The following is a 57671-nucleotide window of genomic DNA, read 5'->3' on the forward strand; positions in this document are numbered from 1 at the left end:
CATATGGATTCAGGAATATACAGAATCTTATCGATATGATCATGATCGTATGTTCCCGGTTATACTATGAAATCAAACTATCTTATGAGCTTAGATGATTTCTACCCACACTTAGTGCAGATGCTTCTAAAATTATCAATATTTATGATGAAAAAATGGGGAATTCAGTTTACACAAGAAAGCTGTTTACTATTTCTGTTGTCCTTTTTGCAGCAGCATATTATTTCTACCATTAGTGTAATGAGGTTAAGAATGATTGTTTGAATAGCACAAGCGAGCGGTAAATATCTGGATGAGGTATATATAGCATCCGCTATGTTTATACCTGTACAAATCTATAGCTATCTGCTGTTGGATAAATCCTGATACTAAAATTCAGAAAGATTAAACCACACAAAAGTTTTACATGCTGATTCTAGATACAGGCACTTGAAAAACGTCCAGAATAATCATTTCCAGGGCATACATAATATATAGGAAAGCACTTGAAAAAGGTGGTGAAAAAATGCACAAAAGGGGGAAAAAGCAGGGTGTTCATGGTATAATAAAAATAACGTGGCCAGAATTTATACAATTCATTTGAATTGTCTGTCTACTGTTGGAACGGATTATGGTACGCTATATCCGTATTGATTATGTAAGGAGATTATTATGCTGAAAGTCTTACAACATCCATTGATTACGCATAAGCTGTCACAGATGCGTAAGAAGGAAACCGGAACAAAGGATTTCCGTCAGAATCTGGACGAAATCGCAGGCCTGATGGCTTACGAAATTTCCAGAGATTTCCCGCTTCAGCCAGTCGAAATCGAAACGCCTGTCGCAAAGACCACAACCTATGAGCTTGCGAAGGAAATCGTACTGGTACCGATTCTTCGTGCAGGTCTTGGAATGGTAAATGGAATCTGTGATTTGATCCCTACCGTTAAGATTGCACATGTGGGGCTGTATCGTGATGAAGAAACACTGGAGCCTCATACATATTTTGAAAAATATCCGAAGGAAGTAAAGGACGCTATCGTCATGATCGTCGATCCGATGCTGGCCACCGGAGGAAGTGCTATCGCAGCCATTGACATGGTGAAAAAGCAGGGGGCGAAGAATATACGCCTTGTATGTCTTGTCGGTGCTCCCGAAGGTGTCAAAGCTGTAGAAGAGGCACATCCGGAAGTAGACATCTATCTTGCGGCACTGGATGAAAAACTGAACGAAAAAGGGTATATCGTACCCGGACTTGGAGATGCAGGAGACCGTATTTTCGGTACGAAGTAGTCATGAAGGAAGCGTATCAGGCTATGCGGCTGATGTTTACCATGGCACTTGCCTGTGGGGCAGCAGTGTGGATCGGTGCCTGGCTGGATGATGTATTTCATACCTCGCCATGGTGTCTTCTGATTCTGTTAGCCTACGCCATCATCTCCAGTCTGTATCTGATGATTCGAAAGCTGGGTGATGATCATGAATGAAACAAGGAAAATGGGAATGGAGATTCGCATACTTACGCTGCTGCTATGTGCAGCAGGCTGTGTGGTCTGCATCATCCTGTTTCCCGGAGCCTGGAAGCAGGGCGTTATGGGTATTTTGATCGGTTCCTTAACCGGTATCATGGGCTTCAACATGATCCAGAACATGGTTGGGCACATCGACGGGGAACTGGCGGATATCAAATCCCGCGCATTTCGCTCCTATACGCGAAGATACATGCTGTATGCCGTGATCTTTGCTTTAAGCGCCGTTGCAGGGGCGCATATTGCGGCTCTGCTGGTGGGAATGCTGCTTCATAAGTGCAGTATTCTGATGTACAGCTGGAAACACAGAAAGGAGGATGAGTAGTGGACGATAAGTTTGACGGAATCGTTTTGACACTGTTTGGACACAACATCGAATTTCAGCAGTCGATTATCAACTGGCTGATTCTCTGTGTGCTGTTTTCCATATTCTTTATCTGGGCCGGCAGGAAGTTTGAAAAGGCCGATGTCCGAAAGGCGCCGTCAGGAATACTTCTGATTACAGAGATGATAACCGGTTTGTGTACTAATATCATCGGGGATAACCTGAAGCATGAAACGAAGCGTTATCTGCCGTTTCTGGGTACCCTGACGATGATGATGGCCATCAGCAATCTTTTGGGACTTCTCGGATTACAGCCGCCGACATCCAATCTGAGCTTCAATGTTACCCTTGCACTGATGATGTTTCTGACCATTCAGTACAACGGTATCAAAAAAGGCGGGCTTGGCGCACGTCTGAAAGAACTGACGGAGCCGATGTGGCTGCTTACACCATTGAATGTCATTGGTGAGCTGGCACTTCCGATTTCGCTTTCCATGCGTTTGTTTGGAAACATACTGGCAGGCTCCATTATTATGCTGCTGGTGTATACGATGATGCGAAGCTTTCTCCCGTTTGGAGTGCTCGGCTACATTGCGACACCGTTTCTGCATGCGTATTTTGATGTTTTCTCGGGTCTGATACAGACCTATATCTTCTTCACGCTGGCAAGCTTCTTCCTAAGTGAGCAGGTTGCCCCGGAAGAATAACGAATGATTTTAACAGGAGGAAAAAATTATGGAATTCAATGAATATTTTGTACAGGGTATGGCACTGTTAGGTGCAGGTATTGCTATGATCGCCGGTTTAGGTCCTGGTATTGGACAGGGTATCGCTGCCAGCAAGGGTGCGGAAAGTGTTGGACGCAATCCGGATGCTGCAGGTAAAATCCGTTCCATCATGGTACTTGGTATCGCCCTGGCCGAAACAACCGGTATCTATGCGCTGATTGTTGCCTTAATTCTAATCTTCATGAAAGGGTAATGTCATTTGTCATGAAGCTATGAAGAAAGGAGGTATTCGCATAGTATGGATTTTGATATAAATGCCTATCTGCGGCTGAATCCGATGGATATGATCATGGTCTGTGTATCCACACTGATCATCGTCGCAGTCGCAAAGCATTTCTTCTGGGACAAGGTGCTTGCCTATCTCGATGCACGCAAGGCTGCCATTCAGGCAGATATCGATGCAGGATTACAGAGCAAGGAAGCAGGAGAACAATACAAACGTCAGTATGAGGAACAGATGGCCAATGCCCGTGGTGAAGCTCATGAACTATTGGAAAGTGCCAAAGCCAATGCCGTTCAGGAAAAGCGTGAAATTCTGGCAGCTGCAAGAGGAGAAGCCGAAGCAGTGAAGGAAAAAGCGCGGAAGGATATTGAACGTGAAAAGGTACAGGCTCGTGCAGAAATGAAGGATGCAATCGTTGACGTGGCGTTTGAGGCCGCAAAACAGATTGTAAATAAAGAACTGGATGAAAGTACACATAAGCAGTACGTGGATGATTTTATCGAGCATGCAGGTGATGAGTCATGGCAGGCATAGCAGCGAAAAGCTACAGTGATGCGCTGTTTACGCTTGCACAGGAGGAACAAAAGCTGGATGCGTTCAAGGCAGACTTATGCATGATGGATGAACAGCTGAAGGCGTATCCTGATTTCATGCGGGTACTGACACATCCTAAGATTCACAAGGAAGAAAAGAAGCAGACGCTTGCGTCTGTATTCGGCAGTGAAGTCAATCACATGGTTTTGAATTTTGCGAAGCTTTTGATTGATAAAAGCCGTTTTCAGAGTTTTCATGATATCACCCGGGAATTTGTAAAGCAGTACAACAAGGTGAACAATATCGAAGTGGCACATGTCCGTACGGCAAAGAAGCTGGATGCTGCGGAAATAACCCGTCTGAAATCCATGCTGGAGAAAAAGCTTTTGAAAACTGTGGAATTAAAAATTCAGGAGGATCCGGATCTGCTTGCGGGACTGCGCATAAAGATCAATGATATGGTTCTGGATAATACTGCCAGAAGCCGTATGGATAATCTGAAACAACTGGCACAGAGTGAACCTGTGCAGGAAAGTTAGAGGTGAGTGCGAGTGAGCTTAAAGCCAGAAGAAATAAGTAAGCTGATCAAGGATCAGATTCGCAGATATGATGAGGATCTGGAAATCGATGAGACTGGTACGATTATCACCGTTGGTGACGGTATCGCCCTGATCTACGGTTTACAGAATGCGATGGCCGGTGAGCTGCTTCGTTTCCCTGGGGATGTATATGGTATGGTATTAAACCTGGAGGAAGAGCATGTCGGTGCTGTTTTGATGGGTGATGACTCCAACATCCGTGAGGGAGACGAAGTAAAACGTACCGGACGTATCGTTGAGGTTCCTGTCGGGAACGGTATGCTGGGACGTGTTGTCAATGCATTGGGACAGGCGATTGACGGAGGAGAACCAATCAAAAGTGATAAGTTCCGTCCGGTAGAGCGTGTGGCCCCTGGTGTAATGACAAGAAAGAGTGTACATCAGCCGATTCAGACCGGCTTGAAAATCATTGATTCCATGATTCCGATCGGGCGCGGACAGCGTGAGCTGATCATCGGAGACCGCCAGACTGGGAAAACGGCGATTGCCATTGATACCATCATCAATCAAAAGGAAAATAATGTAAAGTGTATTTATGTTGCCATTGGTCAGAAGGCCAGTACGGTAGCACAGATTGTAGAAAAGCTTCGTTCACATGGCGCTATGGAATATACAACCATCGTATCCTCCACCGCGAGTGAACCGGCTCCGCTGCAATATATTGCGCCTTATGCAGGCTGTGCCATCGGTGAGGAATGGATGGAAAACGGTGACGATGTGCTAATTGTCTATGACGATTTGAGTAAGCATGCGGTTGCCTATCGTACCATGTCCCTGCTGCTGAAGCGTCCGCCTGGGCGTGAGGCATATCCGGGAGATGTCTTCTATCTGCATTCCCGTCTATTGGAGCGTGCGGCTAAGCTGAATGATGAGCTGGGTGCAGGAAGTCTGACTGCTCTGCCGATCATTGAAACACAGGCCGGAGATATATCCGCCTATATACCGACAAATGTTATTTCTATCACCGATGGACAGATCTTCTTACAGACGGAGCTGTTCAACAGTGGTGTACGTCCTGCCGTTGACAGCGGTCTGTCCGTATCGCGTGTAGGTAGTGCGGCACAGATCAAGGCGATGAAGCAGGTGAGCGGTTCCCTGAAGCTGGAGCTGGCGCAGTTCCGTGAAATGCAGGCCTTTGCGAAATTCGGAAGTGATCTGGATGCAGCTACGACGGAAACACTGGCACATGGGGAACGGTTGACCAAGCTGCTGATTCAGAATCAGTATGACCCGCTGCCGGTAACCCATCAGGTTTTATCTCTGTTTGCGGCAAAAAACAAATTCCTGAAGCCGGTTAAGGTGGAGGATGTTCAGCTGTATGAAAAAGAAATGCTGAAATACATGGAGCGAAACCATGCGGACATCTTAACGGAAATTGAAGAAAAGCAGGCGCTGGATGATGCATTGAGTGCTAAGATTAAGGATGCCCTGCAGTCCTTTGCTTCTGAATTCAAGAATATGATAGAAGGATAATGTATGGCAGCAGGTAAACTGGAGATCAAGGCGCGCATCCGCTCTGTTGAATCAACGAAAAAGATTACAAAAGCGATGCAGCTGGTTGCCACCAGTAAACTGAAGAAACAGAAACAGTACATGGAAGAAAATCGGGAATATGCATACTATCTAAAAGAAACTGTGCAGGAAATTCTGTCTTCCATCGAGCATTCCAGACATCCGTATCTGCAGAAGCAGGAAGGGAAGCCGTATACCATTGTCTTTACAAGCGACATGGGGCTGTGCGGCGGCTATAATGCCAACATCTTCCGTATGCTGCAGCATGAAGTCGGCAAGGAAGGTGACTTTGTCATCATCGGAGCGCGTGGAGCCAACTGGATTCACAATAAGGATTTTCATGTTGTGCAGAGTGAGACGGATCTGGAAGAGGACTGTTACAGTGAGCTGGTTGGTGTAGCTGATCATGCATTGGAACTGTACCGCAAACAGGAAATATCGGAAATACGTATTTTGTATACACATTTTGTTAATTCTGTGACCTTTGAGCCGAAGCTGATAACGCTGCTTCCGGTGGAAAAGGAAGAACGAGAGAAATCAACGACTGCAGAAACCATCTTCGAGCCTGCAGGTGACCGTATTTTGGACACCCTGGTTCCGATGTATGTACGCTCTCTTCTATACAGCTACTTTCTGGAAACGAAAACAAGTGAACAGGCAAGCAGACGTATGGCAATGGAAAGTGCAACGGATAATGCAGAGGAGTTGAAGGAAACTCTCGAATTACAATTCAACCAGGCTCGACAGGCCGCAATTACCCAGGAAATAACGGAAATTGTCGGCGGAGTCAATGCTATGGAATGAAAGGAGCAGCCATGAGTAAGAATACAGGAAAAATCGTACAGGTCATTGGTCCGGTAGTCGATGTCGCATTTGAGAACGGAGAATTGCCGCAGCTATTGACCGCTATTGAAATTCCTCTGAAAGACAGTGAATCTCTGATTGTCGAAGTTGCTCAGCATATCGGTGATGAACGTGTCCGCTGTATCGCCATGGGTGGTACAGACGGTCTGGTTCGCGGAATGGAAGCCATTGATACAGGATCAGCGATCCGTGTACCGGTGGGAAAAGAAATTCTGGGAAGAATGTTTAATGTCCTCGGACGTGAAATTGATGGTCTTGGACCTGTAGGAACGGATAACACACTGCCGATCCACAGACAGGCACCGGGCTTTGAGGAGCAGCAGACATCCGCAGAAATGCTGGAAACAGGAATTAAGGTCATTGACCTGCTATGTCCATATTCCAAGGGTGGTAAGATTGGTTTGTTTGGTGGTGCGGGAGTAGGTAAAACCGTACTGATTCAGGAGCTGATCCATAATATCGCCAAGGAACATGGTGGAATGTCCGTCGTTACCGGCGTAGGGGAGAGAACCCGCGAAGGAAATGACATGTATCATGAAATGAAGGACAGTGGTGTTTTGGACAAGACCGTGCTGGTGTACGGACAGATGAATGAATCTCCGGGTGCCAGAATGCGTGTTGGGCTGACCGGTCTGACGATGGCGGAATACTTCCGTGATCATGACCATCAGGACGTACTGCTGTTTATCGATAATATCTTCCGTTTCACCCAGGCGGGAAGTGAAGTAAGCGCCCTGCTGGGACGTATGCCGAGTGCAGTAGGCTATCAGCCGACACTTGCGACAGAGATGGGACAGCTGCAGGAGCGTATCACCTCCACAAAGGATGGTTCCATTACCTCGGTTCAGGCGATTTATGTACCTGCGGATGACTTGACGGACCCGGCTCCGGCTACCGCATTTACGCATCTGGATGCGAAAACGGTTCTGGACCGTGATATTGCGGCACTGGGAATTTATCCTGCCGTTGATCCGCTGGAATCCAGCTCCCGTATTTTGGATCCGCTTGTTGTGGGAGAAGAGCATTATGCAGTTGCCCGTGGGGTACAGACGATTTTACAGCGCTATAAGGAGCTACAGGATATCATTGCTATTCTGGGTATGGACGAGCTGAGTGAGGAAGATAAGATTATTGTCAACCGTGCCCGTCGTGTCCGTAACTTCCTGTCACAGCCATTCCATGTGGCAGAGGTGTTCTCCGGAATTAAGGGCTGCTATGTATCCCGTGAGGATACGGTGCGTAGCTTTAAGGAGCTGTTGGATGGGAAATACGATGAACTTCCGGAACAGGCCTTCATGTTCGCTTCAACGATTGAAGAAGTTGTCGAGAAAGCCAAGGCTCTGGAAAACTGAGTATGATCAAAATTAAGATCATTACGCCGCTGGGTCTTTATAAGGAAGGCGAAGTCGGCGGCGTGCATGTGCGTACGGTGGAAGGAGAAACGACAATTCTTCCCAATCACATGCCTATCGTTGCAATGCTGACAACATGCAAATGTTCTCTTATGGAAGGCAATGAATATAAGGATTATGCGATTGCCGGCGGATTGCTTCAGTTTGCGGACAATGAGATGCGTATTCTTGCGGATGCGATTGAAGGTCGTGAGGAAATTGATATCGAGCGTGCCAGACGTGCAAAACAACGTGCTGAGGAGCGTTTGAAGAAAATGGATAACCGCACCAGCATTAAGCGTGCTGAAGTCGCATTGGCAAAAGCAATCAACCGTATCAAGGTTTACGGTGGTTAACCATATAGGGATATCAGGATCATCTGGTATCTCTTTTTTTGTGAAGCATAACTGTTAAAACATGACATGGAAATCCACGATTCGTTTACCTATCCGCTTCCTTGCAAATGTATATGCTATGATATGGCGATAGGCATTGTATAAGACTCTGCGCTTGCGGATGTAGACGAAAAAGGGAATTCAAATATTTATAAAATACAACAGTATTTGAATTCCCCTATGTATATGTATTCGTTATGGATGAAGCACTGTATAACTACAAAAGTTTACTTCCTTCTTCTCAGCCTGTCAAAGCCGATTTGTATGAGGACAATCAGAAAAGCGATGAGCATATTCTCCAATGAGGCTGACCGGTTGAAAACCATCATGATCAGCACGATAACCGTATATTCGATTAAGTAAATTTTTCCATTCATATTCATTCTCCTCAAAATGCTGCCTGCCTTGTTCTGAACTGTTATGCAACAGCCGCATCGTATGTGTTCGGATACAGGGTGATCATCATATAACAGATTTCATCATCACTGATCTCAATTTCAAAGGCTTCCTCAATGGACTTGATATGGCTTCTTATTTTCTGAAAGATTTCTTTATTATTATCCAAATAAGGAATCTTATGGTCAAATATGATTGTCTTATTTGCTATGATACGCTCAATCATAAAACCGATATGAATAATCAATGAGAATCCGGTAGAGGCTCTGTTTTTTTCTTCATACTCCAAATCATCAAAAAGACCTTCTAAAAACTCCGTGGCAACCTTTTGGACAGCCAGTGGATTTACGTACATAACATGCTGGGCCAGAAATCCTGCGGCTTCCTCTGCACTCTGGTCTGTTTTTTTATGCTTTGTCTTCTGTTCGCTTACTCCTGTTTTATTCAGGAATTTAATGAAATTCTCTTTTTTATCATCGGTAACCAGTTCGGAAATATGAAAGAAAGGGGCATCCACATCAATATGTACATTTCCAATAACAGCAACCAGATTGTAGCTGTCCACGATTTCCTGATATGCCTCATTTTTCTTTTGAAGCTCCTCATTGCTTAACGCAAATACATGGATATAGCCAAGCGAATTCTCCTTTAATATTTCAATGATCATATTTTTAAATGCGATGCTTGTTCCCTGCCCGGATGAACAGGCAGATATGATTGCGGGCTCTTTTTCTGAGCTTACAAAGGCAGGCTCAAAGCGGTTTTTAATCAGATACTCATTGTAGGTAAGATCAATATGCTCATTACGATTCAGCATGATGTGCGCGAAATCCAATGCAATCGCGGTGGATACGTTTGGAATCGTGTGTGTGGGGATACCGGTATCTCTTGTCAGCTTATGCCCGAAATCCAGAAGAGAGCCCATGTCCGCTAGAATCATTACCCCCTTTTTGAGATGCAGACTCTCGATTTCCTCCACAAACAGCTGGTAGCTCTGATTGACATCCTGTGTCAGCGGCATATCAAATGCTTTTACAAAGTCCGTATGCAGCAGACGGTTGCATACCTCTGCTATGCTGGATGCCGTATTGCCGTGCGCAAGGATATACAAGGCAGCCTTTGATGAATTATCCGGTACAATATCACTTGTAATATTCTTGATCAGCAGCTGAAAGAACTTTTTTTCATCCGTCGGCAATCGAAGAGAAAACTTGCTTTCGATCTTGTCGATCATATCATCAACAATCGTATCACCTGTTTTCACAGGTACGGAGCTGCTCTCTGTCAGCTTTATTTTCCGCAATCTGTCAATGAGAAATTTTAAATGAAAGGCCAGAACGAGTATGCTTTGTTCTGTGATTTTTACAGACAGGCGGTTTTGTATTTCCTTCATGACCTCCAAAGAGAAATCGACAATGCGTGGTTCGATAATCTTATAAAGCTCATCCTTGTTTACCGTTTTAAAATACATGCTGTTGAGAATTTCGTCATAATAGGAAGACACTGCGGAGGATATGCGAATGGCAACCTCATCGCTCGTCAGCCCCTGTCTGGAATAGTTGCGAATCTCATCGAGCAAGCTACAGTATGCTTCTTCGTTCAGGACGTTTTCCTTTACATGTGTAATTTCATTGGATGGAGTGATTACAAGGTCATAGTTGTAGTTCTCGTAATTGTCTGTAAAGGTATATCCGATTTTCCTGTACTTTTTATAAGCCTCGCGAATATTGTCTGACAGAAACACATAGGGAACCTTGATTTCACCGAATTCCTTGGTTTTACTTTCCAGAAAGGAGCGGGCACACAGTATTTTAATTTCAGAAGCAAGCTGTCCGATATTTTCTGTAAAATCATACAGGGAGACGGCTTTTACGATATCCGCATCAATGATGTAGGTTCGCTGTGTAAGAATGGCTTCCTTAGAAAAGAGATGCTCCATAATTTTCAGCTTTTCCTGCAAGGGCCGTTCTCTGAGCGGCGGCAGATTGATCGTCAGAGGTATCCTGCGCTTAAAGGTTTTCAGCAGGACATCCTTCGGATTTTCTGTCGTGGCGCCGATGATGAGGATATCCGCCTTCCGTATCGTGTTTGCTTCCCCCATCTTGCGGTATTGTCCGGTATCCATTAGATAGAATAACAGCTCCTGTCCTTCCGGGGGAAGTCTGTGAATTTCATCCAGAAACAGAATGCCGTGATTCGCTTTTTCAACCAGCCCCTCCGTTTCCTGATCCGCTCCCGTAAATGCTCCCCGGATATGTCCGAACAGCTGTGACAGCAGAAGCTGGGGATTGTGGTAATAGTCTGCACAGTTGAATTCCACAAAGGGATATTCCTTTTCACTCATACCCTTAATTTTTCTGCCGTAGTCATACATCGTATGGGCGAATAACGTCTTGCCTGTGCCGCTTTCTCCGGTAATCAATGTGTGCAGACCCTTTGGCGGATATAAAATAGCGGACTGCGCCTGTTTGATTTGCAGAGACTGGCTGCCGTCATAGCCGATCATGATGGAAAAGGAATCTGTCCCTTCCTGTTCCTTTTTGAAAAACAGGTCTCTGATTTCCTCCGGGGTATAAACACTCTGATCCAGGGGAACATGCAGCTCCCTCTTTACAATATCCACAGGAACAAATAAAACAGGTCTGGTTTCAATCTTAATAAACAAGCCATTCTTGACAGCCGTATTCAGCAGGGTACTGACTGTCGAGCGATATGTGTTAAAGTGATCAGCGATATCCTTTGCTGTAATTCCGAAAATCTCTTTTTTCTGAATACTGTTTTCCAGATATTCCTTTGTAATGACAGAATAGATATAATCAAATACTTCCTGCTCAGACATATCTACACCTCTTTTCTTTTATGAATGTGTCATCTGTTTTCCCATAATACAGCAGTGCCTTTAGCACCTTCCTGCTTTTATTCCCTTACATATCCTTGCCTTGCATAGCAATATTGCTATCATGCTGTGAGACCGCTGTCTTTTTTGCTGTAGTGAATGCATAGTACAAAGCGTTCTGTATAGACGCAACGCTTACGATAAGAGCTCAATCAGTGTGTTCATAATTTCTTTTGGTGTTGTGGAAGCTTTGATTCTTTCCATGGATTCCTTTTCCGAGAACATACCAACGAGCTTTTGCAGGATTGTCAGCTGATGCTCGGCACCATTTACAGCAAGTGTGAAAATAATATTTACCGGTACGGTTTCGTTATCGGATCCCATCAGGGTGAAGTTTACCGGCTGCTTCAGCCTTGAAACGATGATTGCCGATTTCTCAACCGTATCTCTTTCCATAGGATGAGGGATTGCGACCTTGAGTACCTCCGTTGGCAATGCTGTCGGGTACAGCTTTTCCCTTTTGATAACTGCATCCGCAAACCCTTTCTTTACATATCCTTTCGAGAACGCATCCTCACCGATTTTTCTGATGGCATCCTCGAAATCCTTTGCCTCAAGCGTTAGGTCTATCAGTTCTTCAAATAATAAATCCCTTATATTGTATTTTTCCATAATTGAATACCTCCCGCTTTTTATAAAAAGCAAAAATCTTGCCAAACTATGGAATTATAAGCTGATGCATGGATATAGCTCGCAAATTTATGAAAATTTCTGGATAAAAGCTCTGCGGGATTCCTGCAACACTGGCAGAGCACTATGCTTTCTGCGGATAACATACGATGCTTGTTTGTGATACCATAGGGTGTATGGAAAAGCTGCAGTTTATAGAGACCGAGCTGAAGACACTGATATTTTTCGTGTAATAAATCTCAGTTAAAATTATAGCATAGAAAATATGAAAGAAAGAATAAATAACGGCAGTTATCTGTAAGCGGTATGAAAATAGTATACGCAATAAAATGAGCTTTGGGGAATTTGGGTTACATATATAAGGAAGTAAATTGGATATACAGCCTTATTACCTGCAGGAAAAGAAATCATACGGCAGCTGTGCATGTAAATCCAAGGGGCTTTAATCAGTGAAAAAGAAGATGAAAAAGGGTCTGTTCACTGGAATTGGCAAAATTTTTGCTTTATTAAATAGGCGTAAACAACCTGAAAGATGGTTAGAAAGGAGAATGAGATGAAAACAATTATCGTTGCTTGCGGAGGCGGTATCGCAACCTCAGCCACATGCGCTACAAAGATCAATATGGCGCTTGAGGAACGCGGATTAAGCAATCTGGCGAAGGCTGAGGCTGTGGATATCAAGTCACTTGATAATTTCATCAAAACAGCGGATGTCTATGTGTCCATCACCCCGATGCGTGGTGTGGTACAAAGCTATGATATCCCGGTGATCAGCGGGATTCCACTGTTAACAGGAATGGGCAAGGATGCCTGCATTGACGAGATTATCAAAGCATTAAAGTAAAAGAAAAGAAGAGGAGAAAAAAATTATGGAAATGTTAGCTACCGTATTCCAGGGTCTTCTGGACCTGGGCGCTGCCGTATTTCTTCCGATCGTGCTATTCATTATCGGTTTGATCGTAGGTATGAAGCCTGGCAAGGCGTTCTCATCCGCGTTGACCTTAGGTGTCGCATTTATTGGTATCAATTTATTGATTGGGTATATGGGGGATACCGTCGGGGCTGCTTTTACAACGATCGTTGAGGGATCAGACAGTACATTAAAGTATATTGATATGGGATGGGCACCGGCCCTTGGACTTGCATGGCAATGGCAGTATGCATTCCTTATGTTCCCAATCCAGATTGCAATCAATGTCATCATGCTGCTGTTTGGATGGACGAACTGTCTGAATGTGGATATGTGGAATGTAGGAAATAAGGTGTTTACGGCATTCCTTGTCACAAGTGCATGCAATAACGTGATCGTTGGCTTTATCGTCGCAATCGTTCAGATTATCGCAGAATTAAAGAATGCGGATTATACGAAGTATCAGATTCTGGAGCTTACCGGAGTTCCTTCCGTAGGAATGCCGCACTGTATGTTTTTAAGTAATATCTTCTTTTATCCGATTGCGAATATACTGGATAAGCTTCTGCCGAATACAAAGACATTGAATGCGCAGGAAATCCGTAATAAAATCGGTATCTTCGGTGAAAATCACGTACTTGGCTTCCTGATGGGAACCATTATCGGTCTTGCGGCAGGGCAGGGCTCCGGTGCATTGCTGCTCGGTGTTCAGGCGGGTACTGCATTGACCTTATTCCCGATGGTTTCTAAGCTGTTTATGACAGCACTGACTCCGATTTCCGATGCGGCGAGTGAATGGGTGAAAAAGAAATTCCCTGGACGTGAGTTGATCATCGGGCTTGACTGGCCAATTCTTGCCGGTAATTCCGAAATCTGGGTAGCCATCATTCTTACGATTCCGGTTGCCCTGATCTTCTCACTGATTCTGCCGGGCAATACTGCACTGGTTCTTGGAAATCTGATGAATGTCTGTGTCTGTGTACCATTGTTTTTGGCAATGAAGGGCGATGTGCTGAAAATGTGTATCGTTTCCTGGATCTGGTGTCCGATTTTAAGCTATGCGGCATCTGTTATGGGACCGCTTCTGACAAGTCTTGCAAATACGGCTGGAACCTATAATACCGATATCACATGGTGGGGCTGCGATATTGCGGAGATTCGCTTTGCAATTTATGAAGCAGCAACTGGTAATGTATTCGGTATCGTGGCATGTGTCGCTGTTGTGGGACTTGGAATTCTGTATTTCCTGAAGCTTGCCCCTGCAAGAGAAAAAGCTGCGAAGGAGCGTCTGGAATCCGGACAGTAAAAAGCTTCGTTCCTTCTGTATGCAGGCATACAGTTCAGGAAAACAGCTTATACCGCTGTAAAAAAGACATCGGTATCGTCATGCGGTACTGGTAAGCATAATGAAAAATGAGGTGATCCTATGAGTAGATTTCAACAGTTTTGGTGGTATATCGGCGTCTGTATGACAGCTGCCGCACTCCTTTTATCAGTCGTAACTCGTAACTGGGTGCTGGCTGTACTCTGCGCCATTTCCACTGCAGGGCTGCGAAAACTAAATGATAAGGTTGAATTACCGAAGGTATATACGCAGCGGGGGATAAAGAATGAGTGGTTTACACCAGGGAGACAACAGAAATGAAAAAGATAATAAATGATCCGAATACCGTTGTTGAGGAAATGCTGCAAGGTATTGAAATAGCGAATCCGATGGTTCTATATGACAGAGAGGGGGCTGTCATCGCCCGAAAAGACAAACGTGATAAGGTCGGACTGGTATCCGGAGGAGGCAGCGGACATGAACCGGCGCATGCAGGATATGTCGGCTATGGTATGCTGGATGCCGCAGTGAGCGGTAACGTATTTGCATCGCCATCCCCGGACCGCGTATTGCGTGGTATCCAGCTTGCAGATTCCGGTCATGGTGTCCTGCTGATCATAAAGAATTATGCCGGTGATATTATGAATTTTGAAATTGCAGAGGAGCTTGCCGGTTTTGAAGGAATCGAGGTCGATCATGTCGTTGTGAAGGATGATGTTGCTGTTGCGGAAAGTGATGAATCTACAGGAAGACGTGGTATTGCAGGAACCGTATTTGTGCATAAGCTTGCCGGTGCGAAAGCAGAAACAGGGGCATCTCTGGCAGAGGTTAAGCGTGTTGCGGAAAAAACGATTGAGAACGTAAGAAGCTTTGGAGTATCTTTATCAGCTTGTACGATTCCGGCAGTTGGGGCATGCGGCTTTACAATCGAGGAGGATTGCATGGAGGTCGGCATGGGCATCCACGGGGAAGCAGGAATTGAGAAAACGAAGCTGAAGCCGTCAAAGGAAATTGCGGAGATCATGGTAAACAGGATTCTTGCGGATAAGGATTACGGAAAAAGTGAGGTTGCTGTGATGATCAACGGGTTGGGAGCAACCCCTTTGATGGAATTATATATACTGGCTTCTGATGTGCATGCTCTGCTTTGTGCAAGAGGTCTGAAGCCGGTCAAGTATTATGTGGGAAATTATATGACGGCGATTGAGATGGCAGGTGCATCCTGCAGTATTCTGCAGCTGGATGATGAGCTGAAGCTGCTGCTGGAGCATCCAAGCAATACATTGGCGTTTAAGGAGATCAAATGATGGGATTTCAATTACAAGCAAAGGATTTTGTACAGTATTTTCAGGAAGCCCGTGAGGTGATTGCCGCACAGAGGGACTATATAACAAAGCTGGACTCCACAACAGGGGATGGCGATCACTGGGTGAATGTGAATATGGGGTTTGAGAAAATTACAGCACTATCCAACGAGCTGGAGGAAATGAATCTGGCAGATATGTTCAAAAGGGTTGGCATGACGATGTATTCTGCAGTCGGAGGTTCCTCCGGAGCGCTTTACGGCAGCGGCTACATGGCAGCCAGCAGAGCATGTGCAGGAAAGCGTGCACTGGATCTACACAGTCTGTATGAGGTGTATGATGCCATGCTGCAGGAAATCATGAAGCGCGGGAAAACAGAGCCTGGACAGAAAACGATGATCGATGCACTGTATCCGGCTTTGCGTGCATATAAGGAAGGTATGGACGCAGGAAAGTGTGAAGAGGAGATTATTAAGGCTTTCATGGAAGGTGCCGTAAGCGGTGCTGAGCAAACGAAGTCGATGGAGGCTGTCAAAGGAAGAGCCAGCTATCGCAGCGATAAGGGCGTGGGACATTTGGATCCGGGAGCTGTTACGATGGCAATGCAGCTGGAATGTATAGGAAATACGATTTTAAATAACTTGAAATAAAATACAGGAGGAAATACTTATGATGAAGAAAATACAATTTTATGCACCTGGAGATATCCGTGTGGAGGAGGCAGAGATACCTGTACCGAAAGCAGGAGAAATCGTCATTAAAAATGAAGTTACCTTAACCTGCGGTACAGATGTGAAAACCTATAAGCGCGGATACCGCTATGAGCCGCCATTTGGTATGGGTCATGAAGCAAGCGGTGTCGTATATGCTGTCGGTGACGGTGTTACACGGTTTAAGGTAGGCGATCGTGTGGTAGCACACAACTCTGCATCCTGTGGAACCTGTTACTATTGTAAAAAGGGACAGGAGTCCATGTGTGTGGATTTGATTCAGAATCAGTTTACGAATGGAGCCTATGCGGAGTATCAGCTGATTCCGGAAAGAATCGTCAATCTGAATACCTTCCATATTCCCGAAGGCATGTCCTATAAGCAGGCTGCTTTGCTGGAGCCGCTGGCTTGTGCCTTATATGGAACGGAAATGACAAACTTTGATCTTGGTGATTATGTGTGTGTAAATGGCTGCGGTCCAATCGGTTTGATGTTTGTCCGTATGTGTGTCTTGAGAGGTGCACATGTTATTGCCTGTGATATGACACCGGAAAGACTGGCACTTGCGAAAAAGCTGGGTGCTCAGGAGATTATCAATATAAAGGAACTGAACGGGAAGGATCAGGCCGAGGCGGTAAAGGAGCTGACACCGGATGCACGCGGTGTGGATGCTGCAATCGAAGCTGCCGGATTGCCGGAGGTATGGCAGATTGCCCTGCGTATGGCAAGACCTGGCGGCGAGGTTCTGTTCTTCGGCGGTACAAAGAAAGGGCTGGAGGTACCTGTCGATACTACGCTGGTTCACTATTCCCAGCTGACGTTGAAGGGCGTATTCCATACAACGCCGCAGCATGTAAATGCAGCCTTTGAAATGCTGAAAATGGGAGCGATCAAGGCTGAGGACTTTGTACAGAATGAATACCGTATCGAGGATACCGAAAAGGCTATCGTGGAACACGCAAGCGGTAAGGTTATCAAAAACTGCATTGTATATAAATAAAAACACAGGGAATTGAAAACTGAATTTTATGGATGTATAATTCAACTATGAAACAGTCATTGGAAATTATACAGAATCAGAAACAGAAATTCTCATCGAAGCTCGTACCCTCTATGGAAATCCTGTCACTTTCTCAGCATGAGCTGGAGACTCTGGTCGATGCGAGCCTGATGGATAATCCGTTTTCTGATGTTGATCAGAATATGATATCCCTGAAGGTCAGGGATGTTGATTTGGATTTTAAACACGTCCGTAAAAAGCAGGGGGAGCTTCAGGAAATGGAATATGCGGATGAAGGCCGGAATGATTTGTTTGAGCATGTCATGGGGCAGCTTTCTTCGCATATTCATACAAAAAAGGATGAAGAGATTTTTACCGTATTATTAGAGTCTTTGGATTCCAGAGGATTTCTGGAAGAAACACCGGAGGATTTGTGCAGGTTTCTGAACATAAAGAAAACCAGACTGCTGCGGTACTTGCATATCCTGCAGCATGTGAGTCCAAAGGGGCTGGGCGCAAAGGATATCAAGGAATGCATATGCATTCAGTTATCGGAAATAGAAGGCTCCTCCCTGGCACAGCATATCGTATGTTCACATCTGGAAGCACTCAATACAGGAAATTATCTGAAAATCGCAAAGCTGGAATATACGGATGTGGAGGAGGTCAAGCGGGCGCTGACGCTGATTCGCTCGCTGAATCCGATTCCCGCAAACGGCTTCAGCGTACGGGAGAAGACGGTGTTTATCATTCCCGATGTATATATAAGGAAAGAGGATTCTGCATGTATTCTGGAGATGAATGCCAGATTACAGAATAAGCTGAGTATGAATACAGAAAATTATGAGCTCTATAAATCGGCGGCTTGCAACAAGGAGGCAAAGGCCTTTCTGAAGGAAAAGCTGAATGATTTTAAATGGCTTCAATACAGTATATCCAGAAGGGCAGTGACACTGAAAAAAATCATCACCTTTCTGGTAGAGTATCAGGCAGCCTTTTTTCAAACCGGAGATGAGCGTGCATTGAAGCCGCTGCGCCTTGTGGATATTGCAGAACAGCTGGATATGCATATCTCCACCATCAGCAGAGCGATTTCCAGTAAATTCTTTCAATGTGAATATGGAACCTATTCCTTTCATTTCTTACTGCCAAGATGCTATGAAAAGCAGGGAGAAGTGACGGCCTCCATAGATACCATTCAAAATGAGATTAAGGAAATCATACGCGTTGAGGATAAACAGCATCCTTATTCCGATGAGAAAATACACCAGCTGCTGGAGGAAGACGGATTTGTGGTCTCCAGAAGAAGTGTTACCCTTTATCGTAAGGAATGCGGTATTCCGTCCTCGCGGAATCGAAAGACTATCCATATATAGAAAGGATCGTCATAATGAATATTTTAGACGTAGCATTTGTTGAAGAACTCGTCGATGCCTGCCAGTATTTCTGGGAAGCAGGATGGGGAGAATATCACGCAGGAAACATCAGTTATCTGCTTTCAGATGATGAATTCGATCAGCTGAAGGAATATATGAAGGTGCTGACATCCGTTGATGCCACCTTTGATACAGCTGGCTTAGAAGGAAAGGCATTTATCGTTACAAAATCAGGGGCATGCTTTCGCACAATGAAGAAACGGTATGAACAGGATTTGGGAATCATTCAGTTTAAGAAAAACGGCTATGATATCCTGTGGGGGCTTGATCAGGGAAGAGGAAGACCAACCAGCGAGCTTCCCGCTCATGTGCTGTGCCATCGTGCAAGGCTGGCAGATGATGCAGGCAATAAAATAGTGATGCACTGTCATCCAACCTACCTGAATGCAATGACAATGATTCATGAGCTGGATGAGGAAAGCTTTACACAGACCCTGTGGAGGATGAATTCCGAATGTGCGCTGGTGTTCCCGGAGGGACTGGCAGTATTGCCCTGGATGAAATGCGGCGAAGGTCCGATCGGTCCGGCGACTGCTGAGAAAATGAAGGATAAACGAGTCGTTGTCTGGCCGTTCCATGGTATTTTCTCCAGTGGTAATTCCATTTCGGATGCCATAGGCTTGATCGAGGCGATTGATAAAAATGCGCATGTGTATGTCTTGGTGAAAGCGAATATGATACATGGAATGACCAATGAAAACGTACGGGAATTGAAAGATCATTTCGGATTGCGCTGATTCCCGCAGGCTCTGCTTATGGAAAGGAAAAGGGGTTAGCTGCTTCTTTTCCTTTTGGTATAGAATCATCGACTGAGTCATTGGATCGTGCTTCTATTCAATGTCTTTCGTAATGAAACAAAAGAGCATGCAAGAGAAAGAGAGGACACCCTATGTTAGAGCATTTAAAGAAGGATGTTTGTGAAATTGCAAAACGTGCGCAGAGAGATGGTTTGTGCAAACACAAATCAGGTAATTTTTCTGCCCGTGATTCAGAAAGCGGCTATATCGTTATTACACCAACCAGTGTTGATCGTGAATTACTGACACCGCGTGATATGGTTGTTATGGATTTGGATGCCAATGTACGGGAGCATGCATCCGGATTGAAACCGACCAGTGAAGCGATGATGCATCTTATGATATATAAAACAAGGCCGGACGCGAAGGCAATCGTTCATACGCATTCCATGTATGGCACCACCTTTGCTTTGTTGAATAAACCGATACCGGCGATTGTATATGAGGTCGCAAATTTTGGGCTGACTAAGGCACGCATTCCGGTAGCACCCTATGGACGCCCCGGAACGATGGAGCTGGCTGACTCTGTTGTTGCGGCTTGTAAGGAGGCAGAGTGCTTTTTACTGGAAAAGCATGGTACGGTAGCCTTTGATACAAGAGATATTTATGAAGCGTATTTAAAAGCGAATTACATTGAGGAGCTGGCACAGCTGTATTATAATGCGCTGACGCTATGTCAGGAAAGAGAGCCGGAAGCATTTTCACAGGAGGAGCTGCAGTGCTGGTCTTATCCAAAGGAAATCAGATTTGCTGATAATGAACGCTGATTTGCTTTATCACACAAAGATGATTGTACAGGAGCAAGCATGAATTCCTTGCTTTGCTGTATTATACAGCTCTAGATGAGGAAACAGATTCCTGTTTGTGTCGAGTATGCCATCTGTTATCGCTTTGCTTTTCTACAAAAAATACTGGTATGAATATACGAAAGAGGAAGCCCAATTATTCAGTGGGCTTTTTCTTATGCTCATGATTGTATTTATAAGCATGCATCCTACATTGTCTGCTATACCTGTAAGGATGATGAGAGATAAGCAGAAGACTGCAACTCATAAGCAGATAGGGAGTTTGCAGCTATGGATACGTTTGGATCAGGTTCCTGCCTTTTGGAAACAAGGGATTGTGACGGGAAGTAAAGTATTGCATTTTAATTCTTTTTACGTTCGGAAAAGGGGATGATTAGGTGGTTACGCATTTTCTCAGGAACAATAGAAAAACTAGGAGCAAATAAAAACCAGTAGTCGATTCCTGATTCAACGATGTATATTTTGTGAATCCTCCACTAAAATGAAAAATATTCAGAAAATAGAATTGTGTTTGTTACAAAGTTACGGTATACTAGGAAACAGCGAGGTGGTATCATGAGAGTATTGCTACAGAGGGTACAGCATGCGAGTGTGCGTGTTGATGGAGCTATAACAGGCAGTATCCGGCAGGGATTTTTACTGCTTGTAGGAATTACACCATCAGATACAGAGGAAATCATGAAGAAGATGGCAGGGAAATGTGCGCAGCTTCGTGTATTTGAGGATGAGAATGGAAAAATGAACAGGGGACTTCAGGATATCGGCGGTAGCATTCTTTCGATATCACAGTTTACACTGTATGCGGATTGTAAGCGGGGCAGACGTCCCGGATTTGAAAAAGCGGCACGCGGCGATTTTGCACAGCCGATGTATGAGGCATTTAATGAAGAACTGCGCACCTATGGTACCCATGTGGAAACGGGTATCTTCGGTGCGGATATGAAGGTGGATTTACTGAATGATGGTCCGGTTACTATTTTGCTGGACAGTGACGAATGGTAGGAGGAAGCGATATGGGAAACGTCTTATATGGTAGTGAAATAGCAAAAGAGATACGTGCTTCATTGAAGAAACAGATCGATGAGCTGCGGGAGGAAGGAAAAAGGATTCCAAAGCTTGTTGTGGTTCTTGTTGGGGATAATCCTGCCAGCCTGTCCTATGTCACCGGTAAGGAGAAGGCATGCAGAGAAATCGGAATGGAAAACGTTTTGCTGCGTCTGCAGGAGGATACCACCGAGGAAGAGCTGCTGGCTGAAATTCACAGCTTGAATACGGACGCATCGGTAGATGGTATTCTGGTACAGCTGCCGCTGCCTGCGCACATGGATGAGCATAAAATTCTGTTTGCGATTGATCCGCAAAAGGATGTCGATGGCTTTCATCCATATAATATAGGAAAGCTGATGCTGCAGGAGGATACCTATCTGCCCTGTACACCTAAGGGAATCCTGCGTATGCTGGATACTGCGGGATATTCTGATTTAAGCGGTCTTCGTGCAGTTGTGATCGGCCGCAGTAATATTGTCGGAAAGCCAGTTGCTCAGCTGCTGTTAAACCGCAATGCCACGGTAACCCTATGTCATTCCAAAACAAATAATATCGAAAGCATCTGTGCGGAAGCGGATATTCTGATTGCCTCCGTCGGCTCTCCCCGTCTGGTGACAGCGGATTGGGTCAAAGAGGGAGCGGTTGTCATTGATGTCGGTATCAACCGTGTGGACGGCAAGCTGTGCGGCGATGTGGATTTTGAGAGTGTGAAGGACAAGGCAGCGGTGATTACTCCGGTTCCTAAGGGTGTTGGACCAATGACCATCGCCATGCTTTTGGAAAATACGTTGGAATCCTATCGGGTGCACAGTTGACATGCTTGTAGAAATTTTAGGGGAGATACTGGTTGAGGGTGTGGCATACGGAACCTACGGTCTTATGGAGCTTTTTCTCGATCGCCTGTATAAGGGCTGGAACAAAACGCTGAAGAAGCTGCTTTGTGTGCTGTTGGGAATCGCTCTCTGGATTCTGATAGGATATATCGTCATCAAAATTTTGGAAATCATATTATAACTGTGGAGGTGCTTATGATAGAAAAGGATTATGATCTCAATGATATCGTTGAAATGAAAAAGGAACATCCATGTCATAAATCAAAAAACTGGAGAATCATACGTATGGGAGCGGATATCCGCATCAAGTGTATGGGCTGTGGAACGAGCGTGCTGTTTCCCAGAGTGCAGTTTGAAAAGAAGCTGAAGAAAATCGTGGAAAAGGCTCCAAGGGAATCACAGGATAATTGACATCTCAGGATGTCTTTTTTTTAAGATATTATGTAAGATATAGTTGACATAATGGAAGATAAAGCATATTATATAGCTGTAGAGGAAGTGATGGAATGGCAAAGAACCTGAAGCTGAAGGCAGCCAGAGCAGCTGTGGATCTGACACAGGAGGAGCTGGCAAGAAAAGTGAATGTGACAAGGCAGACCATCAATGCGATAGAAAAGGGTGATTACAACCCGAGTATCAATCTGTGTATCGCGATATGTCGTGTTTTGCAGAAGACATTGAATGATTTATTTTGGGAGGAGTGAGCGTATGGATAAATATGATGAGAGACAGGAACAGGTACGGGGAAGAATTATGACCAGAGCATTTATTCTGACCATTCTCCTGTTGATGGGGATCGCGTTTGTGAATGATATGCATGTGTTTGATATACAAAAAAACATCGGGTTTGGTGAAACATTGCTATGCATCGTCTGTATTGACATCACATATGTATCCGTTGCATCCATTTGGAATGGTTCCTATTTTGCGCCGATGATGGATGGCAGAATGCGCCTGCTCGCCTACCTGTTTACAGGTCTGGCTGTCATTCTAACTGTTTTGAGTATATACGATGCTATATGCGGGGAACCATTGCAGCTGCTGAATATCATCAGTTTGGTTATGATTCTCAGTATCACCATATGTCTGTGGATTCGCAGAGCTGACTGGAAGAAATAGTGCATTCCGCTTGTATTTACTTGCATATGTGTGAAAAAAACGATAAAATGGTAAAGCGAGAGGAAGGATAGTATATGCCATTAACTGCAGGAATCGTCGGATTGCCCAATGTAGGGAAATCCACATTATTCAACGCCATTACAAAAAGCCAGGTAGAAGCTGCGAATTATCCGTTTGCGACCATACAGCCGAACGTGGGAGTCGTGGAAGTGCCTGATTATAGAATCGACCGTCTGGTGGAGCTGTTTCACCCGAAAAAAACCATTTATACAACCTTTGAATTTACGGATATTGCCGGTCTGGTAAAGGGAGCCAGCAAGGGAGAAGGACTTGGAAATCAGTTTTTGAGCAACATTCGACTGACGGATGCCATCTGCCATGTCGTACGCTGCTTTGATGATGCGGATATCACACATGTCGAAGGAAGTGTTGATCCGATTCGTGATATTGAAATCATCAATCTGGAGCTGATTATGGCAGATTTACAAACGATTGAAAACCGACTGAGCAAGGTGGAGCGCAAGGCTGTCACGAATAAGGACAAGGATGCGCTGGCAGAGGTTGTTGTTCTGAAGAAGCTGAAGGAAGCGCTGGAGGCCGGAAAACCGGCAAGAAGTGTAGAGCTTGATAAGGATGAGCTGCTGCTGATCAAGGCATTCAGTCTGTTGACAATCAAGCCAATGATTTACATAGCAAACATGTCGGATGAGGAGATCGTAGATCCGGATGCCAATCCCTATTTTCAGAAGGTGAAGGAGCTGGCTGAGCTGGAGCACAATGAAGTTGTTCCTGTCTGTGCGAAAATCGAGGAGGAGCTATCCGAGCTGGATAAAGAGGAGAAAACGGAGTTTCTGAATGAGCTTGGCATTCAGGAAAGCGGTCTTGATAAGGTGATAAAGACAGCATACCATATTCTGGATTTGTGTACCTTCCTGACAGCCGGAGAGGATGAATGCCGGGCATGGACATTTCATCGCGGCATGCTGGCACCGCAGTGTGCCGGTGTGATTCACACGGATTTTGAAAAGGGCTTTATCCGTGCAGAATGCTATAAGTTTGATGATATTGATAAGCTGGAAACTGAACAGGCTATAAAGGAGGCAGGAAAGCTGCGTCTGGAGGGCAAGGAATATGTTGTTCAGGATGGGGATGTTTTGCATTTCCGTTTTAATGTATAAGAAGCAGAGCTGCCATTGATAAGGCTCTTATACTCATGTTATATATCTGAAAAGAATACATATGAAAAAAAGAGGCTTCTCACCCGTTGTACGATCATAGGGAGAAGCCTTTTTATAATGGACTCGGTTATTTTATTGAATATTTATATGATAGTAATGATATATTCAACTTATAGAATATATTTATTTTCTAATAAATTTGACGATATCATCAATGAATCTCTGATTAACATGCCCCTTTGTTTTATACTCTTCGTTTGACGGTGTTCCTTCCCCGTCTATCATAAGGTGGGTCGCTTTCGGATAGCTTGTGAAGGTCCAGTTTTTCTGCTTCTCAAAATGCTTTCTCCATATGGCCTGATCCTTGTCTGTGACCTGATAATCGCGCAATCCCTGTGCACATAATACAGGAGCCTTGATATCTGCGGCCTGTTGAATGGCATCATAGCGCAGCAGGTCTTTCATATACGCTTTTGACATACCGCCGAAAAACATCTTGGCATCACTCAGCTCGTCAATCCTTCGCAGATCCTGCTGGTCCTGCTTATACTGTTCGATAGCGGCCTGTTCCTCCTTCGTGACGTTACCATCCAGCTTTGCCAGATAGGTAACCTGTTCGATCAGCAGCTCATCCAAAGCTCTTGCAGGTGCAGCCATCATAATATAGCCTGCACAGCTGTCCGTTTTTGCGGCGATGCGTGGTATCAGATAACCGGATAGGCTGTGTCCCAGAATATAGATTTTCTTTCCATCGATCTGCGTTTGCTGCTTCATCTGGTTACATGCTGCGACAGCATCGGCAATGACCTCCTGTTCAACCGTATCCTTCAGCGTAAAGGATTCGGGATACGTGTAGGTTCGCTTATCATAACGATAGCTCGCAATGCCTTGTTTCGCAAGCCCCCAAGCGATATCCTGAAGCGGCTTGTTGTCGTAAATAGTTTCATCCATATCATTCGCTCCGCTGCCAGCCAGAAGAATAACAAGTGGAAAGCTATCTCCCTTAACCGGTGTTGTCAGCCTTCCATTCAGCTTCTTACCATCCGCGATCTGTAAATCCACTTCGCTCTCACGCACACCCTCAGGCGCCTTGGCAGCTTTCTTCTGTGATTTGTAAGGCTTAAAGAACAGTCCCTGAATTTGTCCCTGATCATTCAGACTCAGTTGGATATTGGTGTTCTGTTCTTCCATACGGCATGGAATCATAATGATCGTCGATCCCTGATAGCTCTGTCCGTAAGGCTGCTCTGCCTCAAGCAATGCTCCCAGGCTGTCATTATAGCCATCCAGCTGCTTCTGAAAGGATTTCTCCTGTACAGCCTGACTCATCTGCTCATCATAGGAATACTCCTTTTGCAGCTTATCATATCTGCGCTGTGTCAAATCCTTTACAAACTGCATCGCCATGCTGCTTTGTTTATCATCCAGCACCAGCTCTGTAACCTCATTGGACTGTTCCTTCTTATCTTCCTCTTTACCATTGCAGGCTGTCATAACAAAGCACAGCAGAAAACATACGATTATCTTTATATTTTTCTTCATGCAGTACCATCCCTTTTTATTTATTGTATCACAACGATGCAGAAAAAAAAGACCGAAAGGGTCTAATTTTCATTTGCGATAAAGGTCTTCAATTCCTCGAAGCAGGCTTTGGCGTCCGCATAGCCCTGCTCATACAGCTCACGCAATCTTGCTTCGTTTTTCTCCAGACGCGAGATTTCCACCGGAGAGCTGGGACGTATGATGAAGACGCTTCCTTCCTTCTCCATTAAGGCAAGCTCATCCAGCGTGCGGTTATATGCTATATGGCGCGTCTCCAGTGCCTTGATGAAGTTTGGATATTTCTTATAGCTGCGGCGAATCATCGGCAGCAGATTATTTTTTCCTTTGCGGTATTCTTTACACTGCGTGAGTACAACGATATTTTTCGTATACCCCATTTCCTGAAATTTATGGATGGGAATGCTGTCAGTTGCGCCACCATCCAGCAGCTTTTTTCCATCTACCTCGACGATTTTAGAAAGCAGGGGCAGTGATGCAGAGGCACGTACATAGATGACATCACGCTTCATGTTGATACATTGCAGGTATTCCGCTTTGCCGGTTTCCAGATTGCTTGCGACAGCATACAGCTTTGTATGCGATGTATTAAAGGCATCAAAATCATAGGGATCCAATGTATTCGGAATGTCCTCATACACAAATTTCGCACCGAAGAAATCTCCGGTTTTCAATAGAGAGGATACGCTCATATAGCGCTTATCCTTTAAATAGGCGGTATTGGTACGGTATGCTCTGCCGATCTGTTTGGATACATAGCTGCATGCATGACAGGCTCCGGCACTGACACCAATGACACCGTCGGTATATAAATTCTGTTCCATAAAGAAGTCCAGCACACCGGCAGTATAGATTCCGCGCATGCCGCCTCCCTCCAGAACGAGTCCAAGCTTGCTCATTCTCTTCACTTCCTTTGCGACCTGTATATTATAGCACAGTTTTTGCGTACTTTCACAGGAAGGTAAGAATCAAAAAGGTGATATCATTGGAAATCATGGTGTGATAGAAATTTTACAGCTAATATCCATATTTAGTTCATTTAGTGTTTGTAAATACGTTCCATAAGTGATAAAATTAGCATATAACAAGACGAGAGGAGAGCGTGTTTATGAAACTAATTTTAGCGATTATGTCCAATGACGACAGTCCTGCAGTTTCCAGTGCATTGACAAAAGAAAATTATCAGGTTACCAGACTGGCAACGACTGGAGGGTTCCTGCGTGCAGGAAATACTACCCTGATCGTAGGTACCGATGATGATAAGATTGAACGTGCGATTGAAGTGATTGGAGAATACAGCAGACGTCGTACAGAAGTGGTACCGAGTACAGCATCCTACGATATCGGAAGATATGCATCTTTTCCAGTTGAAGTACAGGTAGGTGGAGCAACGATCTTCGTTATCGATGTTGAGAAATTTATTAAATTATAATTAGAAAAGGAAGCCTGCGGGTTTCTTTTTATTTTGGTGAAAAAAAGTCCGGCTCAGGGTTCTATACGGATGCAGGAAGGATTATCCATCATCGTGACAAAAAGAAGCAGGGGTATTGCCTATATCTTCTCCCGTTTTGAAAGCGAGCAGGACTCTTATTATAAGCCTTTTGATCCTTTCGCTGAATACAAAAAAAGGAGCTCTCTTTTTTACGGTTGTAATGAGAAAGCTCCCTGCTTTGTATATGTTATTTCGTATGCTTTTGTGTTCTGTCGCTGTCTTATCTTTCGACAGCTATTCTGCATGCTTGATTCCATATGCAGTTTTACATAGAATACAGCAACTGTTAGCTTCATATCAAAGCATCCGGTGACACTTCCTTTTGGAAGGTAAGCTCCACCTTAAACAAATCAGCGTCAAAGCTAATCTGTATATGCCCGTTTTGCAGCTCGGTAAAGCTTTTGGCTATCGCAAGGCCCAGACCGCTGCCCTCCGTATTTCTTGCCTTGTCACCGCGTTGAAAGCGTTCCATGATGTCAGCGGGAGCAAAGTCAAGCTCTGTAGCGGAGATGTTCTTGACAGAGATGTACACCTCTTGCTCGCGCTCCTCTACATAGACGTAAACACGGGTATGCTCCAATGCATATTTACCGGCATTCACCAGTAGATTTTCCAATATGCGAAAGGTTTTCTGCGGATCAAGAGAGAGGATGATTTTCTCCTTACTGAAGGTGTTGCGAATCGTCAGATCATGCTCCGTAAACAGTGTCTCACATTCCATTTCCACCTGCTTAATCAAAGAAATCAAATCAACATCCATGCGATCCAGCTGTATATTGCCGGTACTGGCCTTACTGACCTCGAACAAATCCTCAATCAAATGCTTGAGGCGGTTGCTGCCGGATTCCAGTATCGCAATGTAGCGCAGCCGCTCCTCTTCCGGTAGGTCCTTGTTTTTTAAAAGGTCGATGTAGCTGATCATGGAGGTGAGCGGCGTTTTCAAATCGTGCGAAACATTGGTAATCAGCTCCGTACGCATATTCTGGGAGCGTACCTCCTGTGCGACTGCCTCCTGAAAGGATGTCTCAATATTTTGAAGATTGTCCTTCAGCGGTTCATAGATACCCAGACCTTCCTCCATAGTGGCTTGAAAATCGCCATTTGCCACCCGCTGTATGATGGCTTCAAGCGACTGAAAGTCCTTTTTCATTCTGCTATATTGCCGATGGCGGATATAATACAGGATTAGACAATAGCATGTAAGCAGAAGATAGAAAAATAGTCCGCTGTCCCAGTAGATACATAAGACGAGGATACATGCGATATGCAGTAGCAAGGCGGCAAGCAGACGTAGCTCTCCCTTATCATGAAAATCAAAGCCGACGATGTAACGATAGAATTGCTTTGCCTGCCTGCCAAGCAATACGGAATTCTGTGCCAGCCAGGAGTGCTTTTGCAGGGATTCCCGGACACCGTTGTGCTGCATGGAGCGAATTGCATACCCGCATCCGGAAACCATGGCAAATATTCCGCCAAGAAATGCGATTTGCAAGAGATAATAGCTGGAAATCTGCCATGTATCAGCTGAGAGGATATCCAGTGAAAAGTTCTCAGGCAGACGAAACATCTGATACACAAGCTCACTGCCCTTGCTTTTATAGACATATAACCCAAGCAATGCAGCTCCCATGGTGATTTCATAAGGCAGCTTTTGTGTGAAAAAACGATAGTAGCCGCTTTTGGCCGCCCATGTATACGGAAGCAGTAAGGACCAGGCGAAAAGCAGTGTACTGACCAGCAAGGTGATGCGCATCAGGGCAGGCTCCATATATGCTTCAATTCGGGAATATTCCATAGGGATGGAATCATCAGCCGGCTCCTTGATATATGTGTTGCCATAAACATCTCTTTCTTCTTCACTGTTCACGTATTTGTAATGCGTTTTATACTCTGTGATGGCTTTTTGATCAAGGGATGGAAATACCAGAAACATAGAAATGATCGCCAGCAAAATACCCGATAGAAGAAGTAGGGTGGTCCAATGTACTTTTTTCATAATTCACCTCTTTTACTGTTTTTCAATCTTATAGCCGACACCCCAAACGACCTTGATATAGCGGGGAGCACGGGGATTGATTTCAATTTTCTCTCTCAGATTTCGGATATGAACCATGACGGTTTCCGTGTTGACGGCTGTTTCTTTCCACACATGCTCATAGATGTCGTCGCTGGAAAATACCTGTCCCGGATGCTCCATAAACAGCTGCAGTATCCGAAATTCAATCGGTGTCAGCCGACGGGGCTCTCCATCCACAAAGACCTCCTTGCTCTTGCGGTGCAGCTCGATTCCTCCCAGAAGCAGGCTGTCCTCCACCTCCTGCTTTTGCTCGAGCAGCTGCTGATAGCGCATATGCCGGCGCAGCTGAGCGTGCACACGGGCAAGCAGCTCCATCGGAACAAACGGCTTTGTCACATAGTCATCTGCCCCGATATTCAAACCGGTTATTTTATCGATATCTTCTGATTTGGCAGATAGGATAATAATAGGAAATTCATACAGCTCTCTGATTTTCATCGTCAGGGCAATCCCATCCATTACCGGCATCATGACATCGACAATCGCCAGATCCACCGGATTGCTTTGTACAAGCTCCCATGCAATGGCTCCATTCGCTGCTTTCAGGGTCGCATATCCCTGACTTTTTAAATAAATTTCAATAGCATCCGCAATCGATGCTTCATCTTCGGCAATCAGTATGACAGAACTCATGACGACACTCCTTTTCTATAATTATACAACAGATATGTTTTATTTGTCTGTTTTTTCAGTAAATGCAGATATAGCAAAGGTATGCAGACAGAGTAATCCGGCAAGGCTGAATCCGGTAAACAGTATTACGATATCCAGTATGTTCATCATCCGTCCTCCTGCATGTAGTATATAAAAAAAGTATTAAGGAACGACGGTATCAAATCAAAAGATTTTCTAAAGAAGTCCGGGTATTTGCTTGTAAAAGGCATTCCAATGAAATACAATTAAGGAAGAAAGGGTGTTTGTATGAAACGAATCATTGAAAATATAAAATTTATGCAGGATGGCACGATGGTATTCGGTGATCTGCATCTGGAAGACGGCTTTGTGGAACGGATAGACTACAAAACACCGCATATGGTGAGTGATATTGCAATACCGGGGCTGGTGGATATTCATACGCATGGATTTCACGGCTATTCCTGCGAGAATACAGAAATTGAGAATCTGCACGCATTGGCACTGGAATACCCGAAGCGTGGAATCACCTCATTTTGTCCGACGGTATCGGCAAGATCACTGGATGAATTTCGTACGATTATAAATGCATATCGCAAGGCCTTTCAGGGAGATTATCGGGGAGCGCGCTATGAGGGGGTGCATCTGGAAGGTCCATATCTGAACCCTGAGCGCCGTGGTTCCATGAAAACTGAAAATCTTATGGAGATTCATCTGGGAGAGCTGGAGGATTTTCTGTCAGAGTATCATGATGATATAAAAATAATGACGATTGCTCCGGATGTGAAAAATGCCATGGAGGCAATTTCGTTATTGCATCTGTATGGTGTTGAAATCTCGCTTGGACATACGAATGCAGATTTTGCGCAGACCAACGAAGCGTTTGCATGCGGGGCAACACAGATTACACATCTGGGGAATACCATGCCGGAAATCACACATCGCAAGCCTGGTATGATGGATGCCGTATTCTTATCCGACTGTCTGTGTGAAATCATCATGGACGGTGTGCATATGCAGCGGGAAATGCTGAAATGGGTAATTCGTCTGCTGGGCTGTAATCGCGTGGTTGCGGTAAGTGACGGGACGCCATACTCTGGCTTTAATTATCCAAACGGCTATGAGCTGGAGGATGGAAGCGTCATACGGAACGGAGCTGTTTATAAAGGGAATGTTTTGCTTGGAAGCAGCTGCGATCTGCTGGATATCTTCCAGTATCTTTACAAACAGGAGGGGTATGATCTGTCCGACTGTATCCGGATGTGCTCCACCAATGCTGCCAGGATGATGAAGACCTATGCCCATGAGATCGGGCTGGGAAAAAATATCAATCTTGTGATACTGAGCCATGATATGAGTGTAAAGGAAGTCATCATCAACGGACGAAGTGCTTTATAACTGGTACAGGAATGCTTCCATGAATGCATTGCTTCTGGAGAGTTTTATAAAAGGTAGAAAAGGGCGCATGAGTCTTCCGTGCATGGGAGCTGTCATGCGCCTTTCGTATTTTTTAAAGTGCCTTGTCATGGAGCATCTGCTGTGATGGAGCAGTACATACGAATGCTTTATCAAGCGTAAACTGTAGATGAAGGGGTTCTACGAATTGCAGAGTGAAGGATCGCTGATTCATCGACGCCCATAAACGCGTTTTAAGAGGAGTTTCTCATGATAGGAATACAGGAATCAGTGAAGTTGATTAAAACGTCTTAAAACGAATAAAAATAAGGATTTAAGAAAAATTAAGAATTAGCGAGGAATGGGAAATACAAAAAAGAAGGCTTTGCCTTCTTTTTTTACACAAATTATTTGTTTACGCGGATAAATACAGGACCACTTCCGATATAAGCAGATGCTTCTACGGTCGTTCCGCCCTTCCATCCACCATGAACAGCCTGTCCGTTACCTACATATACAGCGATATGAGGAACACCGGCACCGGCATCATCATAGTAAATTAAATCTCCTGGCTGTGGATTGCTTGTTACGCTACCCAAAGACATATACTCTGCTGGCCAACCATGGAAATAAATTCCCTGTGCTGCCAGTGCATTGGAAGCCAATGCTGTACAGTCCTGACCAACACCAAGCTGTGCTAATGCTGCAGAAGCGATTCCACCATCAGCAGTTCCTAAGTTCTGAGAAGAACCTGCAGCTCTGCTGCTGGAACCATTACTTGCAGTACCCTCGCTGTCAGCTACATCTTCACTTTCGTTCTCTGTTGCTTCAGCCTTTTCTTTTTTCTTGATTTTCTTTGCTACACCGTTTTTGTCAAACTTGTAACCAGCATATTCTGTCTTGGTTGCAGCCTGACCCTTTTTGTTGAAATAATACTTCTTACCGTCAATCGTCTTCCAACCCTTGGTCATGAAGCCGTAATCTGTGTAATAGTATTTTTCTCCATCCTTCTTCACCCATCCGGTCGTAATTGTACCGTCATCGTTGAAGTTGTACTTTTTACCATCAATGGTTACAACGCCGGAAGCCAGAGAACCGTCCTTTGTAAAGTAAACCTTCTTTCCGTTTACCTTGGTCCATCCGGTAACCAGTTTACCATCTTCGCCGAAGTTGTAAGTTTTGTTATCGATCTTCTGTACACCAGTAACAGCAACTCCAAATTCATTGTAGTATGTATCCTTTACTTCGTTCCATCCTGTCAGCAATACTCCAGATTTCTGGAATGTGTATTCATGACCATCGATGACCTGTTTTCCATTCACACGGTGACCTTCTGCATCAAAGTAGTAGGTAGAACCGTTGATTTCTTTCCAGGAGCTTGTAATCGGATGACCCTCATTGTTCAGGTAGTAGCTGCCAGCCTCATCAAATACCCATGAGCTTGTTTTTACCTGGCCTTCCATTTTGTAGACTCTGTCCGTGCCACTTCCGTGCCATCCGTCAGAATTTTGTGCCGCATATACCGTAGTTACTGCTGTTCCAGCTGTAGCCAGACACAGGACTAAAGCAACTTTCTTTGTGTTTTTTTCGATAAAATTCATGTTATCACCTCGACATCAACGCCCTCATTGTAACAAAGCGTTTTTTTATTTGCAACCCCTATTTTTTGAAAACTTACGATTTTGTCACTTTTCCATCCCATTACGATTCCCTTTAAAAGCTTTGTTTATAGGCTGAAACCCGATTTTAGAAAATTTTAAAAATGTTATGAAATTTTTTTGTATTTCTTCCGTTTTTCATCCGAAATGCGTCAGAAACACAAAAAGGAGCCGTAGCCCCTTTTTTATCGTTTTTTGCTTTTTACGGTCTGCGGATTGCCGTGATACTCTGCCCGCTGTTATTGCTCCAGAAGCTTACAGAGGAGGTAATTACTCCGGTAGATGGATTTGTCGCATGAACCATCTGGCCGCCACCTACGTAAATGGATACATGTGCACCACCGCTCCATACGATCAGATCGCCTGGCTGCATATTACCGTAGGATACCGCTGATCCAACACTTGCCTGTCCGCCTGCTGTTCTCGGAATGCTAATACCTGCCTGTGCATAGGCATAGGAGGTCAGACCGGAGCAGTCAAAGCCTGCAGGGGAAGAGCCGCCCCATACGTAAGGGGAGCCTACCATGGAAGCTGCAACGCCTGCCGCGCTGGAATTGCTTCCGGAACCTGCCGGATTCAGATTGGCTGATGAGGAGGAAGCGCTGCTGGAAGCCGGTGCAGAGCTGTTGCCTGCTGCACGTGTGCTCTGTACATTCTCATTGCTTTCTGCTGTTTCTGCTTTTTTCTTCTCTTTGATTTTCTTTGCCACACCGTTTTTGTCAAACTTGTAGCCTGCATACTTCGTGCTGGTTGCTGCCTGTCCCTTGCGGTTGAAATAATATTTCTTTCCGTCAATGGTCTTCCAGCCCTTTGTCATAAAGCCGTATTTGTCGTAATAGTATTTTTCTCCGTCTTTTTTCACCCAGCCGCTCTGTAAAGAACCGTCACTGGAGAAGTTATAGGATTTTCCGTCAATCTCTGTTTTTGCAGTTGCCAAAGATCCGTCTTCCTTGAAGTACAGCTTCTTTCCGTCTACTGTCTGCCATCCGCTGACGATGTTTCCGTCCTTGTCGAACAGATACTGTTTTTCATCAATCGTCTGCAGGCCGTTCAGTTTTTCTCCGAATTCACTATAGTAGGATGTTTTTGTCTGATTCCAGCCAGTCAGCAGTACGCCGGATTTCTGGAACTGATATTCATGACCGTCAATGATCTGTTTCCCGTTTACACGGTGTCCTTCAGAATCGAAGTAATAAACAGAGCCGTTGATAGTCTTCCATTCGCTTATAATCGGATGCCCGTCTGCATCCAGGTAGAAGCTTCCGCTTTCGTCGAACAGCCATGAGCTGGTCTTGACAGCACCTTCCTCTTTGTAAATGCGGTCCGCTCCGGTTCCATGCCATCCGTCCGCATTAGTGGCAGCATATACAGTTGTGACTGCAGTTCCAGCTGTTGCCAGGCACAGAATCAGCGCCACTTTTTTGGTATGTTTTTCAATAAAATTCATGTTGTCACCTCACAGTTTTGCATTCTAACAGAGAAAATTCCTTTTTGCAAACCCATTTTCTGTAAAAGCTGCGAAATGAATGCGTCCAAAGATAGGACGCAGCACGGAATGGCCGCCTATTCATCGGCTTTTTTTACTGCTTAGCAGATTTTATAAAATTTTTTGAATTTTTTTTGCAGCTACTCCTTTTTAAACCAGTAGAGGGAACCGCTGGAGTCTTCGGCACCGCTGATCGGGTTTACCCGTTTTTCCTGTATGGCATCGCTTGGCTGATACCAGACACCCTTGCGCTTTTTGTACAGGCCGTTGAAGGTATCCTTGAAGATATCCTTGCTGATGGTGTAATACTGCTTTTCCAGCTCGCGGTTGTCATCGAAGCCGCTCCAGATGCCTACGGTGTATTCCGGATTGAAGCCCATAACCAGAGAATCCCAGTCACTGGTTCCCGATTTCGCCGCTACGGTTATATCGGGCTCATGTCCGTACATGCTTGGAAAGGTATAGGACTTGTTACGGATATCAAAGGTGGAGGTCATCATCTGATTCAAAATCAGTGTTTCATCCCGCTGCAGCAGCCGCTTCGGCTGAACCTCGCGCTTGTAGACAACATCATCACCGCTTGTGATATGGGAAATGAGGGCAGGCTTAACATACAGACCCTCGGAGGCGAAGGTATTGTAAATGCGGCTAAGCTCCAGAAGTGACATATTCACGGTTCCAAGTGCTTCACTTGGATTCGGAGAGGACTGGCGGATGTTGAAATCAAGGAGAGCGTTATGCAGCGTATCTACACCGAGAAAGAGCTGCGTTTTGACCGCATAGATATTGTCACTCAGGGAAATGGCATTGATCATGGAAATTTTTCCGTTCGCATATACATTGCCGTAATTGGTCGGTGCATACTCCTCATCATCGGAAATGCGGAAGGTTGTCTTCTGCGAGGTGAACTGCGTGGAGGGGGTGAAGCCCTGCTGCAGGGCGCAGTAATACAGCAGCGGCTTTATGGTGCTGGCTACCTGCCGGGAGGAGTAGATGGCGCGATTGTATTGTGAAATCGTATAATCCTTACCTCCGACCATGGCCATCACATTTCCGGTAAAGGGCTGTGTGATAATACCGGCAACCTCCAGCTCACTGCCCAGATCCACGTGCTTTGTGACCGCATTGCTCAGCTGCATCTGTACCTTTGGATCATAATAGGTGTGAACATGGATTTCCCGGTTTAAATCGATATTGAGCTTGCTAAGCTCCTGAATGACCGCATCGATGTAGTATTCATCAATGCCGTAGGTACTGATGTTTACATTGGTGGACAGCTTCAGCTTCTCCTTCATGGCCTGCTCGTACTGTGATGATGTGATGACGCCGTTATTTTTCAAAACCTCAAGAATGAGATGCTCTCGCTTGATCGCATTGTCTTTGTGCAGAAATGGGGAGTAGATACTGGGGCCGTTTGGGATACCGATCAGCATCGCTGTCTCCGCTATGCTGAGCTGACTTAGCTTCTTGTCGAAGAAATACTCCGCCGCAGCATTAACGCCGTAAACTCCATGACCGAAATAGACAGTGTTCAGATATCCCTCCAGGATATCCTTTTTGCTGTACTGCATTTCCAGACGGGCGGCATAAAAAAATTCCTGCACCTTTCTCGATAAGGTCTGTTCATTTGTCAGAAACAGATTCTTTGCATATTGCTGCGTAATGGTGGATCCGCCCTGACGGATATCCCGATGAATGAGATTGGTACCCAGCGCCTTTGTGATACGCACAGGATCAAAGCCTGCATGGTAATAGAACCGTTTATCTTCTACACTCACAAAAGCATCCTGAACAAATTCGGGAATGTCGTCAATGGATGTCCATTGCATATTTTTTTTGAAATTGGATTCGTATATGATATCACCATTCACATCATAGATCGTTATGTTCTTTCGCTGTTCATCCAGCGGGAGCCGATTAAACAGAGCATAGGCATAGACGCATACTATCAGTGTGAGCAGTACAAAAATCATTCCAAACACCAGCTTGCGGATTTTTTTCATAGCAACACCTCGTATGCTATTAGTGTGAGCGTTTGTGCGTGCTTTAAACACAAAATATGAAAGTGGTATACACCATCCTCTAATATTCTACAAGTATAATATAATACTATTGATATAATAATAGGGTAAGCAGTCACTTGTTATGAGGAAGGATAAAAAAATGGGATTGCAAGATATTTACAGAAATCTGTAGCGTACAGAAACTATTATTTGATGTGGTCTAATTTATATTCTATAAAAGGAATATGATAATATTCATATATGGATTGTGATTTTATATAAGAGAGTATCTTTTGTATTCAGGTGGATAGATTCTATGATTTTACACCCTATATATTATAAGGAAGAGTTTTATATCTGTCCTATATAATATAAGGAAGAGTTTTTCAAAAATTGATTGCCTGTGATTCAGCTCCTATATAATATAAGGAAGAGTTTTTATACCGGAATCCGATTAGAGAGCGGAGAAAGAAAGGAAAATCCTAGAAGAGGTATATCCCTTTTTAAGATAGATCACCTTTTGCAGGATATCTCATTCTCAAAGTAGAATATGCTTCTATATTCTACTAATTGAATATGAAATGCGAACCGTTTTTGTTATTCTACTTTTATAATAAGCTAAGCGCTTTGTGAAAAAAGACTCGTAAGCTGATTTTAAGCGGAAAGTGCCAGTTAAAAATTTAGAGAGAAAAAGTGAAAAAAAGGTTGCACGATATTCAATTTCTGCTATAATGCTCATGATAAGTGGTGACAGCATGAAAAAGCATATCGTAGTAAAACAGAAACATCTTTACACAGAAGAGCGAAACCTTATGTTTGAAGGACAGGCTTTTTTTTCTAATTCGGACGGCTGTCTTCGACTTTCCTACACGGAGCGCGGCAGCAATACGATGGTCAGCGTAGAGGCCGAGGAAGAGGAGCTTCGCATCAAACGGGATGGAGAACTCATGACAAGGCTGACGTTTCAGCATAAAAAGCAGACGACAGGATCTGTTCTGTCAGAATTTGGAACGATTGATATCGGAGTTTTTACGCATAAATATATAAAAAGAGAAAATATTATAGCCATTGAATATGATATTCTAAGCGGTGATGAAGTCACGGACGGGTATCGTATCCTTTGGATCTTAAAGGAGGATAAGGCGTGAATCAGATAGAAAACAACTTGAAACAGGCATTGAGGAATGCCGTGCAGAAAGCATTTGATACAGAACTGGATACGGCGTCCATCGTGATTGAAATACCAAAGGACAAAAGCCATGGTGATTATTCTACCAATGTGGCAATGCAGCTGACCAGAATTTTAAAAAACAACCCGCGTAAAATAGCAGAGGCTATCGTAGAGGCGCTGGATAAAGCAGCGGCAGATATTGAAGGCTGTGAAATCGCAGGGCCCGGCTTTATCAACTTTACGATTAAGAACACATCCCTTGCGCAAATCATAACGAAGGTTTTGCAGGAGCAGGACAGCTACGGAAACAGCAAGGATGGAAACGGTCTGAAGGTAAATGTGGAATACGTTTCCGCCAATCCAACAGGCGATCTGCATCTGGGGCATGCACGAGGTGCAGCCTGGGGTGATAGCATCACCCGCCTGATGAAAGCAAGCGGCTATGATGTATGTCGGGAATATTATGTAAATGATGCCGGAAATCAGATTGTGAATCTAGGCAAGAGTCTGCAGGCGAGATACCGAGAGCATCTGGGGCTGGATTTTGATCTGCCCGAGGATGGCTATCATGGCGAGGATGTTAAAAAGATTGCGATCGCGATCGCGGATGAATATAAGGATGTTTATGTGGAATACAGCGATGCCAATCTGAAATTCTTCAAGGAAAAGGGAATTGCATTCGAGCTTGATAAAATCCGTCGTGACCTGGATAATTTCCGTGTACACTTCGATGTATGGAGCAGTGAACAGAGTATTCGCGATGAAGGAAAGGTCGAAAAGGCGCTGGAGGTTCTGCATGAAAAGGGGCTTACGTATGAAGAAGACGGTGCCCTCTGGTTTGCGACAACACGCTTCGGGGATGATAAGGACCGTGTTCTTAGAAAAAAGGATGGCTCCTACACATATCTGGTACCGGATATAGCATATCATAAGGATAAGCTGGATCGTGGCTATGATCTGCTCGTGGATCTGCTTGGTGCGGATCATCATGGATATATTCCCCGTCTGAAGGCAAGTATTGAAGCTCTGGGAAATAATCCGGACAAGCTGCAGGTCGATATCATCCAGATGGTACGTCTTGTTGAAAACGGTGAAGAGGTCAAGATGAGCAAGCGTCTTGGCAATGCGGTAACCATCCGTGAACTCTGTGAAGAGGTTGGTGTGGATGCCGTGCGCTATTTCTTTGTACAGCGCGCCGTGGATACACACCTGGATTTTGATCTGGGCCTTGCCAGAAAACAGAGCAATGACAACCCTGTATACTATGCACAGTATGCACATGCCCGTATCTGTTCGATTCTGCGTCAGGCTTCCGAAATTGCGGAGGCACAGTCTTTTGAACTGCTGACGCATGAAAAGGAAATCGCACTGATGAAGTATATCAATGAATTTACGAACGTAGTGAGCGATGCTGCACGTTCCCGTGCACCGCATAAGGTATGCAACTATATTCAGAAGCTGGCACAGCATTTCCACAGCTTCTATAATGTATGCAAGGTAATAGATCCTCAGCAGCCGGAACTTTCTTCCCAGCGACTGGCTCTGCTGAAGGCCACAAAGATCACATTGAAAAATGCCTTATATCTGATCGGCGTTGACGCCATTGAAAAAATGTAGGAGGAACGTGAAGTTATTATGAAAAAGTCTATGATCGATGTAGCATATGATTTGATGTCTACGAAGAAGAAAGCAATTGTATTCCTGAAGCTGTGGGAAGAGGTCTGCCAGGTAATGGCATTTACGAAGCAGCAGGAGGAAGATAATATTGCCCAGTTTTACAGTGACCTGTCACTGGATGACCGGTTTGTAAATGTCGGAGAAAACAAATGGGACCTCAGAGAGCGCCACACCTATCATGAAGTTGTCGTGGATACGGAAGAAATTCTGATTGATGAGGAATCCGACGATGATTACGAGGAAGATGATTCTGCAAAAGCAGGGGATGAAGAATTCTAAATATTCTTCCCCCTTTTTCTTTTTCCGCTTTACATCGTTGGAATGTGCAGGTCAAAAGGCATTGTATACGCTGTAAACACGGGAAATATCGATCACAGGCCTGCACGCTTTCCCTGATGCTGTGAAAGATGTTGATTAGAATAGCAGGCTGCTTCAGCATAATTGTGAACAGGAGCCTTTAAATATGCCCTTTTTTGAAAATATGTGTTCAAAAGCTTTTCAAAAGGGGAAAAATGCAGTAGAATAATAGTGTTAAGAGACTAAAGGAGGAAATTGATTATGGCATTAGTATCCGCAACAGAAATGCTGAATAAAGCACACGAAGGTCATTACGCAGTTGGTGCTTTCAACATTAACAACCTTGAATGGACAAAGATGATTTTACTGGCAGCTGAAGAAGCTAAATCTCCAGTTATGTTAGGAGTATCTGAAGGTGCTGCTAAATACATGTGTGGATTCAAGACCGTAGTAGCTATGGTTAAAGAAGTTCACGACAGTCTGGGAATCACCGTACCGGTTGCTCTGCACCTGGATCACGGAAGCTACGAAGGGGCAAAAGCCTGCATCGAAGCTGGATTTACATCTGTAATGTTTGACGGTTCTCACTATGCATTTGAAGAAAACCTGGCAAAATCCAAGGAAATGATCGAGCTGGCTCATTCTAAAGGATTATCCATCGAATGCGAAGTTGGTGGAATCGGTGGTGAAGAAGATGGTGTTGCTTCCATGGGTGAGCTTGCTGATCCTCAGGAATGTAAGACAATCGCTGAGCTGGGCGTAGACTTCCTGGCTGCCGGAATCGGTAACATCCACGGGAAATACCCTGCTGACTGGGCTGGTCTGAACTTTGAACGTCTGGGAGAAATCCAGGATGTAACTAACGGAAAACCGCTGGTACTGCACGGTGGATCAGGAATCCCTGCTGATCAGATTGCTAAGGCTATCTCTTTAGGTGTTTCTAAGATCAACGTAAATACAGAGCTGCAGCTGGTATTCGCAGATGCTACTCGTAAATATGTAGAAGCTGGAAAAGACCTGGAAGGCAAAGGATACGATCCTCGTAAACTGCTGAAACCAGGATGCGATGCAATCAAAGATAAAGTTACATCTATGATGAAAGAATTCGGTTCTTACGGTAAAGCTGAATAATCAAACAAAACGGCAGGTATCTGCCGTTTTTCAAAACAGAGACTGATTTGACGCTAGATAGTCATTTGGGCATGGTTTATGGGGTATGCTGCTAAAAAGCATGCCTCTTTTTTTTCCTCTATTGTATGAAATTTCCCGGGAAACAGCGATCCCTGTCTTTAAACTATAAAAGGATAGAATCCAAATTTGTACAGATTGTGTCAAAAGATGTGAAAAGATTTGGATTTGATTTTAAAAGCCATGCTTGTTATTTTATAAATAGAAACATTGGATTCGGATATCGTGGGAGTGATTGTATGAATAAAATTATGCTTCTCGTCTTACTGACGATTATTATGATCGCGGTTGCTGTTCCCTTTATCATTCGTAGTCTCTTATGGAACAGGGTGTTGAAACAGCTTCATAACGGACACTACGATAAGGTTCTCACCATGCTGAACAGCAAGGCATTCACGTTGTTTTTTAAAGAATATGACCGTAACTGGAATACACTGCGCGTCTATCTGGCACAGGGAAACAATCGTAAGATCGAAGAACAGACCAGAAAGCTGCTCGACAGCAGGCTTACAAATGCGCAGGCATATCAGATCGCAAGTCAGACCTTCTTCTATTTCCTTGACAGGGAAAACAGGGACGTATGTGAACGGCTGCTTGCTCATATTGAGAAAAGCGCAGGGGAGGAAGAGCTTTTATATGACCAAATGCTGTTTCGCATCATGATTGAAAAAAAGAGTGAGGATATCGCAGGAATGGAGGCTCTCCTTGAGAAAAAGGAAGCAGAAAAAATCAAGAAGGATCAGAAGCAGGATCAGCAGGTGCAGATTGGCATTTTACAATATCTGCTTGGACTGCAATATTCCTACCAGAAAAACCGCCGGCAGATGGAGCTGTATCTGAACAAAGCCAGAGTGAATCTGAAGGGTACGCCATACCATAAAAAAGTCAAACAGCTATTGAATAAAGCATGATTTCGTTTAAGACGCGGGAGGAATTGCATGAATATTATGTTGAATCTTGACAAGCGCTGTCAGGAAATTTTAAAAAGGCTTATGTATGCCGGAGGATATCTGAAAATCCAGGATCTTGCGGATGAAATGCAGATATCAAGACGCAGTGTGTATTATGATATCACAAAAATCAATGAGTGGCTGGAGGATCAGGATATCGATCCGCTTGTTCAGGAACGCGGTAAAGGCATTTTTGTAAGCAGTGAACAGTCCAGAAGGATACAGGAGGCAATGAGTGATCAGGGGAGTGATAACTACCATGTCTTTACACCGGATGAGCGTAACCGGATTGAGATATGCGCAATCATTATCCGTTCCCATCCGCTGTATATAGAGAACTTCATGGAGGTATGCCAGGTCAGCAGAAACACAGTCATCAATGATCTTAAAAATGTCATACGGTTTCTGGAAAATTACAATCTGGAGCTGACCTACGATATCAAAAGCGGCTATCGTATCGCAGGGGATACAATCAAGAAGCGGGCGATTTTCTTTATGCTGTTTCCATCGCTTTGGGAGTATTACGACCGGCAGGTTGTCCTTGCGGAAAATGAGCAGTATATCCGTGAAATTTTGGTAAAGCTGAAGAAAATCGAAAGTGAGCTGCATGCGGAATATGTCAGCGGTGTACTGCCGACACTTGCTGTTTTCATGTCGGCGATCGACAAACGCAGCGATCAGCTGACGTTCTCGGATATGGATGAGGAGGAAATTGTAGAAACAAGGGAGTATCATCTTGTTTCACAGTATTTCCCGGATTTGGAAAATGGCGAGAAGGTTTATGTGACACTGCATCTGCTGGGGTCAAGACTGCAGACGATTCCTGTCAACGTTATGAAGGAACAGGATGAAACCTATGAAATCTCAAAAAATCTTGTTCATGAATTTGAGCGTCTGACCTGTATATTCTTTGATCAGGAGGAGGAGCTGGTGGATGCGATCAATGCGCATTTGAAGACATCCCTCTATCGCTACCGCTATGGTATTCAGCTGGGAAATCCAATGCTGAACAGCATCAAGACGGAGTATGAGGAGCTTTACGAGATTACGAAGAAGTCCTGTGAATATCTGGAAAAGAAGCTGGGCTGTCTGATATCCGATGCTGAGGTGGCCTATATCACACTGCATTTTGGAGCTTTTCTGACGACCAATCAGACACAGAAGCGCAATTTACGCATCCTGATTATCTGTCCAAACGGAATCGGCACAGGAAATATGCTGCGAAATGAGGTGGCTTCTCTGGTGCCGCAGGCAACCGAAATTGTGAATCTGCCATTGAGTCAGTATGAGGAAAATCACGATTTTGATGTTGTGATCTCCACGGTTGTCCTGCCGAAGGAAAAGAAGCTGATTGTTGTGCACCCGATTCTGACGGATCAGGACAGGGTTACCATACTGCGCAACTGCATGTATACAGAACCGCAGGCCAATCTGCAAATTCAGGAAATCGTACGACTGGCAACCAGCTATATTCCATCCTCCAAGCTGGATGAATTTGAAAAGGATTTGCAGGACTACTATTCCAGCATACAGATTCGTACGGTTCCACACCGTAATTTCGGACAGAATCTGGTGTATTATCTCAAGCCCTCGCATATTCAGATTTGCCGGGAGGATTGTGACTGGGAGGAGGCCTTGCGCCTGTCCTGCCGTCCGTTGCTAATGGAGGATTCCATCACGCAGAAATATGTTGAGGCAATCGTTGCGGATCAGCGAAACCGTGGCTTGATGATGTTTCTTGCGGATGGTCTTGTGCTTGCGCATGCGGCGATTGAAAAGGGCGTGAAGCAGCTGGATGTATCCTTGTGCACCTTTAAGCATCCGGTCACCTTTCTGAATGGAAAGCAGGCGCGCATCATCATCGTACTATGTGCGGAGGATCAGACCAAGCATATCCGTATCCTGAATGATGTGCTGAATATTTTCTCCAAAAAGAAGAGTATTGAGCAGCTGGCAGCACTGGAAAGCAGTGAGGATATTCAAAGCTATATTCGTGCACATACGCAGGAAACTGAAGGTTAATGCACGTTTAAGCGATTACAAATTGCACAATATCTAACATTTTGCACAAAAACGGGAAAACAATTGGTCTTGTATTTCCAACTGAAAAAAAGATAATGAAAACGTAAAGAGGTAAGGTTATGACATCTATGGAAAAACTGTTACAGGAAAAAAACTGTTACCTGAGAGATCGGGTGCAGGACTGGAAGGAAGCTGTTCACATTGCATGTGAACCACTGATCGAGCAGAATTACTGCACAACGGCATATGAAGATGCCATTTACGAAATCACAGAAAGACTTGGTCCATACTATGTGCTCTGTGAAAACCTGGCACTGATTCACGCCAGCAACCAATCCGGTGTCAATGACACGCAGATGGCTGTGACCGTGCTCAAGGAGCCGGTGAAATTCAAGCCGGACGGATATGATGTCCGTGTACTGGTAACTCTGGTTGCCAAAGACAGCGAATCTCACATGGAAGGGATTCAGGCTGTATCCAACATTTTCTCTGATGAGAAGAAGGTTCAGGAAATTCTGGACGCAACATGCCCAAAGGAAATATTCGACCTGTTTGTTTCCAACGCATGTGAAAAATAGCGTTAACCATTTGAAAGGGAGGATTTACACATATGTTAGAATTTATTATCAACATACTGTCCACACCTGCAATTCTTGTAGGTCTGATGTCTTTGCTGGGTCTTGCGCTTCAGCGTAAGCCAATCGAAGATATTGTCAAGGGAACCGTCAAAACAATCGTCGGCTTCCTCGTATTATCTGCCGGTGCTTCATTCCTGCAGTCCGGATCATTGAACGCGTTCGGTGATCTGTTCAACTATGCATTCAGCATGCAGGGTGTTGTACCAAACAATGAAGCAATTGTTTCTCTGGCTCTGAAGGACTTCGCTACAGATACTGCTTATATCATGTGTCTGGGTATGGTCTTCAATATCGTAATGGCTCGTTTCTCAAGAATGCACTACATTTTCTTAACAGGTCATCACACTCTTTACATGGCATGTATGCTTGCCGTAATTCTGAATGTCGGCGGTCTTGAGAACTGGCAGCTGTGGCTGGGCGGCGGACTTCTGCTTGGCTTCATCATGGCATTCTCTCCTGCTTTCTGTCAGCCGACAATGCGAAAGATTACCAAAACGGATGAGCTTGGTTTCGGTCACTTCGGTGGTGCCGGATACTGGTTTGCTGCACAGTGTGGGAAGCTGTTCAAGGGCAAAGGAAAATCAACAGAGGAAGTTAACTTCCCTCAGCGTCTGACCTTCCTGCGTGATACAACCGTAGCAATCGGTCTTACCATGGTGATCTTCTTCCTGGTCGTTACAACCGTAGCGGTAAGCAAGGGTATCCTGAGTGCAGATGCTGCAGCTATTCTTGAAAAATATCCAAACCTTGCTGGTCTGTTGAATGTTGGGGCTGAAACAAAGACTCACTGGGCTGTATGGGCAATTACAAGCGGTCTGAGCTTCGCTGGTGGTGTTTACATCATCCTGAGCGGTGTTCGTCTGATTGTCGGGGAAATCGTTCCTGCATTCCGTGGTATTGCTGAGAAGCTGGTTCCAGGTGCTGTACCTGCAATCGACTGTCCAGTCGTATTCCCTTATGCTCCAAATGCTGTACTAATCGGATTCCTGGTATCCTTCCTTGGAGGTATCGTAGGACTGTTCATTCTTGGATTCATCGATACAAACCTTATGAGTGTTGCACTGATTCTGCCTGGTGTTATTCCTCACTTCTTCTGTGGAGCAACAGCTGGTGTATTCGGTAACGCTGAGGGTGGATTAAAAGGCTGTGTATTCGGAAGCTTCATGCACGGATTACTGATTACCTTCCTGCCTGCTATCTGTATGCCGGTTATGGGTTCCCTGAACTTTGCTAACTGTACATTCTCTGATGCAGACTTCTCCTGGATGGGAATCGTCTTCGGAAATATCGCTCAGGTTGTTCAGGGCGTAGGTCTGTTAGGTGTCTGTGCAGTTGTATTCCTGATTCCTATCGTGTACAATTATGTTGCACCTAAGAAAGCAAAAAAAGCTGAATAAGCTTTGGAAAGAAGGAAAATAAGTTATGGAAATCAGAAGCATTATGTGTTGCTGCGGACAGGGTCTTGGAAGCAGCATGATCGTCAGCATGAACGTCGAAAAAGCTCTGAAAAAGCTGGGAGTATCTGGTGTCAAGGTAGAGCATACGGCACTTGGTGAAATCACGGAAAACAGCGCTGACCTGTTTGTGGTAGGGGCTGACCTTGCTCCGCAGATGACGAACTACAAAAACAAGATCATCTTAAATCAGCTTATGGACATGAATGAAATCGAAACTAAGCTGAAAGAAGCATTCGGTCTTTAAGAAAACAGAAAAAGAAGGCTGTTTCTTCCATCCTTCTTTTTCTTTACAAATTTTTGATGGAAAACAGCAGAAATAAGCGTATAAGCAGGATGAGTATATCTGGCTGCATAGCGTGATCAAAGGCATACAGGTCAGAGGATGCACTCACTGCTTATGCTGTTAGTGAAAAGGAGGTAGTAGCATTGGAAACATCACAACGAAAAGAATTGCAGGTATTCGCTGCACAATTAAGAATTGATATACTGGAAATGCTGGAGCATAGAGGCTATGGACATCTGGGTGGTTCTCTGTCAATCGTGGAGCTGATGAGTGTACTGTATGGAAAACAGCTTCATGTTGATCCAAAGCAGCCAAGGATGGAGGACCGTGATATGGTCGTTCTATCGAAGGGACATGCCGGACCTGCATGGTACTGTGCACTTGCAGAGAAAGGGTTCTTTGATAAGGAATGGCTGATGACATTGAATGATGGCGGTACTAGGCTTCCAAGTCATCCCGATCGTACGAAAACTCCTGGTGTGGATATGACTACCGGCTCTTTGGGGCAGGGAACAAGCGCCGCAGCAGGTATTGCGACAGGTATGAGAATGAAAGGATCAAGCCGTTATGTCTATATGATCGTAGGGGATGGCGAGCTGAATGAGGGACAGTGCTGGGAAGCCTTCCAGTATATAGCTCATTATAAGCTGAACAACTGTATTGTAATCATAGATGATAACAAGCGCCAGCTGGATGGTTATACAAAGGACGTCATGAATCCCTTCAGTATTCCTGATAAGATGAAGGCGTTTGGCTTTGATGTTCAGGTTGTAAAGGGGAATGATATCAAAGCAATCGATGCGGCGATCGAACAGGCAAAGGCAGTAAAGGATCAGGCGGTATGCATCGTTCTGGATACCATCAAGGGACAGGGTGTACCATATTTTGAAAAGATGGAATCCAATCACTCTGTGAAGTTTAACAACAATGAGGTTATCGGAGAAACACACAAGGCGATTGAGGAATTAAAGCAGTTTATAGAAAAGGAGGGACAGTAGGATGTTTACGCTTAGCAAGGACCGCAGTAAAAAAGGGAAAGAGCTGCGTATGGTTGTAGTGGAAACACTGCAGGATATGATGAAGAGCGATGCTCAGGTTGTGGCAATGGAAGCTGACCTTGGCGGTGCAAGCGGCTTTACGAAGATTCAGAAAAGCAATCCGGACCGTTTCATTCAATGCGGTATTTCTGAAGCAAACATGACTGGTGTTGCGGCAGGGTTGTCGGTAACAGGCTTTAAGCCGTATTTACATACGTTTGGGCCGTTTGCTTCCAGAAGAATCTACGATCAGATTTTCCTGTCAGGGGCATATGCTGGCAACACGATGAATATTTACGGCTCTGATCCCGGCTTTACAGCAGGACCAAACGGAGGAACACATACAACATGGGAGGATGTCGCTTTGATGCGCGCAATTCCGCATGCTGTGGTATGCGATGCAGCCGATGAGGTACAGCTGGACTGGATGGTAAGAGAATTTGCCAAGATGGAGGGCGTACACTATTTCCGCGCAAATCGGAAGGATGTACGCAACGTATATGAAAAAGGCTCTGTCTTTGAAATGGGAAAAGGAAATATTGTAAGAGAAGGTAGCGATGTCCTGATTATATCTGCCGGACAGCTGGTAAGCGATGCACTGGATTGTGCGGAAGCATTGGCAAAGGAAGGGATTTCCGTAGAAGTCATTGATATGTTCTGCATCAAGCCGCTGGATGAGGAGCTGATACTTCGTGAAGCAGCTGGGAAAAAGGCTGTCGTAACATTTGAAAATCACTCGATTATCGGGGGACTGGGAAGTGCGGTTGCGGAGGTTTTGGCGGAACAGAATATTTCCGTAAAATTCAAGAGACATGGTGTCAGTGAGCGTTTTGGCGCAGTAGGTACACCGGAGTTTCTGCAGAAGGAATTCAAACTGACGGCGGATGATTTGCTGCAGACAGTGAAAAACACTCTGAAATAGTATAACGAAGGAATCAGTTCAAATCTGATTCCTTTTTCTTCCGTATTCATGGCAGGCCGCAGCAGCAGGAAAGCTATATCCTTTTGCTGCGTGCTCAGCGATGGATATGCCTTAACCCACACGCAGTATTTCGCCGCAGCATGCTTGTTTCTATCAGCCATAGACCGTTATCGTCTATGCTTTATCAGTAAACGAAAGCTATTATTCTGAAAAAAGAAAAGATGTTATATCATGTTATCTTTATTTTTATAACATGTTGTGTTATATTTTAAGGGGAACTACACTCAGGAAAGGGGATGAAGCAATGCAGAAAAAAGAAGGTGCTCCATTGTATCTGCAAATTTATAAGGAGCTTCAGAAGCGAATAGAAAATGGAATATACAAGGAAAATGAGCTGCTTCCATCGGAAGCATCCTTACAAGCGGAATTCAATGTAAGCCGCATAACGATCAGACGTTCTCTTCAGGATTTAGAGCTTGCAGGATTTATAAAGGTACAAAAGGGAAAAGGCGCAATGGTGCTGGCAAACAGAAAATATACGGATTTGGTTGGTGTCAGCAGCTTTTCGCAGGATGCTATGAAGTCCGGAGAACGGCCCTCCTCTATTATTTTGGAGTTTGAGGAAATGAAAGCTTCCGGTATTGTATGTGACTATTTGCAGCTTCAGGAGGGTGCTGATATATACCGTCTGAAACGTCTGCGCTTGAAAAATGGGAGAATCATCGGGATGAATGAACAATTTATCTCGAGACAAACCGGTTTTGAATTACACGCAGATGTATTGAATGAAAAAACATCAATCTATGCCTTGTATGAGGAACAGGGGCTTCATATAGAGCGTGCAGTCGAGTCTATAGAAGCGGTAATGCCATCTACGGCATTGCGAAAAGAGCTTTATATGAATGAAGGAGAGCCATTATTCAGAAGAGAGCGGATCACATATGATTACAAAAACAGGCCGCTGGAATTATCAATAAATTCCTATAAAGCGGATGAATACAAATATATCATTACATTGAAAAAGGATGAGCTATAAGCAGACACATTGCGTAGTAGCAGGTTTTCACTTCATGCATCTGCCTGCATGCTCATGGTATCCTATGAAGGAAAGTGAATATATCGTATTTTATGAAGAGAGCAGTGAACGATTGTTTGCGGCTCTTTTTGTTTTACAAGAACGTAGCGCATAGCATAATGCCTTATAGGGGGACATATTGAAAAAATAATTTCAATAGGTTTCTTTGCTGATATAACAAGTTAAGAGCCTGTATGATGCAATTATCTATGTAAAAGGCTTACATAGGCAACAAAATTTGTAAATTATACAGATTATATTGACAAACTTGATATAATAAGTTATCATACAGTTGTAACATGTTATATCATGATTGGAACAGGAGGGAGACGACTTGAAGTATTATGATATTCACTCCCATTTAGGGAAGACAAGCTCCGGAGATGAAAACACACCGCGGGAGCTGGTAACTGATTTAAAAAGGTATGGTATTGAAAAGGTCGGTATCAGCTGTCTTTCAGGGATATCTACCAGAGAACAGAATGATTTGATTTACCGTGCAATGCAGGAATTTCCAGAGGTGATTGAGGGCTATGCGTTTATCAATCCAAAGGATGCAGCTGCAGAAGATGAAATTGACCTATGCCTTGGAACCTATGGCATGAATGCAGTGAAGTTTCATTCCTGGAAGCATGGCTATTATCCGGATAATTCCGGAGCACTCGATCGCCTGCTGGACAAAATCGATTCCTATGGTGTGCATGTGCAAACCCATGTCGGGACTGCGCCGATTAGCAATCCCTATGTCTGGGCAGAATACGCCAAAAAGCATCCGCATGTCCGTTTTGTATTCACTCACATCGGGTATTATGAATTCGGGATGTCCACAATCGAAGCGGTTAAGGATTTGACGAATGTCTGGGTGGAAACCTCCGGACAAATGGATGTAGAGGTATTAAAAAAAGCGATAGCTGTGCTGGGATCGAAGCGTGTATGCTTTGGTACGGACTGGCCCTATAAGCCGGTAAATATGGAAATCAGCAAATTTTATGAGCTGGAATTAACAGAAGAACAGCGCGCCGATATTTTTTATCGGAATGCTGAGATATTATGGAAGCGAGTAAAGGAGGAACAGATATGAAAATAACTACGTTTCGGATTGATGATCGACTGATTCACGGACAGGTGGTAACTGCCTGGATTGCACATAGTGACGCTAAGCAGATTTTGGTTGCGGATGATGCGGCTGCGAAGGATACCCTGCAGCAGTCCCTCCTCAAAATGGCAACACCGAAAAAGGTTGATTTAAAAATTATGAGTCTTGAGGATGCTAATCAGCTGATTCAAAACGACGAGAGTGATACAAAAACACTGCTGCTTGTACGCGGTCCGAAGCAGGCATTGTATTTAATTGACAGCTGCAGTGATGTAAAAAGTATAAATGTTGGAAATATCAATATGAAAAAGGGGAAAAGAAAAATTCTGGGGAACTGCTGGCTGAATGAAGAGGAAGAAAAGGATATTCGTCTTCTTGCAGAAAAGGTGGAAGTTGAGGTACGTGCTGTACCGAATGAGCATAAACAGATTCTGGTAAATCTGCTTTAATTTAGAAAGGAAGGGAATTTTATGAGTTTATTTTTACAGGCATTTCTTGTCGCGCTGGCTGTGACGATTGCATTTATCGATGCGCACACAACACAGACACACATTTTCCGTCCGATATTTATAGGACCGCTTGTCGGCGCTATCATGGGGGATTTCAATACCGGCTTGCAGGTAGGTGTAACCGTTGAGCTTATGTTTCTTGCTGTTATCTTTGTTGGAACAGCAGTACCACCCAACCCCACGATTTCAACAGCAATTGCAACCGCTGTAGCCATTTTGGGTGGGGGAGGAACAGATTTGGCAGTAGCAACCGCACTTCCTGTATCCTTCATAGGTCAGATCGCGGAGACGGTGCAAAATTCAGTTATCAATGTATGGTTTATGCATAGGGCAGAGCATGCGATTGAAAAATTGGATACGAGAGGGCTGGTTATGAACAATATCGTCTTTACGATGGGAATGAATGCCCTTCTCTATGGAGTACCAACCTTTCTTGCTGTATATTTTGGTGCCGATTTTGTAGCAGATATCATTAAAGCGATTCCGGATAAGATTATAACCGGATTATCGGTAGGAGGGAACATGGTAGGTGCTGTCGGTTTTGCCTTACTGCTCAGCTCTATCAAAAATCATACCATGTGGCCGTTTTTGTTTCTCGGATTCTTCTTTGCGGCCTATCTGCAGATCAATATGGTAGGTATCGCCCTGCTGGCTGTTGTTTTTGCGGCACTGTATTACTATTTCAAGCTTGCGGATGAGGGAAAGGAGTAGGCAAATGGAAGCAAAGAAACTAACAAAAAAGGATTTATGGAAGGTATTCCGCGGTCAGCTTACAATCCGTGGAGCAAATAACTATGAGCGTCAGCAAAATGCCGGCTTTACGCAGGCTATGATGCCGGTCATTGAAAAGGTTTATGACAATGATGAGGATAAGCGGGAGGCTTATGAACGGCATATGGAGTATTTTCTGACAAATGATATCACAAGTGCTATTCCTGTCGGCATTGCTGCGGCGATGGAAGAAATGCACGCGAATGATCCGGATATGAATCCCAATGCCATCAATGCGGTAAAAACTGCCCTCATGGGACCTCTTGCAGGTCTTGGCGATTCCTTGCTGAATGGTACAGCAAGACCAATTTTGGCAAGTCTTGCCATTTCTCTTGTACATGCGAATCTGGGATGGGTAGGACCGATATTTTTTGTAATCGGTATGAGTATCGTTTCCCTTGGTATCCGCTATCTGGGCGTATTTCAGGGCTATAAGCAGGGAATCAAGCTTGTTGAAAAAATTAACTCCAGCGGACTCATTTCCAAAATTACAGATATTGCCGCAATCGCTGCCTATACGATTGTCGGAGGCTTCATACCGGCTCTGGTTGTTATGAACATCCCGATTGAAATCAAGTCCGGTGAGACAGTTATCAACATTCAGAAGACATTGGATGGTCTGATGCCGGGTGTTCTGGGTCTTGCATATACCTTCCTGATGTATTACCTGGTAACAAAGAAAAAAATCTCAGCAGTTAAACTGATTTTCTTCACAATGGTGTTTGCAATTCTTGCAGTTTATGCAGGCATTCTTGGCTAAGGAGGTGCTCTGATGATAGATATTCATTCGCATTTAAAAACAGACAGCGGAAAAGGCAGTGTGCAGGAGCTTTTGCAGGATATGGACCGTTTTCATATCGATCGGCGTGTTATTTCAGATATGCGCTATGATGATGTGCAGGGCGGTAATCAGAGGATTGCTGAGCTGGTAAAGGAATACCCTGAGCGCCTGATCGGATGTGCGGTGTTGAACCCTGCACTATCCACGATTCTCGAGGACACAAGACATGCCTGCTCGCTGAAAGAAATCCGTATGATAGAATTCGATTCATATCGCCATGGCTACGCTCCCGATGATTGTCCTGTTCTGGATGAGGTGTTCGCAATGCTGCAGGAACGCGGTTTGATCGTTAAGGTATTTTCCGGTATTAGCGCTAAGGCCTTGCCGCATCAATGGGAAAGGTATACGAAACGATATCCGCAAATACCGTTTATCTATTTGCATATGGGATGCTTTGATTACGGGTACAGCTGTGTTGATATCGTAAAGCGTAATAAAAATGCATATATAGAAACGAGTAATCAGTATGAAATGCAGATTCTGAAAAAGGCATTTCGTCAGCTTCGTGAAGAACAGATCGTATTCGGAACAACCTATCCGCAGCGTTTTACAAAAAATGCGTTGGAGGTATTTGATTTATTTGATTTGAAAGAGGATCAGCTGCAGATGTTTACGGAGGAAAATGCCAAACGTCTGCTGCAGATGTGAGGGAAAAGAATGTATACAGTAAATTTAGAAAAGGCGAGAAACGCTCTTCCAGCTGCTGCTGTGAAGGACTTTGATGATATCGTTGAGCAAAGAGTTTTAGGGGCTAGCAAGCATATTCAAATGATTGGAAAAATGATTGAGCAAATTGCTGCTGAGAGTGTTGAAAAGAATCGTACGATTGCGGACATGCTGGAGCGTATCCAGGAGGTCTGTCAGTTTTTTATTCACACTAGAGGAGAGGCATCACAGGCGATAACGAATGCAATCTATCTGATGACTGCCGGATACAGACAGCATGAGGAACGTGATATTCACTCCTATGCACAGCGTATTATAGATGTGAAAAAGCAATATGAGCAGAATTGTACGACAGCATTGGAAACCGCTGTTTCCTATGCTGTGGAAATAGGGAATCGTATGTCCGCAATCATGGTATACGATTATTCCAGCAGTGTGGAAGCATTCCTGCGCAAAATCGATGGCCCCAAGCGCATCTATATACCGGAAAGCCGTGTGATCAATGGCGGTGCTCCCTTTGTTCAGCCAAGTCTTGAAGCAGGACATCAGATTCATTTTATTCCCGATGCGAGTATGATGTATTATATGAAATCCTGTGATGGTGTTTTTATGGGGGCAGAGAGCATATACCCGGATGGTACGGGATTCAATACAACCGGATCGGATATCGTCGGTCTGCTTTGCGATTATTTTCATGTACCGCTGTATTTTATATCCCCTTTGATCAAGCTGGATGTCCGCATGGTGTATGGAAAAGAGAAGTGTACGGTGATAAACGATTTACGAGACAAGCTGGAGCCTGTGGCAAATCCGAAGCAGCTGCAGGGAAGTATCGACTACAGTGCCCCGGAGCTGCTTGCGGTGTCATCGAGGTTTATCAAGGCGTTCATCACGGAGCAGGGAGTAATTCCGGCTATGCAGCTGTATGATATAAGCATGAAGTATATAAAAGAACTGAGAGGTGCAGATGATGTTTAAACCTGATTGTACGGCATTTGCCATGATCCAGCCGAGTGCGCTTCCTGGAAGCTACCGGCATGAGGATAAAACGATTGATGATATCGTTAAAGAGGTGTTGGAAGAAACACAAATGATTGTCGATAATGGCTTTGACGGTGTAATTTTACAAAATATGAACGATATGCCAATCAAGCAAATCGCAGCTCCGGAGGCAATCGCGTATATGACGCGTATCGCATATGAAATCAAGCATCAGTATCCGCAGCTTATCCTTGGCGTTCTTGTGAATTGGGATGGTGTTGCCAGCCTTGCCGTGGCAGATGCCGTACATGCCGATTTTGTACGTGTGGAGCATCTGTTTACAGGCGCAAATGTTACAAGTGCAGGTATATTGGAGGGGCAGTGTGTTGAAATAGCAGCCTTGCGTAAGAGAATACGCTCCAAGGTTCCCGTATATGCGGATATACAGGAGGTTCATGGAATCCCGTTAGGTGGTAAGCCGATTGATGATGCCGCATGGGAAGCAGTGCATGAGGCTTTTGCGGACGGCTTGTTTGTATCCGGTAAAAGCAAGGAGGAAAGCCTTGAAATGATACACGCGGTACGTAAAAAGCTTCCGGACACACCGGTGATTTTAGGTGGGGGCGCCAATGGTGAAAACATTGAAGAGCTATTGCAATACTATGATGGTGTATCCATTGCAACCTGGGTGAAGAATGGAAATATGAAAAATCCGATTGATCCAAAGCGCGCAGAAATATTCATGAGCAGTGTGCAGAAGGCCAGAAAAAAGAAAGGGAGGAAATCCGAATGACAGGACTTATCATCTGCGGTCATGGTGACTTTGCAGCAGGGATGTACAGCTCCTTGAAGCTGTTAAATGGGGAGTGTGAGCATCTTGTCTGCATAAGCTTTCAGGAGGGAACCTCTTTTGAAGACCTGTGCGACACTATGAACAAGGAGGTGGAAAAGTTTATCGACGGAAATGTCATTATCCTCACCGACTTACCGGGTGGCTCTCCCTTTAAAGCGGCCGCCATGGCCACCTTTCAGTATGATTATGCCAGAGCGGTAACCGGCACGAACTTTCCTCTTTTGCTGGATCTGGTTTTATCAAGGGATTATGCAGAGGATGTCGACCAGCTGCTAGATCAAAGCATTGCGAATGCAAGGGAAGCGTTAATGAAAATGATGCTGGAAGCATAAGACATGGCTAACAACAAATTATTGTTTGGTATTCTTGATTCTGCCTTATATCCTGTAGGATACAGCATGTAAAATTTTTAAAAGTTAATTTTATGTTAGGTATTGACATCGCTTTCATAGCCGTGGTAATATCTATTCGTAAATGAAATAGGATTGTTACTCTCTGAGGCTTTACCTAGAAAATGAAAAGAAGTTGTCTTTTCGTTTTGGGTGCTGCTTCAGAGAGTTTTTATATAAAGGAGATTGAGGACATGTTTGGATTTCATAAGAAAAAAGAAGAAGTGAAGGTAGTTGAGCTTCATTCCATCTGTGAGGGAGCGCTTCTCCCTCTGGATCAGGTACCGGATAAAGTATTCGCAAACAGACTGCTGGGGGATGGCGTAGGATTCCGCTTTCACGGAAATCATATCTTTGCGCCCTGTGATGGAACGGTGGTCATGGTTGCCGCCACAAAGCATGCGATCGGTATACAGGCCGAAAATGGTGTGGAAATACTGATTCATGTAGGACTTGATACGGTAAATTTAAACGGGGAAGGACTGCATCCGAAAGTCAGTCAAAACGAATTTGTAAAGGTGGGTCAGCCACTTATAGAAATTGATACGGAATTTATGAAAGAGAAAGCTATTGAGCTCGCTACTCCTATGGTTATTACAACACCGGATGGAATTCATATTGAAATTATAAAAAATAGTGGTAAAGTTTCATTAGAGGATATCGTACTGACTGTTGAAAAAGAGTAGAAGGATAGGAGAGGTACAATGAAGGTCGTAAAGAATATAAATAACAATGTATCTCTATGCTTAGATAGCCAAGAAAGAGAAGTTGTGGTTTTTGGAAAAGGCGTAGGTTTTACAAGGCCACCGTATGATTTGCCTTTGGATAAGATACAAAGAACATTTTACAATGTAAATCCCGCTTATCTTACAGTAATCGCACAAATGTCTGAAGAAATCATAAATGTTTCCAGTCAGATTGTAGATTACGCGAATCAAAAAATGGATAACCGTTTTTCGGGGAATGTTATTTTTACACTGGCAGATCATATCCAGTTTGCTATAAAAAGAGAGAAGGAGCATATGGATTTAAAGCTTCCCCTGCTCTATGAAGTCCAGCATCTGTATCCTTCGGAAATGAGGATTGGATTGTACGCTTTGGATATCATCTATAAAGAGCTGAATATAACGTTACCCAAAGAAGAGGCAGCGAGCATAACCCTGCATCTGGTAGACTATGGAAGCAGGAGCTTCGATACCTCACAGGGGGATGAAAAAGAAAAAATAGAGCAGATTACAGCTTTTGTAGAAAAGGAATTGAATGTTAAAATTGATAAAGCAGGATTTAATTATTCCAGATTTGTTACTCATATGCATTATCTGCTGGAACGTGTGAACACAGATACGCACAGCTCCACGGATAATAAAAAAATGTTTCAGCTGTTGAAGAGTGAGTATCCCAAAACCTATAAATGTGCAGAGGAGATCAAGAAAATTCTGCAGGTTGATTACAATGATGAAGAGCTTTTGTATTTGATTATACATATCAATCGATTGTGTGCTCGTGAGGATTGTTACCAATAGGGCTTTACCTCGGCATAGGAAGTAAGTGTTTTTTTGCTTATGTTCATGCCGGGGTTTTATTTTGGCAAAACCATGGCAGCAGTGCACGGCTGTTGTGTTTGCATAGATATAGAACTTTATAAAAAGGAGAAAGAAAATGGTTAAAAATTATGATGCTTTGGTGAATAACATCACAGATTATATCGGTGGATGTTCAAATGTTACCTATTTTTCCCACTGTGTTTCACGCTTACGCTTCAATGTGAAGGACAAGGGTCTTGTGAAAATGGAGGAAATTGAGAAAACAGAAAATGTGATTGGCTGTCAGTGGTCGGGGGATCAGTTTCAAATCATTATCGGTACAGGCGTTGCGGAGGCCTATCAACAGATTTGCGCAAAGACGGATTTCACCTCCTCTCAACCGGCAGCTCATGAGAAGCCAGCGGAAAAGAAAACAGTAAAAACATTTGTGAATGGTATTTTTGACGGTATATCCGGATGTCTGTCCTCCATGATT

General features: G+C 44.3%; 62 protein-coding genes (1 of these 62 running past the window's edge). 52 read left to right on the plus strand and 10 right to left on the minus strand.

Annotation, left to right across the window (positions count from 1 at the left end; genetic code table 11):
- The first annotated feature begins 651 nt into the window (after nucleotides 1-651).
- Genes upp through atpC form a run of 11 tightly spaced genes read left to right on the plus strand, consistent with a single transcriptional unit; the run spans nucleotide 652 to nucleotide 8100 of the window.
- Nucleotides 652-1272: a uracil phosphoribosyltransferase gene (gene upp, locus NE665_RS13180; protein ID WP_117441790.1), complete on the plus strand. Its 621-nt coding sequence runs from the start codon at nucleotides 652-654 to the stop codon at nucleotides 1270-1272.
- 2 nt (nucleotides 1273-1274) lie between these two features.
- Nucleotides 1275-1466, plus strand: coding sequence for an AtpZ/AtpI family protein (locus NE665_RS13185; RefSeq protein WP_044903976.1), 192 nt, complete (start codon nucleotides 1275-1277; stop codon nucleotides 1464-1466).
- Nucleotides 1459-1833: a hypothetical protein gene (locus NE665_RS13190; RefSeq protein ID WP_233104680.1), complete on the plus strand. Its 375-nt coding sequence runs from the start codon at nucleotides 1459-1461 to the stop codon at nucleotides 1831-1833. Before NE665_RS13185 ends, NE665_RS13190 begins: the two co-directional genes overlap by 8 nt.
- Nucleotides 1833-2540: a F0F1 ATP synthase subunit A gene (gene atpB / locus NE665_RS13195; RefSeq protein ID WP_117441789.1), complete on the plus strand. Its 708-nt coding sequence runs from the start codon at nucleotides 1833-1835 to the stop codon at nucleotides 2538-2540. The genes NE665_RS13190 and atpB overlap by 1 nt, the downstream gene beginning before the upstream one ends.
- A 28-nt stretch (nucleotides 2541-2568) precedes the next feature.
- Nucleotides 2569-2814 (plus strand): ATP synthase F0 subunit C, encoded by a 246-nt coding sequence (gene atpE / locus NE665_RS13200; protein ID WP_002606928.1) that lies wholly within the window; start codon nucleotides 2569-2571, stop codon nucleotides 2812-2814.
- A gap of 45 nt (nucleotides 2815-2859) precedes the next feature.
- The gene (gene atpF / locus NE665_RS13205) at nucleotides 2860-3378 is read left to right on the plus strand and encodes a F0F1 ATP synthase subunit B (RefSeq protein WP_117441788.1); all 519 of its coding nucleotides are present in this window, start codon (nucleotides 2860-2862) and stop codon (nucleotides 3376-3378) included.
- Nucleotides 3366-3917, plus strand: a complete 552-nt coding sequence (atpH, locus tag NE665_RS13210; RefSeq protein ID WP_117441787.1) for an ATP synthase F1 subunit delta — start codon at nucleotides 3366-3368, stop codon at nucleotides 3915-3917. Before atpF ends, atpH begins: the two co-directional genes overlap by 13 nt.
- Before the next feature lie 12 nt (nucleotides 3918-3929).
- Entirely contained in the window at nucleotides 3930-5450 is a 1521-nt protein-coding gene (gene atpA, locus NE665_RS13215) for a F0F1 ATP synthase subunit alpha (RefSeq protein WP_117441786.1), read from the plus strand.
- A 3-nt stretch (nucleotides 5451-5453) separates the two neighbouring features.
- Nucleotides 5454-6293: an ATP synthase F1 subunit gamma gene (gene atpG, locus NE665_RS13220; RefSeq protein ID WP_117441785.1), complete on the plus strand. Its 840-nt coding sequence runs from the start codon at nucleotides 5454-5456 to the stop codon at nucleotides 6291-6293.
- Between the two features lie 11 nt (nucleotides 6294-6304).
- Nucleotides 6305-7705, plus strand: a complete 1401-nt coding sequence (gene atpD / locus NE665_RS13225; protein ID WP_117441944.1) for a F0F1 ATP synthase subunit beta — start codon at nucleotides 6305-6307, stop codon at nucleotides 7703-7705.
- A gap of 2 nt (nucleotides 7706-7707) precedes the next feature.
- Entirely contained in the window at nucleotides 7708-8100 is a 393-nt protein-coding gene (gene atpC / locus NE665_RS13230) for an ATP synthase F1 subunit epsilon (RefSeq protein ID WP_009588187.1), read from the plus strand.
- Between the two features lie 266 nt (nucleotides 8101-8366).
- On the opposite strand, the gene NE665_RS13235 is transcribed toward atpC, so the two are convergent.
- The 3 genes from NE665_RS13235 to NE665_RS13245 all read right to left on the minus strand — a co-directional run bounded on the left by NE665_RS13235 (nucleotide 8367) and on the right by NE665_RS13245 (nucleotide 12043).
- Nucleotides 8367-8516: a hypothetical protein gene (locus NE665_RS13235; protein WP_178759924.1), complete on the minus strand. Its 150-nt coding sequence runs from the start codon at nucleotides 8514-8516 to the stop codon at nucleotides 8367-8369.
- 41 nt (nucleotides 8517-8557) lie between these two features.
- Nucleotides 8558-11374: a sigma 54-interacting transcriptional regulator gene (locus NE665_RS13240; RefSeq protein ID WP_117441784.1), complete on the minus strand. Its 2817-nt coding sequence runs from the start codon at nucleotides 11372-11374 to the stop codon at nucleotides 8558-8560.
- Nucleotides 11375-11566: 192 nt separating this feature from the next.
- On the minus strand, nucleotides 11567-12043 hold the full coding sequence (locus NE665_RS13245; RefSeq protein ID WP_117441783.1) for a PTS sugar transporter subunit IIA: 477 nt from the start codon (nucleotides 12041-12043) through the stop codon (nucleotides 11567-11569).
- A 571-nt stretch (nucleotides 12044-12614) separates the two neighbouring features.
- Between NE665_RS13245 and NE665_RS13250 the strand changes: the two genes are divergently transcribed.
- The 16 genes from NE665_RS13250 to ychF all read left to right on the plus strand — a co-directional run bounded on the left by NE665_RS13250 (nucleotide 12615) and on the right by ychF (nucleotide 24525).
- Entirely contained in the window at nucleotides 12615-12905 is a 291-nt protein-coding gene (locus NE665_RS13250; RefSeq protein WP_117441782.1) for a PTS sugar transporter subunit IIB, read from the plus strand.
- A gap of 25 nt (nucleotides 12906-12930) precedes the next feature.
- The gene (locus NE665_RS13255; RefSeq protein WP_117441781.1) at nucleotides 12931-14277 is read left to right on the plus strand and encodes a PTS transporter subunit IIC; all 1347 of its coding nucleotides are present in this window, start codon (nucleotides 12931-12933) and stop codon (nucleotides 14275-14277) included.
- A 120-nt stretch (nucleotides 14278-14397) separates the two neighbouring features.
- A complete protein-coding gene (locus tag NE665_RS13260) occupies nucleotides 14398-14616 on the plus strand; it encodes a hypothetical protein (RefSeq protein ID WP_117441780.1) in 219 nt (72 codons plus the stop codon).
- The gene (dhaK, locus tag NE665_RS13265; protein ID WP_117441779.1) at nucleotides 14613-15602 is read left to right on the plus strand and encodes a dihydroxyacetone kinase subunit DhaK; all 990 of its coding nucleotides are present in this window, start codon (nucleotides 14613-14615) and stop codon (nucleotides 15600-15602) included. The genes NE665_RS13260 and dhaK overlap by 4 nt, the downstream gene beginning before the upstream one ends.
- A complete protein-coding gene (gene dhaL / locus NE665_RS13270; RefSeq protein WP_117441778.1) occupies nucleotides 15602-16249 on the plus strand; it encodes a dihydroxyacetone kinase subunit DhaL in 648 nt (215 codons plus the stop codon). The genes dhaK and dhaL overlap by 1 nt, the downstream gene beginning before the upstream one ends.
- 19 nt (nucleotides 16250-16268) lie before the next feature.
- The gene (locus NE665_RS13275; RefSeq protein ID WP_117441777.1) at nucleotides 16269-17309 is read left to right on the plus strand and encodes an alcohol dehydrogenase catalytic domain-containing protein; all 1041 of its coding nucleotides are present in this window, start codon (nucleotides 16269-16271) and stop codon (nucleotides 17307-17309) included.
- A gap of 47 nt (nucleotides 17310-17356) precedes the next feature.
- Nucleotides 17357-18685: an RNA polymerase factor sigma-54 gene (gene rpoN / locus NE665_RS13280; RefSeq protein WP_117441776.1), complete on the plus strand. Its 1329-nt coding sequence runs from the start codon at nucleotides 17357-17359 to the stop codon at nucleotides 18683-18685.
- 14 nt (nucleotides 18686-18699) lie between these two features.
- Nucleotides 18700-19482 carry a rhamnulose-1-phosphate aldolase gene (gene rhaD, locus NE665_RS13285; RefSeq protein WP_117441775.1) on the plus strand — a complete coding sequence of 261 codons (783 nt, stop codon included), beginning with the start codon at nucleotides 18700-18702 and terminating at the stop codon, nucleotides 19480-19482.
- Nucleotides 19483-19634: 152 nt separating this feature from the next.
- Nucleotides 19635-20309: a class II aldolase/adducin family protein gene (locus NE665_RS13290; protein WP_117441774.1), complete on the plus strand. Its 675-nt coding sequence runs from the start codon at nucleotides 19635-19637 to the stop codon at nucleotides 20307-20309.
- A gap of 594 nt (nucleotides 20310-20903) precedes the next feature.
- Nucleotides 20904-21350 carry a D-aminoacyl-tRNA deacylase gene (gene dtd / locus NE665_RS13295; protein ID WP_117441772.1) on the plus strand — a complete coding sequence of 149 codons (447 nt, stop codon included), beginning with the start codon at nucleotides 20904-20906 and terminating at the stop codon, nucleotides 21348-21350.
- An 11-nt stretch (nucleotides 21351-21361) separates the two neighbouring features.
- Nucleotides 21362-22210 carry a bifunctional methylenetetrahydrofolate dehydrogenase/methenyltetrahydrofolate cyclohydrolase FolD gene (folD, locus tag NE665_RS13300; protein WP_117441771.1) on the plus strand — a complete coding sequence of 283 codons (849 nt, stop codon included), beginning with the start codon at nucleotides 21362-21364 and terminating at the stop codon, nucleotides 22208-22210.
- Between the two features lies 1 nt (nucleotide 22211).
- Entirely contained in the window at nucleotides 22212-22409 is a 198-nt protein-coding gene (locus NE665_RS13305) for a hypothetical protein (protein WP_117441770.1), read from the plus strand.
- 14 nt (nucleotides 22410-22423) lie between these two features.
- On the plus strand, nucleotides 22424-22639 hold the full coding sequence (locus NE665_RS13310; RefSeq protein ID WP_117441769.1) for a DUF951 domain-containing protein: 216 nt from the start codon (nucleotides 22424-22426) through the stop codon (nucleotides 22637-22639).
- Nucleotides 22640-22734: 95 nt separating this feature from the next.
- On the plus strand, nucleotides 22735-22932 hold the full coding sequence (locus tag NE665_RS13315) for a helix-turn-helix transcriptional regulator (protein ID WP_117441768.1): 198 nt from the start codon (nucleotides 22735-22737) through the stop codon (nucleotides 22930-22932).
- Nucleotides 22933-22936: 4 nt separating this feature from the next.
- The gene (locus NE665_RS13320; RefSeq protein ID WP_117441767.1) at nucleotides 22937-23347 is read left to right on the plus strand and encodes an NADH-quinone oxidoreductase; all 411 of its coding nucleotides are present in this window, start codon (nucleotides 22937-22939) and stop codon (nucleotides 23345-23347) included.
- 74 nt (nucleotides 23348-23421) lie between these two features.
- Entirely contained in the window at nucleotides 23422-24525 is a 1104-nt protein-coding gene (gene ychF / locus NE665_RS13325; protein WP_117441766.1) for a redox-regulated ATPase YchF, read from the plus strand.
- A 183-nt stretch (nucleotides 24526-24708) separates the two neighbouring features.
- Here ychF and NE665_RS13330 read toward each other — a convergent pair whose 3' ends face one another.
- Both NE665_RS13330 and NE665_RS13335 read right to left on the minus strand, forming a co-directional pair.
- On the minus strand, nucleotides 24709-26067 hold the full coding sequence (locus NE665_RS13330; RefSeq protein ID WP_117441765.1) for an alpha/beta hydrolase: 1359 nt from the start codon (nucleotides 26065-26067) through the stop codon (nucleotides 24709-24711).
- A 62-nt stretch (nucleotides 26068-26129) separates the two neighbouring features.
- Entirely contained in the window at nucleotides 26130-26984 is an 855-nt protein-coding gene (locus NE665_RS13335) for a patatin family protein (RefSeq protein WP_117441764.1), read from the minus strand.
- Nucleotides 26985-27193: 209 nt separating this feature from the next.
- On the opposite strand from NE665_RS13335, the gene NE665_RS13340 reads away from it, so the two are divergent.
- Nucleotides 27194-27517: a cyclic-di-AMP receptor gene (locus NE665_RS13340; RefSeq protein ID WP_002606956.1), complete on the plus strand. Its 324-nt coding sequence runs from the start codon at nucleotides 27194-27196 to the stop codon at nucleotides 27515-27517.
- 352 nt (nucleotides 27518-27869) lie between these two features.
- On the opposite strand, the gene NE665_RS13345 is transcribed toward NE665_RS13340, so the two are convergent.
- Nucleotides 27870-29573: a HAMP domain-containing sensor histidine kinase gene (locus NE665_RS13345; RefSeq protein ID WP_117441762.1), complete on the minus strand. Its 1704-nt coding sequence runs from the start codon at nucleotides 29571-29573 to the stop codon at nucleotides 27870-27872.
- Nucleotides 29574-29585: 12 nt separating this feature from the next.
- Nucleotides 29586-30287: a response regulator transcription factor gene (locus NE665_RS13350; RefSeq protein WP_117441761.1), complete on the minus strand. Its 702-nt coding sequence runs from the start codon at nucleotides 30285-30287 to the stop codon at nucleotides 29586-29588.
- A gap of 288 nt (nucleotides 30288-30575) precedes the next feature.
- On the opposite strand from NE665_RS13350, the gene NE665_RS13355 reads away from it, so the two are divergent.
- Nucleotides 30576-31685: an amidohydrolase family protein gene (locus NE665_RS13355; RefSeq protein ID WP_117441760.1), complete on the plus strand. Its 1110-nt coding sequence runs from the start codon at nucleotides 30576-30578 to the stop codon at nucleotides 31683-31685.
- 404 nt (nucleotides 31686-32089) lie between these two features.
- Here NE665_RS13355 and NE665_RS13360 read toward each other — a convergent pair whose 3' ends face one another.
- From NE665_RS13360 to NE665_RS13370, 3 genes are all read right to left on the minus strand, one after another.
- A complete protein-coding gene (locus NE665_RS13360; protein WP_117441759.1) occupies nucleotides 32090-33283 on the minus strand; it encodes an NlpC/P60 family protein in 1194 nt (397 codons plus the stop codon).
- Between the two features lie 259 nt (nucleotides 33284-33542).
- Complete coding sequence (locus NE665_RS13365) at nucleotides 33543-34787, minus strand: NlpC/P60 family protein (protein ID WP_117441758.1); 1245 nt, start codon at nucleotides 34785-34787, stop codon at nucleotides 33543-33545.
- Between the two features lie 179 nt (nucleotides 34788-34966).
- Nucleotides 34967-36829: a transglycosylase domain-containing protein gene (locus NE665_RS13370; protein WP_117441757.1), complete on the minus strand. Its 1863-nt coding sequence runs from the start codon at nucleotides 36827-36829 to the stop codon at nucleotides 34967-34969.
- A gap of 755 nt (nucleotides 36830-37584) precedes the next feature.
- Here NE665_RS13370 and NE665_RS13375 point away from each other — a divergent pair.
- From NE665_RS13375 to NE665_RS13485, 23 genes are all read left to right on the plus strand, one after another.
- On the plus strand, nucleotides 37585-37977 hold the full coding sequence (locus NE665_RS13375; protein ID WP_233104679.1) for a DUF1934 domain-containing protein: 393 nt from the start codon (nucleotides 37585-37587) through the stop codon (nucleotides 37975-37977).
- Complete coding sequence (argS, locus tag NE665_RS13380) at nucleotides 37974-39617, plus strand: arginine--tRNA ligase (RefSeq protein ID WP_117441755.1); 1644 nt, start codon at nucleotides 37974-37976, stop codon at nucleotides 39615-39617. Before NE665_RS13375 ends, argS begins: the two co-directional genes overlap by 4 nt.
- Nucleotides 39618-39635: 18 nt before the next feature.
- Entirely contained in the window at nucleotides 39636-39956 is a 321-nt protein-coding gene (rpoE, locus tag NE665_RS13385) for a DNA-directed RNA polymerase subunit delta (RefSeq protein ID WP_117441754.1), read from the plus strand.
- Nucleotides 39957-40235: 279 nt separating this feature from the next.
- Nucleotides 40236-41105, plus strand: coding sequence for a class II fructose-1,6-bisphosphate aldolase (gene fba, locus NE665_RS13390; RefSeq protein ID WP_002606969.1), 870 nt, complete (start codon nucleotides 40236-40238; stop codon nucleotides 41103-41105).
- Between the two features lie 296 nt (nucleotides 41106-41401).
- On the plus strand, nucleotides 41402-42073 hold the full coding sequence (locus NE665_RS13395; RefSeq protein WP_117441753.1) for a hypothetical protein: 672 nt from the start codon (nucleotides 41402-41404) through the stop codon (nucleotides 42071-42073).
- Between the two features lie 27 nt (nucleotides 42074-42100).
- Nucleotides 42101-44134: a BglG family transcription antiterminator gene (locus NE665_RS13400; protein ID WP_233104678.1), complete on the plus strand. Its 2034-nt coding sequence runs from the start codon at nucleotides 42101-42103 to the stop codon at nucleotides 44132-44134.
- Between the two features lie 119 nt (nucleotides 44135-44253).
- Nucleotides 44254-44712, plus strand: a complete 459-nt coding sequence (locus NE665_RS13405; RefSeq protein WP_008818247.1) for a PTS sugar transporter subunit IIA — start codon at nucleotides 44254-44256, stop codon at nucleotides 44710-44712.
- A gap of 32 nt (nucleotides 44713-44744) precedes the next feature.
- Nucleotides 44745-46169 (plus strand): PTS ascorbate transporter subunit IIC, encoded by a 1425-nt coding sequence (locus NE665_RS13410; protein ID WP_118654504.1) that lies wholly within the window; start codon nucleotides 44745-44747, stop codon nucleotides 46167-46169.
- Between the two features lie 25 nt (nucleotides 46170-46194).
- Nucleotides 46195-46473, plus strand: coding sequence for a PTS sugar transporter subunit IIB (locus tag NE665_RS13415; RefSeq protein WP_118654503.1), 279 nt, complete (start codon nucleotides 46195-46197; stop codon nucleotides 46471-46473).
- A gap of 182 nt (nucleotides 46474-46655) precedes the next feature.
- Nucleotides 46656-47510 carry a transketolase gene (locus NE665_RS13420; protein WP_118654502.1) on the plus strand — a complete coding sequence of 285 codons (855 nt, stop codon included), beginning with the start codon at nucleotides 46656-46658 and terminating at the stop codon, nucleotides 47508-47510.
- Nucleotide 47511: 1 nt separating this feature from the next.
- The gene (locus NE665_RS13425) at nucleotides 47512-48471 is read left to right on the plus strand and encodes a transketolase C-terminal domain-containing protein (RefSeq protein ID WP_118654501.1); all 960 of its coding nucleotides are present in this window, start codon (nucleotides 47512-47514) and stop codon (nucleotides 48469-48471) included.
- 304 nt (nucleotides 48472-48775) lie between these two features.
- Complete coding sequence (locus NE665_RS13430; protein WP_118654500.1) at nucleotides 48776-49507, plus strand: GntR family transcriptional regulator; 732 nt, start codon at nucleotides 48776-48778, stop codon at nucleotides 49505-49507.
- Nucleotides 49508-49880: 373 nt separating this feature from the next.
- On the plus strand, nucleotides 49881-50627 hold the full coding sequence (locus NE665_RS13435) for an amidohydrolase family protein (protein ID WP_118654499.1): 747 nt from the start codon (nucleotides 49881-49883) through the stop codon (nucleotides 50625-50627).
- Entirely contained in the window at nucleotides 50624-51091 is a 468-nt protein-coding gene (locus tag NE665_RS13440) for a PTS sugar transporter subunit IIB (RefSeq protein WP_118654498.1), read from the plus strand. Before NE665_RS13435 ends, NE665_RS13440 begins: the two co-directional genes overlap by 4 nt.
- A gap of 21 nt (nucleotides 51092-51112) precedes the next feature.
- Nucleotides 51113-51862 carry a PTS sugar transporter subunit IIC gene (locus NE665_RS13445; protein WP_118654497.1) on the plus strand — a complete coding sequence of 250 codons (750 nt, stop codon included), beginning with the start codon at nucleotides 51113-51115 and terminating at the stop codon, nucleotides 51860-51862.
- Between the two features lie 4 nt (nucleotides 51863-51866).
- The gene (locus tag NE665_RS13450) at nucleotides 51867-52682 is read left to right on the plus strand and encodes a PTS system mannose/fructose/sorbose family transporter subunit IID (protein ID WP_118654496.1); all 816 of its coding nucleotides are present in this window, start codon (nucleotides 51867-51869) and stop codon (nucleotides 52680-52682) included.
- Between the two features lie 12 nt (nucleotides 52683-52694).
- Complete coding sequence (locus NE665_RS13455) at nucleotides 52695-53411, plus strand: amidohydrolase family protein (RefSeq protein WP_118654495.1); 717 nt, start codon at nucleotides 52695-52697, stop codon at nucleotides 53409-53411.
- Between the two features lie 9 nt (nucleotides 53412-53420).
- Nucleotides 53421-54407, plus strand: a complete 987-nt coding sequence (locus tag NE665_RS13460) for a hypothetical protein (RefSeq protein WP_118654494.1) — start codon at nucleotides 53421-53423, stop codon at nucleotides 54405-54407.
- Complete coding sequence (locus NE665_RS13465; protein ID WP_118654493.1) at nucleotides 54397-55203, plus strand: BtpA/SgcQ family protein; 807 nt, start codon at nucleotides 54397-54399, stop codon at nucleotides 55201-55203. The genes NE665_RS13460 and NE665_RS13465 overlap by 11 nt, the downstream gene beginning before the upstream one ends.
- Entirely contained in the window at nucleotides 55200-55595 is a 396-nt protein-coding gene (locus NE665_RS13470; RefSeq protein ID WP_118654492.1) for a PTS fructose transporter subunit IIA, read from the plus strand. Before NE665_RS13465 ends, NE665_RS13470 begins: the two co-directional genes overlap by 4 nt.
- A 251-nt stretch (nucleotides 55596-55846) precedes the next feature.
- A complete protein-coding gene (locus tag NE665_RS13475; RefSeq protein ID WP_178760049.1) occupies nucleotides 55847-56338 on the plus strand; it encodes a PTS glucose transporter subunit IIA in 492 nt (163 codons plus the stop codon).
- Between the two features lie 18 nt (nucleotides 56339-56356).
- Nucleotides 56357-57175 carry a PRD domain-containing protein gene (locus NE665_RS13480; RefSeq protein ID WP_118654490.1) on the plus strand — a complete coding sequence of 273 codons (819 nt, stop codon included), beginning with the start codon at nucleotides 56357-56359 and terminating at the stop codon, nucleotides 57173-57175.
- Nucleotides 57176-57311: 136 nt separating this feature from the next.
- Nucleotides 57312-57671: the 5' portion of a PTS transporter subunit EIIC gene (locus tag NE665_RS13485; RefSeq protein WP_118654489.1), read on the plus strand. It continues 1017 nt past the right edge of the window; only the first 360 of its 1377 coding nucleotides appear in the window; the start codon lies at nucleotides 57312-57314; its stop codon lies off the right edge, out of view.

This window comes from Clostridium sp. DFI.1.208 (genome assembly GCF_024463855.1).
Lineage (GTDB): Bacteria > Bacillota_I > Bacilli_A > Erysipelotrichales > Erysipelotrichaceae > Clostridium_AQ.

Bases quoted from the DNA above. Each gene is read 5' to 3' on its own strand.
- NE665_RS13305 (WP_117441770.1), top strand. From the start codon at position 22,212: ATGCTTGTAGAAATTTTAGGGGAGATACTGGTTGAGGGTGTGGCATAC.
- NE665_RS13245 (WP_117441783.1), bottom strand. From the start codon at position 12,043: ATGGAAAAATACAATATAAGGGATTTATTATTTGAAGAACTGATAGAC.
- atpE (WP_002606928.1), top strand. From the start codon at position 2,569: ATGGAATTCAATGAATATTTTGTACAGGGTATGGCACTGTTAGGTGCA.
- NE665_RS13465 (WP_118654493.1), top strand. From the start codon at position 54,397: ATGATGTTTAAACCTGATTGTACGGCATTTGCCATGATCCAGCCGAGT.
- NE665_RS13190 (WP_233104680.1), top strand. From the start codon at position 1,459: ATGAATGAAACAAGGAAAATGGGAATGGAGATTCGCATACTTACGCTG.
- NE665_RS13275 (WP_117441777.1), top strand. From the start codon at position 16,269: ATGATGAAGAAAATACAATTTTATGCACCTGGAGATATCCGTGTGGAG.
- fba (WP_002606969.1), top strand. From the start codon at position 40,236: ATGGCATTAGTATCCGCAACAGAAATGCTGAATAAAGCACACGAAGGT.
- NE665_RS13260 (WP_117441780.1), top strand. From the start codon at position 14,398: ATGAGTAGATTTCAACAGTTTTGGTGGTATATCGGCGTCTGTATGACA.
- NE665_RS13405 (WP_008818247.1), top strand. From the start codon at position 44,254: ATGACATCTATGGAAAAACTGTTACAGGAAAAAAACTGTTACCTGAGA.
- atpD (WP_117441944.1), top strand. From the start codon at position 6,305: ATGAGTAAGAATACAGGAAAAATCGTACAGGTCATTGGTCCGGTAGTC.
- NE665_RS13400 (WP_233104678.1), top strand. From the start codon at position 42,101: ATGAATATTATGTTGAATCTTGACAAGCGCTGTCAGGAAATTTTAAAA.
- NE665_RS13255 (WP_117441781.1), top strand. From the start codon at position 12,931: ATGGAAATGTTAGCTACCGTATTCCAGGGTCTTCTGGACCTGGGCGCT.
- NE665_RS13335 (WP_117441764.1), bottom strand. From the start codon at position 26,984: ATGAGCAAGCTTGGACTCGTTCTGGAGGGAGGCGGCATGCGCGGAATC.
- NE665_RS13310 (WP_117441769.1), top strand. From the start codon at position 22,424: ATGATAGAAAAGGATTATGATCTCAATGATATCGTTGAAATGAAAAAG.
- upp (WP_117441790.1), top strand. From the start codon at position 652: ATGCTGAAAGTCTTACAACATCCATTGATTACGCATAAGCTGTCACAG.
- rpoN (WP_117441776.1), top strand. From the start codon at position 17,357: ATGAAACAGTCATTGGAAATTATACAGAATCAGAAACAGAAATTCTCA.
- NE665_RS13290 (WP_117441774.1), top strand. From the start codon at position 19,635: ATGTTAGAGCATTTAAAGAAGGATGTTTGTGAAATTGCAAAACGTGCG.
- NE665_RS13450 (WP_118654496.1), top strand. From the start codon at position 51,867: ATGGAAGCAAAGAAACTAACAAAAAAGGATTTATGGAAGGTATTCCGC.
- atpH (WP_117441787.1), top strand. From the start codon at position 3,366: ATGGCAGGCATAGCAGCGAAAAGCTACAGTGATGCGCTGTTTACGCTT.
- NE665_RS13360 (WP_117441759.1), bottom strand. From the start codon at position 33,283: ATGAATTTTATCGAAAAAAACACAAAGAAAGTTGCTTTAGTCCTGTGT.
- NE665_RS13350 (WP_117441761.1), bottom strand. From the start codon at position 30,287: ATGAGTTCTGTCATACTGATTGCCGAAGATGAAGCATCGATTGCGGAT.
- NE665_RS13415 (WP_118654503.1), top strand. From the start codon at position 46,195: ATGGAAATCAGAAGCATTATGTGTTGCTGCGGACAGGGTCTTGGAAGC.
- NE665_RS13370 (WP_117441757.1), bottom strand. From the start codon at position 36,829: ATGAAAAAAATCCGCAAGCTGGTGTTTGGAATGATTTTTGTACTGCTC.
- NE665_RS13410 (WP_118654504.1), top strand. From the start codon at position 44,745: ATGTTAGAATTTATTATCAACATACTGTCCACACCTGCAATTCTTGTA.
- NE665_RS13365 (WP_117441758.1), bottom strand. From the start codon at position 34,787: ATGAATTTTATTGAAAAACATACCAAAAAAGTGGCGCTGATTCTGTGC.
- atpC (WP_009588187.1), top strand. From the start codon at position 7,708: ATGATCAAAATTAAGATCATTACGCCGCTGGGTCTTTATAAGGAAGGC.
- NE665_RS13460 (WP_118654494.1), top strand. From the start codon at position 53,421: ATGTATACAGTAAATTTAGAAAAGGCGAGAAACGCTCTTCCAGCTGCT.
- NE665_RS13375 (WP_233104679.1), top strand. From the start codon at position 37,585: ATGAAAAAGCATATCGTAGTAAAACAGAAACATCTTTACACAGAAGAG.
- NE665_RS13330 (WP_117441765.1), bottom strand. From the start codon at position 26,067: ATGAAGAAAAATATAAAGATAATCGTATGTTTTCTGCTGTGCTTTGTT.
- NE665_RS13475 (WP_178760049.1), top strand. From the start codon at position 55,847: ATGTTTGGATTTCATAAGAAAAAAGAAGAAGTGAAGGTAGTTGAGCTT.
- NE665_RS13240 (WP_117441784.1), bottom strand. From the start codon at position 11,374: ATGTCTGAGCAGGAAGTATTTGATTATATCTATTCTGTCATTACAAAG.
- NE665_RS13250 (WP_117441782.1), top strand. From the start codon at position 12,615: ATGAAAACAATTATCGTTGCTTGCGGAGGCGGTATCGCAACCTCAGCC.
- dhaK (WP_117441779.1), top strand. From the start codon at position 14,613: ATGAAAAAGATAATAAATGATCCGAATACCGTTGTTGAGGAAATGCTG.
- NE665_RS13340 (WP_002606956.1), top strand. From the start codon at position 27,194: ATGAAACTAATTTTAGCGATTATGTCCAATGACGACAGTCCTGCAGTT.
- NE665_RS13320 (WP_117441767.1), top strand. From the start codon at position 22,937: ATGGATAAATATGATGAGAGACAGGAACAGGTACGGGGAAGAATTATG.
- NE665_RS13480 (WP_118654490.1), top strand. From the start codon at position 56,357: ATGAAGGTCGTAAAGAATATAAATAACAATGTATCTCTATGCTTAGAT.
- NE665_RS13345 (WP_117441762.1), bottom strand. From the start codon at position 29,573: ATGAAAAAAGTACATTGGACCACCCTACTTCTTCTATCGGGTATTTTG.
- NE665_RS13235 (WP_178759924.1), bottom strand. From the start codon at position 8,516: ATGAATGGAAAAATTTACTTAATCGAATATACGGTTATCGTGCTGATC.
- dtd (WP_117441772.1), top strand. From the start codon at position 20,904: ATGAGAGTATTGCTACAGAGGGTACAGCATGCGAGTGTGCGTGTTGAT.
- NE665_RS13430 (WP_118654500.1), top strand. From the start codon at position 48,776: ATGCAGAAAAAAGAAGGTGCTCCATTGTATCTGCAAATTTATAAGGAG.
- NE665_RS13355 (WP_117441760.1), top strand. From the start codon at position 30,576: ATGAAACGAATCATTGAAAATATAAAATTTATGCAGGATGGCACGATG.
- dhaL (WP_117441778.1), top strand. From the start codon at position 15,602: ATGGGATTTCAATTACAAGCAAAGGATTTTGTACAGTATTTTCAGGAA.
- NE665_RS13185 (WP_044903976.1), top strand. From the start codon at position 1,275: ATGAAGGAAGCGTATCAGGCTATGCGGCTGATGTTTACCATGGCACTT.
- NE665_RS13425 (WP_118654501.1), top strand. From the start codon at position 47,512: ATGTTTACGCTTAGCAAGGACCGCAGTAAAAAAGGGAAAGAGCTGCGT.
- rhaD (WP_117441775.1), top strand. From the start codon at position 18,700: ATGAATATTTTAGACGTAGCATTTGTTGAAGAACTCGTCGATGCCTGC.
- rpoE (WP_117441754.1), top strand. From the start codon at position 39,636: ATGAAAAAGTCTATGATCGATGTAGCATATGATTTGATGTCTACGAAG.
- atpG (WP_117441785.1), top strand. From the start codon at position 5,454: ATGGCAGCAGGTAAACTGGAGATCAAGGCGCGCATCCGCTCTGTTGAA.
- ychF (WP_117441766.1), top strand. From the start codon at position 23,422: ATGCCATTAACTGCAGGAATCGTCGGATTGCCCAATGTAGGGAAATCC.
- NE665_RS13440 (WP_118654498.1), top strand. From the start codon at position 50,624: ATGAAAATAACTACGTTTCGGATTGATGATCGACTGATTCACGGACAG.
- NE665_RS13315 (WP_117441768.1), top strand. From the start codon at position 22,735: ATGGCAAAGAACCTGAAGCTGAAGGCAGCCAGAGCAGCTGTGGATCTG.
- NE665_RS13395 (WP_117441753.1), top strand. From the start codon at position 41,402: ATGAATAAAATTATGCTTCTCGTCTTACTGACGATTATTATGATCGCG.
- NE665_RS13470 (WP_118654492.1), top strand. From the start codon at position 55,200: ATGACAGGACTTATCATCTGCGGTCATGGTGACTTTGCAGCAGGGATG.
- NE665_RS13455 (WP_118654495.1), top strand. From the start codon at position 52,695: ATGATAGATATTCATTCGCATTTAAAAACAGACAGCGGAAAAGGCAGT.
- NE665_RS13445 (WP_118654497.1), top strand. From the start codon at position 51,113: ATGAGTTTATTTTTACAGGCATTTCTTGTCGCGCTGGCTGTGACGATT.
- folD (WP_117441771.1), top strand. From the start codon at position 21,362: ATGGGAAACGTCTTATATGGTAGTGAAATAGCAAAAGAGATACGTGCT.
- atpF (WP_117441788.1), top strand. From the start codon at position 2,860: ATGGATTTTGATATAAATGCCTATCTGCGGCTGAATCCGATGGATATG.